49 protein-coding genes and 1 pseudogene (1 of these 50 only partly in view) are annotated in these 56360 nt (G+C 67.4%); 24 read left to right on the forward strand and 26 right to left on the reverse strand.

From position 1 onward, the window contains the following. Positions 1-103: 103 nt before the first annotated feature. Positions 104-400: an I78 family peptidase inhibitor gene (locus V3B25_RS09090; protein WP_006373100.1), complete on the reverse strand. Its 297-nt coding sequence runs from the start codon at positions 398-400 to the stop codon at positions 104-106. Between the two features lie 171 nt (positions 401-571). Here V3B25_RS09090 and V3B25_RS09095 point away from each other — a divergent pair, with 171 nt between their 5' ends. Both V3B25_RS09095 and V3B25_RS09100 read left to right on the forward strand, forming a co-directional pair. Beyond that, on the forward strand, positions 572-1228 hold the full coding sequence (locus tag V3B25_RS09095) for a decarboxylase (protein WP_201116510.1): 657 nt from the start codon (positions 572-574) through the stop codon (positions 1226-1228). 67 nt (positions 1229-1295) lie between these two features. Then, positions 1296-2072 carry a CDP-diacylglycerol diphosphatase gene (locus V3B25_RS09100; RefSeq protein ID WP_329810536.1) on the forward strand — a complete coding sequence of 259 codons (777 nt, stop codon included), beginning with the start codon at positions 1296-1298 and terminating at the stop codon, positions 2070-2072. On the opposite strand, the gene V3B25_RS09105 is transcribed toward V3B25_RS09100, so the two are convergent. Continuing rightward, a complete protein-coding gene (locus V3B25_RS09105) occupies positions 2069-2668 on the reverse strand; it encodes a GNAT family protein (RefSeq protein WP_049422806.1) in 600 nt (199 codons plus the stop codon). The two genes, V3B25_RS09100 and V3B25_RS09105, sit on opposite strands and share 4 nt — an antisense overlap. A 219-nt stretch (positions 2669-2887) precedes the next feature. Here V3B25_RS09105 and V3B25_RS09110 point away from each other — a divergent pair, with 219 nt between their 5' ends. Continuing rightward, positions 2888-5614 (forward strand): TonB-dependent receptor, encoded by a 2727-nt coding sequence (locus V3B25_RS09110; RefSeq protein WP_329810537.1) that lies wholly within the window; start codon positions 2888-2890, stop codon positions 5612-5614. Positions 5615-5718: 104 nt separating this feature from the next. Then, positions 5719-6351, forward strand: coding sequence for a hypothetical protein (locus V3B25_RS09115; RefSeq protein ID WP_239683447.1), 633 nt, complete (start codon positions 5719-5721; stop codon positions 6349-6351). A 27-nt stretch (positions 6352-6378) separates the two neighbouring features. Here V3B25_RS09115 and V3B25_RS09120 read toward each other — a convergent pair whose 3' ends face one another. Continuing rightward, positions 6379-7020: a hypothetical protein gene (locus tag V3B25_RS09120; RefSeq protein WP_329810538.1), complete on the reverse strand. Its 642-nt coding sequence runs from the start codon at positions 7018-7020 to the stop codon at positions 6379-6381. A gap of 183 nt (positions 7021-7203) precedes the next feature. Here V3B25_RS09120 and V3B25_RS09125 point away from each other — a divergent pair, with 183 nt between their 5' ends. After that, positions 7204-8364: an amidohydrolase family protein gene (locus V3B25_RS09125; RefSeq protein WP_329810539.1), complete on the forward strand. Its 1161-nt coding sequence runs from the start codon at positions 7204-7206 to the stop codon at positions 8362-8364. A gap of 115 nt (positions 8365-8479) precedes the next feature. Here the strand turns inward: V3B25_RS09125 and V3B25_RS09130 are convergent, their stop codons facing one another. Next, positions 8480-8917 (reverse strand): DUF3806 domain-containing protein, encoded by a 438-nt coding sequence (locus tag V3B25_RS09130; RefSeq protein ID WP_329810540.1) that lies wholly within the window; start codon positions 8915-8917, stop codon positions 8480-8482. A gap of 173 nt (positions 8918-9090) precedes the next feature. Further along, positions 9091-9972, reverse strand: a complete 882-nt coding sequence (locus V3B25_RS09135; RefSeq protein WP_329810541.1) for a LysR substrate-binding domain-containing protein — start codon at positions 9970-9972, stop codon at positions 9091-9093. Positions 9973-10094: 122 nt separating this feature from the next. Here V3B25_RS09135 and V3B25_RS09140 point away from each other — a divergent pair, with 122 nt between their 5' ends. From V3B25_RS09140 to V3B25_RS09160, 5 genes are all read left to right on the forward strand, one after another. After that, positions 10095-10796 (forward strand): ankyrin repeat domain-containing protein, encoded by a 702-nt coding sequence (locus V3B25_RS09140; RefSeq protein ID WP_049422800.1) that lies wholly within the window; start codon positions 10095-10097, stop codon positions 10794-10796. Positions 10797-10847: 51 nt separating this feature from the next. Continuing rightward, complete coding sequence (locus V3B25_RS09145) at positions 10848-12305, forward strand: amidohydrolase family protein (protein WP_329810542.1); 1458 nt, start codon at positions 10848-10850, stop codon at positions 12303-12305. Between the two features lie 248 nt (positions 12306-12553). Beyond that, on the forward strand, positions 12554-13537 hold the full coding sequence (locus V3B25_RS09150; protein ID WP_239669967.1) for a histidine kinase: 984 nt from the start codon (positions 12554-12556) through the stop codon (positions 13535-13537). Continuing rightward, complete coding sequence (locus tag V3B25_RS09155) at positions 13534-14256, forward strand: LytTR family DNA-binding domain-containing protein (protein WP_049422798.1); 723 nt, start codon at positions 13534-13536, stop codon at positions 14254-14256. Before V3B25_RS09150 ends, V3B25_RS09155 begins: the two co-directional genes overlap by 4 nt. A 113-nt stretch (positions 14257-14369) precedes the next feature. After that, positions 14370-15686: an acyl-CoA thioesterase/bile acid-CoA:amino acid N-acyltransferase family protein gene (locus V3B25_RS09160; protein ID WP_329810543.1), complete on the forward strand. Its 1317-nt coding sequence runs from the start codon at positions 14370-14372 to the stop codon at positions 15684-15686. A 216-nt stretch (positions 15687-15902) separates the two neighbouring features. Here V3B25_RS09160 and V3B25_RS09165 read toward each other — a convergent pair whose 3' ends face one another. Further along, a complete protein-coding gene (locus V3B25_RS09165) occupies positions 15903-16556 on the reverse strand; it encodes a response regulator transcription factor (RefSeq protein ID WP_032128093.1) in 654 nt (217 codons plus the stop codon). Next, on the reverse strand, positions 16549-19578 hold the full coding sequence (locus V3B25_RS09170; protein WP_329810544.1) for a two-component regulator propeller domain-containing protein: 3030 nt from the start codon (positions 19576-19578) through the stop codon (positions 16549-16551). The genes V3B25_RS09165 and V3B25_RS09170 overlap by 8 nt, the downstream gene beginning before the upstream one ends. A gap of 96 nt (positions 19579-19674) precedes the next feature. Here V3B25_RS09170 and V3B25_RS09175 point away from each other — a divergent pair, with 96 nt between their 5' ends. The 7 genes from V3B25_RS09175 (at position 19675) to V3B25_RS09205 (ending at position 26454) form a co-directional block, all read left to right on the forward strand. Continuing rightward, on the forward strand, positions 19675-20007 hold the full coding sequence (locus V3B25_RS09175; RefSeq protein ID WP_032128091.1) for a hypothetical protein: 333 nt from the start codon (positions 19675-19677) through the stop codon (positions 20005-20007). 50 nt (positions 20008-20057) lie between these two features. Next, the gene (locus V3B25_RS09180) at positions 20058-20501 is read left to right on the forward strand and encodes an AraC family transcriptional regulator (protein ID WP_053091059.1); all 444 of its coding nucleotides are present in this window, start codon (positions 20058-20060) and stop codon (positions 20499-20501) included. Beyond that, the gene (locus tag V3B25_RS09185; protein ID WP_049422794.1) at positions 20498-21154 is read left to right on the forward strand and encodes a hydrolase; all 657 of its coding nucleotides are present in this window, start codon (positions 20498-20500) and stop codon (positions 21152-21154) included. The genes V3B25_RS09180 and V3B25_RS09185 overlap by 4 nt, the downstream gene beginning before the upstream one ends. A gap of 2 nt (positions 21155-21156) precedes the next feature. Further along, positions 21157-21582, forward strand: coding sequence for a DoxX family protein (locus V3B25_RS09190; protein WP_049398467.1), 426 nt, complete (start codon positions 21157-21159; stop codon positions 21580-21582). A gap of 119 nt (positions 21583-21701) precedes the next feature. After that, positions 21702-23549, forward strand: a complete 1848-nt coding sequence (locus V3B25_RS09195; RefSeq protein WP_180844381.1) for an amidohydrolase — start codon at positions 21702-21704, stop codon at positions 23547-23549. Then, positions 23528-24811, forward strand: a complete 1284-nt coding sequence (locus V3B25_RS09200; RefSeq protein ID WP_329810545.1) for an alginate export family protein — start codon at positions 23528-23530, stop codon at positions 24809-24811. Before V3B25_RS09195 ends, V3B25_RS09200 begins: the two co-directional genes overlap by 22 nt. Further along, positions 24805-26454, forward strand: coding sequence for an MFS transporter (locus V3B25_RS09205; protein ID WP_293794667.1), 1650 nt, complete (start codon positions 24805-24807; stop codon positions 26452-26454). The genes V3B25_RS09200 and V3B25_RS09205 overlap by 7 nt, the downstream gene beginning before the upstream one ends. A 159-nt stretch (positions 26455-26613) precedes the next feature. Here V3B25_RS09205 and V3B25_RS09210 read toward each other — a convergent pair whose 3' ends face one another. After that, positions 26614-27438, reverse strand: coding sequence for an alpha/beta hydrolase (locus V3B25_RS09210; protein ID WP_049423090.1), 825 nt, complete (start codon positions 27436-27438; stop codon positions 26614-26616). A gap of 186 nt (positions 27439-27624) precedes the next feature. Here V3B25_RS09210 and V3B25_RS09215 point away from each other — a divergent pair, with 186 nt between their 5' ends. Beyond that, complete coding sequence (locus tag V3B25_RS09215; RefSeq protein ID WP_049423088.1) at positions 27625-28011, forward strand: hypothetical protein; 387 nt, start codon at positions 27625-27627, stop codon at positions 28009-28011. A 69-nt stretch (positions 28012-28080) separates the two neighbouring features. Here V3B25_RS09215 and V3B25_RS09220 read toward each other — a convergent pair whose 3' ends face one another. From V3B25_RS09220 to V3B25_RS09280, 13 genes and pseudogenes are all read right to left on the reverse strand, one after another. Continuing rightward, positions 28081-28794 carry a DUF2968 domain-containing protein gene (locus tag V3B25_RS09220; protein WP_043402505.1) on the reverse strand — a complete coding sequence of 238 codons (714 nt, stop codon included), beginning with the start codon at positions 28792-28794 and terminating at the stop codon, positions 28081-28083. Between the two features lie 99 nt (positions 28795-28893). Further along, positions 28894-31053 (reverse strand): TadG family pilus assembly protein, encoded by a 2160-nt coding sequence (locus V3B25_RS09225; RefSeq protein WP_121503516.1) that lies wholly within the window; start codon positions 31051-31053, stop codon positions 28894-28896. 8 nt (positions 31054-31061) lie between these two features. Then, a complete protein-coding gene (locus tag V3B25_RS09230; protein WP_032128080.1) occupies positions 31062-31520 on the reverse strand; it encodes a DUF3613 domain-containing protein in 459 nt (152 codons plus the stop codon). Then, positions 31517-32413 (reverse strand): annotated as a pseudogene (locus V3B25_RS09235) (Flp pilus assembly protein TadD). The gene V3B25_RS09230 and the pseudogene V3B25_RS09235 overlap by 4 nt, the downstream one beginning before the upstream one ends. Then, positions 32413-33348: a type II secretion system F family protein gene (locus V3B25_RS09240; protein WP_032128078.1), complete on the reverse strand. Its 936-nt coding sequence runs from the start codon at positions 33346-33348 to the stop codon at positions 32413-32415. Before V3B25_RS09240 ends, V3B25_RS09235 begins: the two are co-directional and overlap by 1 nt. A 28-nt stretch (positions 33349-33376) precedes the next feature. Continuing rightward, positions 33377-34333 carry a type II secretion system F family protein gene (locus V3B25_RS09245; protein ID WP_032128077.1) on the reverse strand — a complete coding sequence of 319 codons (957 nt, stop codon included), beginning with the start codon at positions 34331-34333 and terminating at the stop codon, positions 33377-33379. 2 nt (positions 34334-34335) lie between these two features. Beyond that, positions 34336-35685 carry a CpaF family protein gene (locus V3B25_RS09250; protein WP_049398477.1) on the reverse strand — a complete coding sequence of 450 codons (1350 nt, stop codon included), beginning with the start codon at positions 35683-35685 and terminating at the stop codon, positions 34336-34338. After that, positions 35670-36926, reverse strand: coding sequence for a fimbrial protein (locus V3B25_RS09255; protein ID WP_032128075.1), 1257 nt, complete (start codon positions 36924-36926; stop codon positions 35670-35672). The genes V3B25_RS09250 and V3B25_RS09255 overlap by 16 nt, the downstream gene beginning before the upstream one ends. 27 nt (positions 36927-36953) lie before the next feature. Further along, positions 36954-38312 (reverse strand): type II and III secretion system protein family protein, encoded by a 1359-nt coding sequence (locus V3B25_RS09260; protein ID WP_329810546.1) that lies wholly within the window; start codon positions 38310-38312, stop codon positions 36954-36956. Between the two features lie 18 nt (positions 38313-38330). Beyond that, complete coding sequence (gene cpaB / locus V3B25_RS09265; RefSeq protein WP_032128073.1) at positions 38331-39368, reverse strand: Flp pilus assembly protein CpaB; 1038 nt, start codon at positions 39366-39368, stop codon at positions 38331-38333. Between the two features lie 23 nt (positions 39369-39391). Further along, positions 39392-39868 carry a TadE/TadG family type IV pilus assembly protein gene (locus tag V3B25_RS09270; protein ID WP_049398481.1) on the reverse strand — a complete coding sequence of 159 codons (477 nt, stop codon included), beginning with the start codon at positions 39866-39868 and terminating at the stop codon, positions 39392-39394. After that, positions 39865-40410, reverse strand: a complete 546-nt coding sequence (locus V3B25_RS09275; RefSeq protein ID WP_032128071.1) for an A24 family peptidase — start codon at positions 40408-40410, stop codon at positions 39865-39867. The genes V3B25_RS09270 and V3B25_RS09275 overlap by 4 nt, the downstream gene beginning before the upstream one ends. An 88-nt stretch (positions 40411-40498) precedes the next feature. Further along, complete coding sequence (locus tag V3B25_RS09280; protein ID WP_049398483.1) at positions 40499-40708, reverse strand: Flp family type IVb pilin; 210 nt, start codon at positions 40706-40708, stop codon at positions 40499-40501. Positions 40709-41394: 686 nt separating this feature from the next. Here V3B25_RS09280 and V3B25_RS09285 point away from each other — a divergent pair. The 4 genes from V3B25_RS09285 to V3B25_RS09300 all read left to right on the forward strand — a co-directional run bounded on the left by V3B25_RS09285 (position 41395) and on the right by V3B25_RS09300 (position 48981). After that, complete coding sequence (locus tag V3B25_RS09285; RefSeq protein WP_032128070.1) at positions 41395-42375, forward strand: helix-turn-helix domain-containing protein; 981 nt, start codon at positions 41395-41397, stop codon at positions 42373-42375. Between the two features lie 235 nt (positions 42376-42610). Beyond that, positions 42611-47671: a YadA-like family protein gene (locus V3B25_RS09290; protein ID WP_329810547.1), complete on the forward strand. Its 5061-nt coding sequence runs from the start codon at positions 42611-42613 to the stop codon at positions 47669-47671. A gap of 61 nt (positions 47672-47732) precedes the next feature. Beyond that, a complete protein-coding gene (locus V3B25_RS09295) occupies positions 47733-48569 on the forward strand; it encodes an OmpA family protein (protein ID WP_012511335.1) in 837 nt (278 codons plus the stop codon). Between the two features lie 121 nt (positions 48570-48690). Beyond that, on the forward strand, positions 48691-48981 hold the full coding sequence (locus V3B25_RS09300; protein WP_019659952.1) for a hypothetical protein: 291 nt from the start codon (positions 48691-48693) through the stop codon (positions 48979-48981). Positions 48982-49066: 85 nt separating this feature from the next. On the opposite strand, the gene V3B25_RS09305 is transcribed toward V3B25_RS09300, so the two are convergent. Next, positions 49067-49894 carry a class I SAM-dependent methyltransferase gene (locus tag V3B25_RS09305; protein ID WP_049423069.1) on the reverse strand — a complete coding sequence of 276 codons (828 nt, stop codon included), beginning with the start codon at positions 49892-49894 and terminating at the stop codon, positions 49067-49069. Positions 49895-49957: 63 nt separating this feature from the next. Here V3B25_RS09305 and V3B25_RS09310 point away from each other — a divergent pair, with 63 nt between their 5' ends. Next, a complete protein-coding gene (locus tag V3B25_RS09310; protein ID WP_049423068.1) occupies positions 49958-50365 on the forward strand; it encodes a MerR family transcriptional regulator in 408 nt (135 codons plus the stop codon). Between the two features lie 15 nt (positions 50366-50380). Here V3B25_RS09310 and V3B25_RS09315 read toward each other — a convergent pair whose 3' ends face one another. The 3 genes from V3B25_RS09315 to V3B25_RS09325 form a co-directional block, all read right to left on the reverse strand. Further along, positions 50381-51097, reverse strand: coding sequence for an MgtC/SapB family protein (locus tag V3B25_RS09315; RefSeq protein WP_049423067.1), 717 nt, complete (start codon positions 51095-51097; stop codon positions 50381-50383). A gap of 100 nt (positions 51098-51197) precedes the next feature. Further along, positions 51198-52970 carry a chloride channel protein gene (locus V3B25_RS09320; protein WP_329810548.1) on the reverse strand — a complete coding sequence of 591 codons (1773 nt, stop codon included), beginning with the start codon at positions 52968-52970 and terminating at the stop codon, positions 51198-51200. A 62-nt stretch (positions 52971-53032) separates the two neighbouring features. Further along, complete coding sequence (locus V3B25_RS09325; RefSeq protein ID WP_329810549.1) at positions 53033-55114, reverse strand: TonB-dependent siderophore receptor; 2082 nt, start codon at positions 55112-55114, stop codon at positions 53033-53035. Positions 55115-55245: 131 nt separating this feature from the next. Between V3B25_RS09325 and V3B25_RS09330 the strand changes: the two genes are divergently transcribed. After that, entirely contained in the window at positions 55246-56166 is a 921-nt protein-coding gene (locus V3B25_RS09330; protein ID WP_329810550.1) for a M14 family metallocarboxypeptidase, read from the forward strand. A gap of 95 nt (positions 56167-56261) precedes the next feature. On the opposite strand, the gene V3B25_RS09335 is transcribed toward V3B25_RS09330, so the two are convergent. Next, on the reverse strand, positions 56262-56360 hold the 3' end of the coding sequence (locus V3B25_RS09335; RefSeq protein ID WP_329810551.1) for a LysR family transcriptional regulator. 753 nt of this gene lie beyond the right edge of the window; 99 of the gene's 852 nt are visible here — the last part of the coding sequence; its start codon lies off the right edge, out of view — the gene reads right to left on this strand; its stop codon occupies positions 56262-56264.

Below are 56360 nucleotides of genomic sequence, written 5' to 3' on the forward strand. Positions count from 1 at the left end.
TTTGCCTGTGCCTCGCCCGGCCCGGGGGGGGGGGGGGGGGGGCCCGCCCCCCCCCCCCCCCCGCCCCCCCCCCCCCCGACTCTACAAAAGCCTGCTGCCGCGCTTACTCGCAGCGGGTGGACGTGATGATGTTGTCCTTGTCCACGAACACGCGCAGGCGGTCCGGGCGGATGTCCTTGGTGGTGATGGTGCTGGGGCCGATCGGGTTGACCAGGCCGGCACCGCTCTCGCGGGACAGGCGACGGATGTTGGGCTCGTTGGCCGGCTGGCCGATCGCCCAGCCCAGCTGGCTGGCGTCGCAGCGGCCACTGCCTTTGACTTCCGGGCCAGGGGTGCTGACGCAGGCCGACAGCAGCAGGGCGGAGGCCGGCAGCAACAGGGACAGACGGAATGCAGACATGTGAGCGCTCCTGCGCAGGGGACGATGGCGGGAACGATAGCACCGAGCGTGCGAAAGGCGTCAGCGCCCCGGTCATTGCCGGCACAGCGTGGTCATTGCATAGTGAGAGGAATAGCTGGCAGTACGCCAGCGGGCAGGCCGGGCCTTTCCGGCGCAGGTGTTGGATACGGTATGACGGCAGGCAGTTTCCGCGGCAAGGACAAGACAATGACGGCCCTGATGTTGTCGTTGCTGGGCGTGGCGTTTGCCGCCTCCGCTGCCGATCCGGAATCCGAGCAGGTCCAATCCCCGGTATTCGGCGCCTGGCGCAACCTGCAGACCGAATCCGGCTACGCGCCGGCGCAGCGTAACCTGGCCTTCGCCATGCTGCCGCAGGCGGCCACCCGCGGCGACCGTTTCGCCATCCTCGACCGCGAGGGCAAGCGGGCGGTGTGCTGCCTGCAGGTGGCCAGCCCCTCGCTGGGCGTCGCTGCGCTGCGCGGGGAGTACCACCTGCCGCAGGCCTGGGTGACGGACCTGAGCAATGGCCGTAGCCCTGCACGACCCTATGTGCCGCACGTCTATGCGATGCAGCGGGTGGACGAGCTGGCCGACTACAGCTTCGCCGATGTACCTGGCGCCTACAGCGACCTGGGCGGTCTGCTGATTCCGGAAGGTGCCGCGCTGGAGGCCGACGGCAGTGCCGTGCGCCTGGGGGACAGCCGCTACCCGCTGCAGTTCCAGCGCCAGCCGCACGCCGATGACGATGGCGCGCTGGACCGCTACAGCCTGCAGGCCGGCGAGGGTGCCGCCCCGATCGTGGTTGAAGTGCCGTTCGGCACCTACTGATTGCAGCGTTGCACTGGCTAGAATGCAGCGCGGCGCTGTCTGCCGTGCCTGCTCCGTGAGTCGTGCCGTGTCCTTGCGTCCCTTCCTGCTGTCGTCCCTGCTGCTGTTGTCTGCCTGTGCCAGCGCGCCTCCGCCGCCGGCCCATTCCGATGCATTGTGGCGATTGATTGAACGTGACTGCCAGGGCGCCGAAGGCCCGCGTGGCGATTGCCTGCGGGTGGAGACTGCAGCAGACCGCCGCGATGTGCTGGTCAAGGACGCGCACGGCGACTACCAGTTCCTGCTGATGCCGCTGGACAAGGTCAGCGGCATCGAGAGCCGCAGCCTGTACCAGCGAGGTGCACCGAACTACTTCGCTGCAGCCTGGCAGGCGCGCAGCCACACCGAACAGGCCTTGCGGCAACCGCTGCCGCGCAACGTCGCCAGCCTGGCGTTGAACTCGCCGCACGGCCGCTCGCAGCACCAGTTGCATATTCATGTGGATTGCCTGCGTGCCGACGTGCTGCAGGCGCTGGACACGCATGCTGCCGCCCTGGGCAGCCAGTGGACACCGCTGCCGGGGCTGCTGCGCGGCCATCAGTACCAGGCACGCCTGCTGCCGGGCGCAGAACTGACCGCCAATCCGCTCACTCTGCTGGCCTACGACCTCGCAGGCGTGGACGACGTCGGCCAGTGGAGCCTGGTTGTGGCGGGCCGGGACGCCGTGCAGGGCGTCCCGGGCTTCATCCTGCTGGCCACCCGTGTGGACGCGGGCACCGGCAACGAGGCCAGCGCCGAAGAGCTGCAGGACCACGCCTGCTCGGTGCTGACCGGTGCCGGCAACGCGCTGGAGCGGGTGCGCTAGTCCAGCACCCTGTGCTTGTTCCGCCACATGGGTGCGGTCAGCGCCAGCAGCTGGCGATCCTGCCAGCCATCCAGATCCAGATGATGGTCGCGCAGCAGGCCTTCCTGCTCGAAGCCGAAGGCCCGCAGCGCGGTGGCGAACGGATCACTGCAGTCCGGTGGCAGCATCACGAACAGGCGATGCAGGCCGACATCCTCGAACAGGAACGGGCACAGTGCACGCAGCGCGGCATCGGAATGCGGGTGCCAATGCTGCAGCGACAGCAGTTCGGCGCTGCGCGCGTGTAGTGATTGCAGCCGTACGTGCAGCTGGTCCAGTACGTTGCCGTGCTCGTCATCGAACACCCCCAGCAGCAGCTGGTCGTTGTCCTGTTCCAGGCGTGAGCGATGCATGTGGGCGAGGAAGCGCGCTTCCTCATCGATGACGGACGGATCGCGGCGGCCGCGCCGGCGGCGGTCATCGAACAGGCGCCAGCGCGGCAGGTCGGCACGCTGGAAAGGGCGCAGGGTGACCGGTGCGGCCTGCAGCTGCAGCAGGTGACGGCGCAGCACCGGGCGCAATGGGGGAAGGAGGGAAGTGGGGTACGGGGTCATCATCCCCGGCACGATGGCCGTGCCTGCAGCCCTGCACCATTCAAAACATTGCAAAAGTGTGGTGGATGGCACTGCGGGTCTGATTCGGTTCAGGCATAAGGCCATCAGGCCTGGTCATTTCCGTTGAAACCCCCCATTCAGGACACTTTCGTTACGGGATCGTTATGCGCCGTACAGGCCGCTGCCCCCGTACCACCACCCGCCCAACTCCCCAGGAAGCCCATGTCCGCCTCCCACAAGGCGCTGCGCCCGCGTCCGCTGGTGCTCGCACTGTCGTCCCTGATGCTGGTCTCGCTGCCGGCCTTCGCGCAGGAAAGCGCACCCACCACATTGCAGGAAGTGAAGGTCACCGGCTCGCGCATTCCACGCGCCAGTGTCGAGGGCCCGTCGCCGGTGACGGTGATCAGCCGCGAGCAGATCGATGCGCAGGGCTACCGCAATGCCTTCGACGCACTGAGCGCGCTGACCGAGAACACCGGCAACGTACAGGGCGAGGACTTCGGCAACACCTTCACCCCGGCCGCCAACACCATCAACCTGCGCGGGCTGGGCCCGAACCGCACGCTGGTGCTGGTCAACGGCCGCCGCCAGGCCGACTACCCGCTGGCCTACGAGGGCTCGGTGAACGTGGTCAACCTGGCCAACATTCCCAGTGCGCTGATCGAGCGCATCGAGGTCCTGGCGGCAGGTGCGTCGGCGGTGTACGGCTCCGACGCCATCGCCGGCGTGGTCAACATCATCCTCAAGGACCGCTTTGAGGGTGTGGACGTGAACGTGCGGGCCGGCGGCACCCAGCAGGGCGGTGGCGACAACCAGCGCGCGCAGGTCGTCGGTGGCAGTTCCGGCGAGCGCTGGGATGCCCTGTTCGGCTTCGAGTTCGACGTGCGCAAGGCGATCCATGCGCGCCAGCGCGACTTCATGGACTCGCTGGATGATGACCCGGCCGGCAAGGCACCGCAGGCGACCGCGATCGCGTATCGCCGCAATGCCGCCACCGGCCGCAACATCGATCCGGGCGTCACTGGCTGCGACGGGGCGTCTGACATCTATGGCGGCAGCGTGTTCCGCGCCTTCAACCCTCGCCAGGGCTGGTACTGCGGTAGCAACGAGGCCGCCGCCAGCTACTGGACCGTGCAGACCCAGAAGCGCAACCTCAATGGCTATGGCCTGCTGACCTTCCACGTCAACGAGACCACTGACCTGTTTGCCGATGTCGCCGTGGGCAGCGCGCGGATCTACAACAACACGCGTGCGCCGACCTGGACCTCGGCCCGCAACTACTTCTACAACCAGACCACCGGCAACCTGGAAAGCTGGTACCGCCGCTTCGCGCCGGAGGAAATCGGCGGCCTGCCGCGCAATGCCAACCGCTTCCTGGAAAACTCGTGGTCGTTCAACGTCGGCGCACGTGGCCAGATCGGTGACAGCGGCTGGGACTATGAGGCGGTCTACAGCCGCTCGCGATACGAGAACCGTACCCGCCGCCCGGTGCTGCTGGCCGGCATCAACGAATACCTGCTCGGCCCGAAGCTGGGTGTGCGCAACGGCGTTGAGGTCTATGCGCCGGATCCGGCGCGCCTGTTCCAGCCGTTGACCCCGAACGAATACGAGGGGCTGTCCGACTACCAGGAAAGCCGTAACGCGGCATGGCTGCAGACCTTCAGCGCCAGCGTCAACGGCCGCCTGTTCGCGCTGCCTGGGGGCGATGCGGCGTTGGCAGCGGTGGTCGAGGCCGGCAGCCAGGGCTATCGCAACCGACCGGACCCGCGCCTGGGCAGCGGCGAGTTCTGGAACACCAGCGCCGGCATCGGTGCCGGTGGCGAGCGTGACCGCTACGCTGCAGGTGTGGAGCTGCAATTGCCGCTGCTGCAGTCGCTGACCACCACCCTGGCCGGTCGCTATGACCAGTACCGTGCCGGTGGCGAGCACATCGGCAAGGCCACCTGGAGTTTCGGCGTCGAGTTCCGGCCGATCGAGAGCCTGCTGATCCGTGGTACGGCGGCGACCAGCTTCCGTGCGCCGGACATGAACTACGTGTTTGCCACCGAAACCCGCGGCTACAATCCGGGCATGACCGATTACTGGCGCTGCCGCACGGCGGGCCAGTCGTACGACAACTGCGACTACAACGGCCTGTCGATTGATTACAGCAACCGCGCCAATGCGCAGCTGCAGCCGGAATCGGCCAAGTCGTATGGTTTCGGCGTGGTCTGGTCGCCGCTGTCCGGCCTGGATTTCAGCGCTGACTACTACGACATCCGCATCGACAACGAAGTGACCAGCCTCGATACCAGCCGCATCCTGCGTGATGAGGCCGATTGCCGCCTGGGCCGCACGCTGGGCGGCGAAGCGCGCGATATCGGTTCGCCGCTGTGCCAGGACGCGCTGTCGCGGGTGATCCGCAATCCGTCCAATGCCACCGTGCAGCCGGACCAGGTGACCCGCGTGCTGATCAATCCGATCAACGCGGCCTCCGAATCGGTTCGCGGTCTGGACCTGAAGGGCAACTGGCGTTTCGATGCCGGCCGCTATGGCCGCTTCACCACGCGCCTGGCCTACACCGTGGTGCTGGAGCACAAATACCGACAGTTCTCCGATGATCCGGAGCGTGACATCCGCAATTCGCTGGATGACTACCAGTGGCGCAGCAAGGCCAACGGCAGCATCACCTGGAACCAGGGTGACTGGACCACCACGCTGTACGGCAACCGCTTCGGCTCGCTGCCGAAGACCGATGGCAGTGGCCGCATCGCGCCGTACATGACGTACAACGCCAGCGTGTTCCGCCAGTTCGGCGAGAACCTGTCGGTGGGCGTAATCGTCAACAACCTGCGTGACAGCCGCCCGCCGGCGGACAAGAACGGAGGCGGCTGGCCGTTCTATCCGGTTGGCAACTACGACCCATATGGCCGCCAGTACTGGGTGCAACTGGACTACCGGTTCCGCTGATTCCGCAGGCGAACGAAAGGCCCAGCATTGCTGGGCTTTTCGTTGTGCAGTGCACCCGTGTTGCCGCTGCGCGCGTGGCATGCTGTGGCGCTACCCGGAGGAGGATGCGCATGGATGTCAGGGTGTGGAGTGTGATTGCAGTGGTGGCCATTGCAGGTTGCAGTGGCAGGCAGGCGGCCAGCGTGGAGGATGCCGCGGAGGTGGCCAATGCCGCGCCTGCGCAGTCTCACGCGCAGCCAGCGGAGCACGCTGGGCCATCGCGCGCGGCAACGGCATCGAGTGCCACGACGGCGGCAGCTGGGCTCGCGCAACCGGAGGGGCACTTCCTCGAGGGCGAGCGCATGCTGCTGAGCGAGGGTGCGGTGTCCGTGCAGAAGAGCGAGGCGCTGCTGGGTTCCGACAAGGCTTTCGCGCAGGCGATCAGCCAGTTCGAGCGCGATGCGGCCGGCCACCCGGAAGTGCAGGACCTGACCCGGCTCTACAGGACGGCCGCGACCCGGCTCATCGGCAGCGACGGCACGCTGGTGTCTTTCGCCTGTGGCTACAGCCTGTGTGTTGGCGAGATCCGAAGCCGTACCGATGAGGATTTCAGTGCCTGGTCCGAGGCGATCGGCACGGACAAGGCGGCCCCGGTCTACAGTCTGACCACGGCGCCGATGACATGGGGCAGGGACCAGCGTGGTGGGCGCTTCGTGTTCTCGGTGGATCCTGCAGCCAACGCCATCACGGGCCCGTAGCCGGCGGATGCCCGGCGCCGCGGCGCGTTACGGAAGCGTCTGCTGCAGGTACGACTCGATGACGTAGCTGAAAGGCTGCTGCTGGCGGTCGCGCAGCAGGGCACGCACTTCCAGGATCACGCCGTGATCGCCTTCGCCCCGCGGCGGCCAGAACGTCTGGTCAGCCAGGGTCTGGCGCTGGAAGCCGAGCGGGCCGACCACGCGACCGAACGGTTCATCGGTGCTGTCCAGCACCTGGTTCATGGCCGGGCTGAGGTGACCAGGCAGGTACCAGTTGTCGGCCTCGGACAGCACGCGGCTGCCGCAGACCAGCTGCACGCGGCGATAGCGCAGGTCGGTACCCGGCTTCACGCCCAGCGCCTGCAGCACGTCGGCGGGGGCAGGCTTGTCCTGGCCGTGTATGCGCACGGCGCGCACCCGCGCCTGTTCGGCCAGGCCGTGCTCTGCGCACCAGTGTTCCAGCGTGGCGGTGGCGCTCTGCCCGGACAGCACGCGCTGGTGCAGGCACTCGACCAGCGCAGCCGGGGCGATGCGCTGCTGGCCCGGCGGCGACTGCAGCGGCGCGGCGGCCGCAGCATCAGTGGCGGACAGGCTGGCGATCGGAGCGGCGGCAAGCAGGGACGCGGCCTGCCAGCGGCGGAGACGATCGTGGCGGTCGGACGGGCCCATGCGGCATCACAGCGGAAACAGGCGCCCATGTTACCCGTTCAGGGGTGTGCACGGCGTGGCTGCGACCGGTTGTCGCAGGGGGAATCATCGTTCTGGTGAATGCGTGCCATCCAGATATTTCGTTGGCCGATGGCGCTATCGAGGCGCAGGATGGCGCCAGTCTTGGCTTTCCGGGAATTCCCGATGACCCTGCAGTTCATCCACGGCGGTGTCGACCGCGACGGTGCACCGCTGCACTTCCACATCCGTGATGGCCGCATCAGCGGGCTCAACGGCCATACCGGCCCGGCTGAAGGGGCGGAAAGCGTCGATCTGCAGGGCTTTGCGGTGCTGCCGGGGTTGGTGGATGGCCACATCCACTTGGACAAGAGCTTCGTCGGCGACCGTTGGCATCCGCATCAGCCGGTGAACAGCCTGCGTGAGCGGTTGGCGGTGGAAAAGACGGCAGTGGCGGCTGCGGCGCCGATGGTCGATCGCGCCGAGGCGCTGATCCGCCAATGCAGCGGCTTCGGCACAGTGGCAATGCGCTGCCATGTCGATATCGATGGCAGCACCGGCCTGCGTCACCTGGAAGCGGTACACGAGGCCGCATTGCGCTGTGCCGACATCATGCGCATCCAGCTGGTGGCGTTCCCACAGGCCGGGGTGATGTCCTGCGCTGGTACCGCAGCGGTGCTTGAGCAGGCCCTTGCTGCGGGCGTGGAGGTGCTCGGCGGCATCGACCCGACCACGCTCGACGGTGATGCCGAAGGCCAGCTGGCGCTGCTGTTCGGCCTGGCTGAGCGCTATGGCGTGCAGCTGGACATCCATCTGCATGAGCCCGGCGAAACCGGTCTGGCGCAGCTGCTGCGCATCGCCGCGCGCACCCGGGCCGCTGGCCTGCAGGGTCGGGTGGCGGTCAGCCATGCCTATTCGCTGGGCGACGTGCCGCTGGCGCGCGCGCTGCAGGTGGGCGAGGCGCTCGCCACGGCTAGCGTAGCGATCATGAGCAACGCGCCGGGCGATCATCCGTTCCCGCCGCTGCGCGCGTTGCATGACGCTGGTGTGCGCGTGTTCGCCGGGAACGACAACATCCGCGACTGCTGGTGGCCGTATGGCAACGGCGACCTGTTGCAACGCGCGATGCTGCTGGGCTACCGCTCCGGCTTCCATACCGATGCCGACCTGATGCTGGCGCTGGACATGGTGACCACCCATGCCGCGCAGGTGATCGGGCTGCCGCAGTACGGTCTTGTGGAAGGGCATCCGGCCACATTCGTGGCGGTGCGTGCCGACCACGGCCCGGCCGCTGTGGCCGGGGTGCCGGTGGAGCGACGCGTGGTGGTTGACGGCCGTTGGCTGTAGATCCAGGCCATGCGTGGATGAATGTGGCCGCGCGGTGGTTCCATCCACGCATGGCGTGGATCTACCCACGACGCCACGCCAGTTCCGGTTGCGCCGAGCCATGCTCGGCAGCTTTTCAGGCGTAATCGTCGGCGCGGGTGGCGACAAATTCCTCAAGCCACGCCAGCAGGTGGGCGATGTCGATGATCTCGCCCTGCTCGACGCGCTTGAGCAGCAGCGTGCTGGCGCCGATCTGCAGGCTGCTGTCGGCATAGCGCAGCACCGCGTCGATACCCCAGGCATCGGTCACCTGCATCCAGGCCAGACCCGGCACGCGCTGGGCCAGGGTGTCACCGAACGCCACGCCCAGCGCTTCCCAGCCATCGCCGTCATCACGGTCGATCAGCTCCGCATCGACCATGCGCTGCAGCGTGGTGGCCGCCAGCGGCCATTGCACCGGCAGGGTGGGAAAGCCGGCGGCCACGCGCGCGGCGATCAGCGAACGCTGGTGCTGCAGATGCGTCTGCAGCGCAGCGGGCAGGGGATCGAAGCGGGTGGGGATTTCGTCGGACATGGCGAGGCGCCGTGGGGCACGGAAGCAACGGGCACTGTAGCCGGCGATGTAGTGCCCTGGTGCGGCAGGTCTGATCAGATATCGATGATCAATGCGCTAGATCCATGCCCGCGCTGGACAATGTGGCTGTCGAGGTTGCCGGCCAGCGGCCGGCACTACCTCATGTGCGGTGCTCAGTCCGGTTCGCGTTGCACCTGCCGCCACAGTTCGCTGGCCAGCGCTCGCACGGCATCATCGGCATCGGAGCGATGCAGCAGGCCGATCTCGTAGTTGTCGATCACCGGCAGCTCGCGCTCGCCATCGATGATGCGGTGCTCTCGGCTGACCGCGCGGCGTGGCAGCAGGCTGATGCCGATGCCATCGGCCACCGCGCCCTGGATGCCGCTCAGCGACGAGCTGGTGAAGGCGATGCGCCAGCGCAGGCCCAGCGCTTCCACGGCATGGATCATCTCGTCGCGGTACAGCCCGCGCGGCGGGAAGGTGACCAGCGGCAGGGGGTCCTGCAGCAGGCAGCTGCTGCGCAGGCTGTCGATCCAATGCATCGGCTCGCGTCGGCAGTGCACCGCTTGGCGGGTGTTGCGGCGTTGCTTGACCAGCACCAGGTCCAGCTCGCCGTGGTCGAAGCCGTGGGCCAGGTCGCGGCTGAGGCCGCTGCTGATCTCCAGTTTCACCTGTGGATGGCGGCGGCTGAAAGCGGCCAGCATGCGTGTGGTCTGTGCGTTGACGAAGTCCTCGGGGACACCGATGCGCACCGCGGTTTCCACGGTGGCGCCGGCCAGCGCCTGTGCCATTTCCTCGTTCAGGTCGAGCATGCGTCGCGCGTAGCCGAGCAGGGTGTGGCCGGCATCGGTGGGGTGTACGTCGCGGTGGCCGCGTTCGAGCAGGCGATGCCCGGCCAGTTCCTCCAGCCGGCGCACCTTCTGGCTGACCGTGGACTGGGTCGAATGCAGGCGCGTGGCCGCAGTGGTGAAGCTGCCGCAGTCGGCCACCATCACCAGCGCCCGCAGCAGGTCCAGTTCGAACAGGGTTCTATTCGATTTGGCACTGTCTTGCATTTGAACATTTCACTTCTGGATACCCAGGCCGACTTCTACCATGCAGGGCGGGGGCCGGCAATGCCCGGCTGTTGCTACCGTCGCACGGCGTTCCGTGGCGACGGACATGAGGAGACACTGTCATGCGCGTCCATCATTCCGCTGGCTGGCCTGCGCCGTTCACGCGCGTGCTGCTGTTGTGCCTGCTGGCCATGGTCACCCCTGCCTGCACGGCCACGTCCAGGGCCGACGCGGATGCGCGCCTGCGGGACGCCGCCAGCCGGGGCGACGCCGATGCGGTGCGGCAGGCGATCGAGGATGGCGCCACGCTGGAGGCGCGCGATGGCCAGGGCCGCACCGCGCTGCTGCTGGCCACGCACGGCAACAACGTGGATGCCGCGCGTGAGCTGATCGAGGCCGGGGCAGACGTCAACGCCAAGGACGCGTTGCAGGACAGCGCCTACCTGTACGCCGGTGCGCGCGGCCTGGACGAGATCCTGGCGATGACCCTGGCGCATGGCGCCGATCTGCGCAGCACCAACCGCTATGGCGGCACCGCGCTGATTCCGGCCGCCGAGCGCGGTCACGTCGCCACTGTGCGCACGCTGCTGCGGGCCGGTGTGGCGGTGGACCATGTCAACCGGCTGCACTGGACCGCGCTGCTGGAAGCGATCCTGCTTGGCGATGGCGGTGCGCGCCAGGTGCAGATCGTGCAGTTGCTGCTGGAGGCCGGTGCCGACCCGGAGCTTGCCGACGGCGACGGCGTGACGCCGCTGGCGCACGCGCGCCAGCGCGGCTATACCAGAATTGAGACCCTGCTGCGCCAGCACGGCGCGGTGCGTTGAATGCAAACCCCTTCCACCCGCACGCTGGGCGTGCCCATCAGGATGCTGTCCATGTTCCGTTCCCGTCCGTTGTCCCTTGCCATCCTCCTTGCGGTAGCACCGCTGTCGGCGTCTGCCGCCGAGCGCGCCGACCTGCTGATCCGCAATGCCACCGTGGTCGATGTCGAGCACGCCAGCACCCTGGCCGGGCAGAGCGTGGTGATCCGTGGCGAGGACATCGTCGCCGTCGGCCCGGACGCGCAGCTGCGCAGCCAATGGAGTGCGGCCCGCCAGATCGATGCCAAGGGCAAGTACCTGATTCCGGGCCTGTGGGACATGCACGTGCACTTCGGTGGTGGTCCGGCGCTGATCGAAGAGAACAAGGCGCTGCTGCCGCTGTACATCGCGCACGGCATCACCACGGTGCGTGACTGTTCCGGCGATCTGCCCGAGCAGGTACTGCAGTGGCGCGGCGAGATCGCCAAGGGCACGTTGTTCGGTCCGCGCCTGCTGAGTTCGGGCGCGAAGATCGAAGGCATCAAGCCGGTCTGGAAGGGCACGATCGAAGTGGGCAGCGAGGCCGACGCCGACAAGGCGATCGCCCGCCTGCAGCACGACAAGGTCGATTTCGTGAAGATCACCGACAGCACGCTGAAGCCGGACCTGTTCCTGTACTCGGCCAGCGCTGCGCGCAAGGCCGGCTTCAAGGCCTCGGGTCACATTCCGATGGCGCTGACCGTGGAGCAGGCGGTCGATGCCGGCCTGGCCTCGATCGAGCATCTGGACTACGCATTCAAGGCCGGCAGCAAGGACGAAGCGCAGATCGCCGCCGACTTCGGTGCCGGTCGCATCGACCGCGCCGAAGCCAACCGCCGCCTCGACGCCAGCTTCGATCGTGACACGGCGATGCACGCCTACCGCGATTTCGCCAAGCGCGGCGTGTTCGTGACCCCGACCCTCAACGGTGGCCGCATCCTCGATTTCCTTGACCAGGATGACCACGCCAACGATCCGTACCTGGCCTACATCGGCCCTGGCCTGCGTGCGACCTACCAGTGGCGCGTGGACCGCGCGGCGAAGGCCACGCCGGCACAGATCGAAGCGCGCCACGCGCAGTACCACCAGGTGGCCGCGGTGCTGCCGATGCTGCAGGAAGCCGGTGTGACGATCATTGCGGGCACCGATGCGGGCTTCCTCAACTCGTTCAACTTCCCGGGCATCGCCCTGCACCAGGAATTGCAGCTGTTCGTGAAGGAAGGCCTGAGCGCACCGCAAGCGTTGTCGGCCGCAACCCGTTCCGGCCCGGCCTGGTTCGGCCAGATGGACCGCTACGGTGGTGTCGCACAGGGCAAGGCCGCCGATCTGGTACTGCTGACCGCCAACCCACTGCAGGACATTGCTGCCACCGAAAAGATCGACAGCGTGATCCTGCGCGGCAACGTGTATGACCGCGCCGCGCTGGACAAGATGCTGGCCGACACCAAGGCCAGGGTCGCAGCGTGGAATGCCGAGGCGGCCAAGGCCAACTGATTGCGGGGCGGGGCAGAATCCACGCATGGCGTGGATCTACCCATAACCGTCATGGCCTCCATACCTGCGGTCAGCAGTAGATCCATGCCATACGTGGATGAGCCCCTTGCTTCCGGCACGGGAACGATCCGATGCGGGCACCTAGCATGGTGCCCGTTTCCGGTTTGAATCCCTGCATGCCTGTTTCCCCTGCCGTCTTGCTGCCTGCCGCGGAGCCACCGCTTTCGTTGCCACGCCCGTGTTGGGTGATGCTGGCCCTGTGGGGGTTGCTGATCGCCACGTCCATTCCAGCGGTACACCTCAGTCAGCAACCAGGTGGCCTGCTGCCTGCGGCGTTGTTCATCCTCGGCGCCGAGCTGCCCTGGATGCTGGCGACGCCGCTGTTGTGGGCCGCGTGCCGGCTCTGGCCACTGTCTGGACGCCGGCATCTGGCCGGATGGTTGGCGCTGTGCCTGTTGCTGACTCCGCTGCTGACGGCATTGGGATGGACCCTGGGCCACATGCTGCTGCAGCTGTGGCAGGGGCAACCCTGGCCAGCACCGCAGCAGGTGCTGCGCGCAATCGGCATCAACGCGCTGTTTGCGTTGCCGACCTTCATTGCGGTGGCGGGCGTGGGCCATGGCCTGGCCGGACTGCAGCGGTTGAGGGCGCAGTCAGAGGTGCTGCAGCAGGCTCGTGAAACAGCCCTGCGCCAGCATCTCCAGCACCACTTCCTGTTCAATGCGCTCAACGCCATCGGTGGCTTGGCGCTGCAACGTCCACGGGCAGCGGACACCGCACTGGCGCAGCTGTCCTCGCTGCTGCGCGATACCCTGCAATGCCCGTCGCAGCGCTGCTTCGCCGATGAACTGGTCGCAGCACAGGACTATGTCGCGCTGCAGTCGCTGCTGCACGATCAGGAGGTGCATCTGCATCTGCAGGCCACCGCGGCTGCATTGGCCTGTATGGTCCCCGGTCTGTTGCTGCAGCCGTTGATCGAAAACGCGGTGTTGCACAGTGGCTGGCAGCCTGGTGATGGGCCATTGCGGATCGAACTGCGCGCCGCTGTGGAAGACGGCATGCTTGATGTAGCGCTGTTCAACCCCTGCCTGCGTCCCGGCACGAACGATGGACTGGGCACTGGCCAGGCTGCACTGCAGCGGCGCCTGGCGATGATGGGAGGCCGTTTGCAGGCCGCCAGCGAGGGCGGCGGCTATCGTGCACGCGTGACCTTGCCGGAGTGCATCGCGTGACGCGTCCGCTGAGCGTGCTGCTGGTGGATGACGTGGCGCTGGCACGTGATCGCCTGCGCCAATTGCTGGCGGGCATTCCGCAGGTCAGGGTCGATGCCGAAGCCGCCACCCTCGCGCAGGCACGCGAGCAGCTTCAGGGGCGCCGTTTCGATCTGCTGCTGCTGGATCTGGTCCTGCCCGACGGTCGTGGCTGGGAGTTGCCTCAGCAGCAGCCGGCGCTGGCCGCGCACACCATCTTCGTGACCGCCCTGCCGCAGCATGCGCTGCGCGCGTTCGAACTGGGCGTCGCAGACTATCTGCTCAAGCCGGTGGCAGCGCAGCGGTTGCGTGAAGCGATCGAGCGCGTGCGCCGCCTGGCAGGCCTGACACCGCGTACGGAGGACTGTGCGCAGACCCTGGCCGTGCCTGGCAGTGGTGGTGTCCAGTATGTACCGCTGGCGGAGATCGACTACATCGACATGGCCGGTCATTACGCGTGCGTGCACGTGGGGCAGCGACTGCACCTGCTGCGTGAGCCGCTGGCGCAGCTGGCCGAACGGCTGGCGGATGGAGGACTGTTGCGCGTGCACCGCTCGGCGCTGGTCAACCCGTTGCGGGTGCGATCACTGATCGAGCGCCACAACGGCGATGCGCTGCTTGAACTGGCCGATGGCGTGCAGCTGCCGGTGAGCCGCAGCTACCGGCCGGCGCTGGAGGCGGCCTTGGCGGCACGCACCTGACACACGGCTGGTGCCTGCAGCGGCACGGTTGGTGCCATCCTCGCCGAAGTACGCAATCCAGTCGTTGCGGCCAGTGCACCCTGCGCATTTCCAGATCAGGGTGGAGCATGCGGATGCGGTGGTGCTTGGGTGTGTTGCTGGGCGTGCTGGCGCTGCCTGCGTTGGCCGATGTGCGGATCATTGTCGATGACCATCAGGGGCGCGCCGATCGTGCTCCAGCCATTACGGTCGAAGGACTGGCGGCGGCCGAAGTGGTGCAACTACGGTTGTCGATGCAGGACAGCGGGGGCCAGCGCTGGCAGTCACAGGCGGCACTGCGCGCGGACCTGCAGGGGACGGTCGACACCGCACGCAGCGGCTCGGAACAGGGCAGCTATCGAGGCGTCGATGCGAGCGCGCTGATCTGGTCGATGCAGCCGCAGGAAGGAAGGGCCAACGCACTTCCCCTGCAGTGGCAGCGCTCCGATGACGGCTTGGGATTCCAGTCGCAGGCCTTCGAACTGGAGGTGGAACTTGCAGGATCGGTGGTCGCACGGCGGGCCCTGCAGCGCCATCTGATGCTGCCGGGCGTGCAGGTGCAACGGGTCGAAATCGGTGGCCGCGAAGCACATCTGTACCTGCCATCGGGCCAGCAGGCTGATGCACGGGCGCCAGCATTGGTGACGCTGGGCGGTGCCGAAGGCGGATTCGACGGTGGTGACCTCTATGCCGCCTGGCTGGCCAGCAACGGCTATGTCGCGGTGTCGGTGGCGTGGTATCGCGGGCCGGGCGTGCCCAAGGACCTGATCGAGGTTCCGTTGGAAACCGTGCGTGACGCAGTGCACTGGCTGCAGCGCCATCCCCGGGTGGATCCACAGCGGGTAGGGCTGATGGGGGGCTCCTGGGGCGGCATCGTAACCATGGCCACGGCGGTGCATCTGCCTGAGCTCCGCGTCGCTGTGTCCTGGGTGGGCAGTCCAGCCCCGTTTCGTGGCATCGCCCGTGACGTGGTCCCGGCCGATTTCCGAGCGGTGGACCGCTCGCCGTTGAGCTGGCGGGGCGAACCCCTGCCGTGGCTGCCGTATCGCGAGGAGGTTGACTGGGGCAGGCCGGGACCGCACTGGGAACCGGCATTGCGTACCGCGATGCTGCCCATCGAGAACATTGCCGCACGCACGTTGTGGATCGGAGGTGGTGACGATCGGCTGGGTGACTCAGGCGTGATGCTGGCTGTTGCACAGCGTCGGCTTGCAGCGGCAGGGCGTGGTGACTGTGACCGTTTCCTGTACTACTCGGATGCGGGGCATCTGATCACACCGTTCCTGCAGCCAACCACCCATCGCCATGATACAGGCCCGTACATTGAAGTGGGGGGCACGGCCGAGGGTCATGCCCGCGCGGACCGAGAGGTAGGGCCAGCGGTGCTGGCGTTCCTTGCCGAGGCGCTGTAGCCGAAAGTGCTGCCCCCGGTTCTTCCTTCCAGATGTTCGATTCCGATCCGATTGAGCTTCATCCACGCATGGCCTGGATCTACCGTGTCGACCAAGGTCGACACCTACCAACACCGCCCCGCCATCCCACGGAAAGCCCGCTGTTGCTGTAGAGGTTGCCGGCCAGCGGCCGGCACTACCGCGGGTGCAGGGCTGCAAGCCCTGCCGAACAACCCCCTAATCGTGACCGCTGTCGTCCAGGCTGATGATCCCGCGCCGCAGCGCCTGGGTCACCGCATGCGTGCGATCACCCACGCCCAGCTTGTCCATCAGGCTCTTCATGTGCGCCTTCACCGTCTGCTCGGAAATCTGCATGCGCTCGCCGATGCGCTTGTTCGACAGGCCGCCGGCCACATGCCTCAGTACCTCGGTTTCGCGCGGCGACAACCGGTCTTCCACCACATGCGCAGCGATGCTGGCCGCCACCGCCGGGGGAATCGGTGCGCGGCGGCCGCCAGCGACCATGCGGATCGTATCGACCAGCTCATGGCGGAGCATGTCCTTCAGCAGATAGGCGCTGGCGCCGGCCTGCAGCGCCCTTACCGCACGTACGTCACCGCGGTAGGTGGTTAGCACGATGATGCGCGCGCGCGGGTCCATCGCGCGGATCCGCACGATGGCTTCCACACCATCCAGCCGTGGCATCTGCAGGTCCATCAGCACCACGTCGGGCTGCAGCCGCTGGTAGCAGGCGATGGCTTCCTCGCCATCGGCGGCTTCGCCGAGCAGGCGCAGATCGGGTTGTGCGCCCAGCAGCGCCGCCAGGCCGTCACGCAGCAGCGGGTGGTCGTCGACCACCAGTACGCCGATCGGGGCAGGGGACTCAGTCATGGTTTGCTTTACTCCAGGGCCAGCGCCAGCGCGATGGACTGCGGTGATACAGGCGCCGTGCCGGGACCGCCAGCGCCACTTCGGTGCCCAGGCCGGGCCGGGTCCACAGCTGCAGTTCGGCGCCAAGACGTTGTGCACGTTCACGCATGCCCTGCAGGCCCCAATGACCATGGCCGGCATTGTCGTCGGCGATGCCGACGCCATCGTCGCGCACGTGCAGCAGGAAGCACCGCGTGCCGTAGGACAGCTCCACTTCGATGGCGCTGGCGTTGGCGTGACGCAGCGCATTGCGGATGGCTTCGCGTCCGATCAGGAACACTTCTTCGGCCGCGTCGGCCTGCAGCGGTGGGGTTGCACCTTCCACGGTCAGGCGAAGTGGGTTGGTGCCATGCCCGGCGTACTCGGCATGCACATCGGCCAGTGCCGAAGCGAGGTCGCGGCCAGCGAACGGTCCCTCACGCAGGGCATTGACCCGCTCGCGGCCCTCGGCCAGGTTACGCTCTGCCAGTTGCATCGCCGATTCCAGCTGGCCGCGTACCGGCTCCGGGGTCTGCGGCGACTGGCTGATCGCGTGCAGGCGCAGGATCAGGCCCTGGCTGCCCTGCAGCAGGGTGTCGTGCAGGTCGCGTGCGATGCGTTCGCGTTCGCCATTGCGTTCCTGCAGGCGCGCGCGGAACAGCGCGGCCAGCTGCCCGCTGCGGATGCGCACCGCCATCACCAGCAGCGCGAGGATCGCGGCCGCACACAGCAGCTTGAACCACACCGTCTGCATGAAAGTGGGGGCGATGCGGAAGCTGCGACTGGCCGGTGCAGTGCTCCAGATGCCGTCTTCGTTGGCGGCTTCCACCTCGAACCGGTAATTGCCCGGGGCGAGGTTGGTGTAGTACGCCCGCGTGCTGCTGCCGGCATCCTGCCAGCCGTCGTCGACGCCGGACAGGCGATAGCGGTAGCGGTTGCGCTCCGGGCGCGCCAGCGACAGCGCCACGTAATCGATCTGCAATTGGCTGGTGCCGGCCGGAAGGCGCAGGCCATCGCGCAGTGGCTCGTGCTCACTGCCATACAGCACTTCGCCGATGCGCACGCTGGGCGCCATGGTGTTGACGTGCGAGCGGGTGGTGTCCAGCCAGGCCAGGCCCTGGTTGGTGGCCAGCCACAGCAGTCCGTCATCGGCCAGCGTGGCGGTGGCGATCGGTCCGCTCTGCAGGGCGATGCCCGGCATGCCATCCACTGCATCGAACAGGCGTGGCGTCACCGGCAGCCCGGTCCGCAGCGTCCGTCGCAGCTCATCGCTCCCCAGCCGGACCAGGCCACGGCTGCCATTGAACCAGAGGTGTCCGTTCGGATCGGCCACCATGCCGGTGATGCCTTCCAGTACACCGGCCATGTCGGTTCGCACCGGAACGAAACGACCGTTGCCAACGCGCGCAGCCAGACCGGCTTCGCCGGCGACCAGCAGCAGGTCCTGTTGATGCAGCATTGCGGTGATCGGCCCGACCGACAGGCCCTGGCTGGCATCGAAGCTCTCGATGTGGCCCGCGCTCATCCGGCGCAGGCGGCCGTCGGCATAGCCGAGCAGCAGCTGGCCATGGGCATCCAGCGCCAGCGATGAGCAGGCCTGCTCGGGCAGGCGGACCTCGCGCTGCCATTGGCCATGCAGGTAGTGCAGGACGCCGCGTTCACCCGTGCATACCCAGGCCTGCGCGTCGTCGGGGAACAGCAGGGCGTGCAGCGGTTGCCCGGTGAACGGGGCCGGCAGCGGGATCAACGAGGTGTGGCCGGCGACCGTGCGCGCAAGATTGACCCAGTCGAACTGCCAGATCGGCGTGGGTGCCTGGCGCGCGGCGGCCTGCAGCTGCGGGGCACTGCCATCCAGCAGAGTGCCCCGCAGATCGTAGGGTTTGAGGTCTTCGCCATAGCCATACACGCGGCCATCGCTGGCCCGCACCAGCGAGCGGTAGGGATCACTCGGGCCCACTGCCAGGGTGTGCACGCTGCGTGCGCGGAAGCGGTTGAGGCCGAGGTTGGTGCCGACCCAGAGATTGCCTTCGCGATCGACGATGATCGGCACCGCGGAGGTGGCGGTCAGCCCGTGCGGCGAATCGAAACGCTCCATGCGCACGGCGCGGCTGCCGTCGAAGGTGATGCGGGCGACGCCGCCGTGCGGGCTCATCGTGGCCCACAGCGCGCCATCGGCAGTGAACTGCAGGCGTGCAGCAACCAGTTCCGGAAGACGCCGCGCTTCACGTTCGCTGGCCGCCAACAGGCCCTGCGCGTTGGCCAGGGGTGAGGTGCCGCGCACCCGGTCGGCCAACCACACTTCACCCTGCGGGCTTTCGGCCAGCGTTGCCATCTGCGAGACCGCGATGCCGGTGTCCTCGAACGTGGTCTGGCCGGCCGCACGCATCCAGATCTTCAGGTCGGCCAGCACCCAGAACCTGCCCCGGCTGTCGTGCAGCACCCACTGCACACGGCGTTCGGGCAGGCCGGCTGCGGCCGGCAATGGCTGCCAGCGCTGTCCATCAAAGCGGCGCAGCCCGCCATTGATCGCCGCCCACAGCTGGCCCTGGCGATCCTGGCTGAAGCGTGGGACCACGCCGACCGGTACCCCCTGCTCGCGGCCGTAGTTGTGCAGCCTCCCCTGCGCGAACCGGCTGATGCCGGCCTGGAAGTAGCCGATCCACAGGGCACCGTCGGCGGCATGCGCCAGCGTGACCATGTTGGTGGACGGGAACTGGCTGCCGACGGGCGCTGCCTGCCGTTCGAAGCGACGGCCATCAAAGCGGTACAGGCCCGAGCCGGTGGCCAGCCACAGCAGGCCGTCGCGGTCCTGGGTGATGTCCCAGATATCGCCGGGTGCACCCTGGCCGACCCGCCACGCGGTGTGCTCGTAACCAGGCAGCCCGCCGCTCACCGGCGGGCGCTGCACGGCAAGAGCGGGCAGGGCGGTCCACAGCAGCAGGCACGTCAGCAGCGTCGGCAGGCGACGCAGGAACGGGAAGGGGCGGCCACGCATGGCGCGCATTCTGGCAGGTGCGGGGCAGTCCGGGGTGACCCGAACGGGGTAGGCGGTCGCCGCCGCGGTCGGCTATCACGCCGGCATGTCCTGTGGAGCCCGGCCATGCAGCGCCTGTTCGTGATGTTCCCCGACCGCGGGCCGGGCATCGGCCTGCTGTGGCTGCGGCTGTGCCTGTCCGCGGCACTGTGCACGCCCGGCACGCATGCGGGCGGGTGGTCGGCGCTGTGCCTGCTGGCAGTGCCGATGCTCACGCTGGGTGTGTTGACGCCACTGGCCGTGCTGATGGCGGCCGTGGGCCTGTTCGCGCAGCAGGCGCCGTGGTCACAGGTGGTGCTGCCCTTGGCGCTGTTGATGTTGGGCCCTGGCGCCTATTCACTGGATGCGCGGTTGTTCGGTCGTCGCCTGCTCGGGCGTCGGCCTCCCCCATTCGGGTAGGTGCTGGCCTCGACCGACGGGGGTAGGGCATCGTGCGGCGGCCACGCACCATGGGGCACCCCCTCGCGGCGTCCCGCATGGCCACCGTCTTTTCGCCCGATCCGCCCGCCGTGGCGCTGGCACCGCAGCAGGCCGCCGCATTGCAGCGCGCCCTGCGCTATGTCGATGAGCACCTGTCGCAGCCGCTGCGGGTGACCGAGCTGGCCGCAGCCGCCTGCGTCAGCCGCTTCCATCTGGTGCGCCTGTTCCGGACCGGTACCGGCGCCAGCCCGCTGCGCTACGTGCGCCGTCGCCGCATCGAACGTGCGCGCCAGTTGTTGCCGGTCGCGCAGCTGCCGATGTCCTGCCTGGCGCAGCAGCTGGGCTTCTTCGACCAAAGCCATTTCGTCCGCAGCTTCCGCGCCGAGACCGGCTGCAGCCCCGGCCAGTACCTGGCCGGCGATGCGGCCCTGTTGCTTCCCCCTGATCGTGTTTCCAACGGAGTCCAACCATGAGCCTTGCCACCGCCACGCCCGCCCCGGCCCTGTTGTCGCCCACCGACCATGCCCTGGTGCTGATCGACTTCCAGTCGCAGATGGCATTCGCCACCCACACCATCGATATCTCCGCGCTGCGCAACAACGTGTCGTTGATCAGCAAGGGCGCCAAGGGCTTCAACGTGCCGGTGCTGCTGACCACCGTCGCCGAAGCGTCGTTCTCCGGCCCGATGTTCCCGGAACTGCCGGAGATCTTCCCGGGCCAGACGGTGTTCGACCGCACCTCGATGAACACCTGGGAAGACCAGCCGGTGATCGACGAGATCAACCGCATCGGCAAGCGTCGCCTGGTTGTTGCCGGCCTGTGGACCAGCGTCTGCATCGTGGGACCGGCGCTGTCGGCGCTGGCACAGGGCTTCGAGGTGTATGTGATTACCGATGCCTGCGGCGATGTCAGCGAAGAAGCCCACGAGCGTGCGATCACCCGCATGGTGCAGGCCGGTGCGGTGCCGATGACCAGCGTGCAATACCTGCTGGAGCTGCAGCGTGACTGGGCGCGTGGCGAGACCTACGAGCTGACCACCGGCATCGCCCGCGACCACGCCGGTGGCTATGGCATCGGCATCCAGTACGCCAAGCGCATGTTCGGCGCGCAGGAAGGCGGGCACTGAGCATGCTGGCTGGCCATGGCCTCGACCTGGCCCTGCTGATGCTGCGCGTGGCAGCCGGGGGATTCCTGCTGCCCCACGCGCTGGGCAAGCTGTTCGGTTGGTTCGGCGGTCCTGGGCTGGCCGGCTTCGCCACCGAGTTGCGCGGCTTCGGCCTGCCAGCGGTGGCACCGCTGCCGCTGCTGCTGGCCCTGCTGCAGGTGCTGTCAGGGCTGGCCGTGCTGCTGGGCTGGCAGACCCGCGTCGCCGCGCTTGCAGCGGCGGCCTTCATCGGCTTCACCGTTCTGTTGGCCCTGCCCAAGGGCTGGTTCTGGATGCGCGGCGGCAGTGAGTACCCGTTGATGTGGACCACGGTACTGCTGGCCCTCGCGCTGACCGGGCCCGGCGCCTGGGCACTGGACGGCCAACGCCTTCCGGGAGATCTCGCATGAGTCACGATCCACTCGATCACGGCCGTCGCAACGTGGTGCTGGCCGGCAGCGCCGCGGTGGCGCTGGGCCTGGCCGGCCGTGCCGGTGCCGCACTCGATTCTACTTCCAAGGAGCGTCGCATGAGCACGCTGGTCATCCGCAATGCCCGCATCACCACCCTCGACCCGCAGCAGCCGCATGCACAGGCGCTGGCCGTGCAGGAAGGGCGCATCGTTGCCGTCGGCAGCGACGAGGAGATCATGCGTGGCTGGGGCAATGAAGCGACCCTGATCGACGCCCAAGGCCGGCGCCTGCTGCCCGGCCTCAACGACAGCCATACCCACCTGATACGTGGTGGCCTGAACTACAACCTGGAACTGCGCTGGGACGGCCTGCGTTCGCTGGGCGATGCCTTGGACATGCTGAAGGCGCAGGTCGACCGCACGCCTGCACCGCAGTGGGTGCGCGTGGTCGGTGGTTTCACCGCCACCCAGTTCAACGAGAAGCGCCTGCCCACGCTGCAGGAGCTCAACGACATCGCGCCGGACACGCCGGTGTTCCTGCTGCACCTGTACGACCGTGCGCTGCTCAACCGCGCCGCACTGCGTGCCTGTGGCTATACCAAGGACACCCCGGATCCGCCGGGCGGCCAGATCGTGCGTGATTCGCTGGGCAACCCGACCGGGCTGCTGCTGGCCAAGCCGAATGCGCTGATCCTGTACGCGACGCTGGCCAAGGGGCCGCGCCTGCCGATCGAGTACCAGGCCAATTCGACGCGTCACTTCATGCGTGAACTGAACCGGCTCGGCATCACCTCGGTGATCGACGCCGGCGGTGGTTTCCAGAACTATCCCGAGGACTACCAGGTCATCGAGCAGCTGCACCGCGATGACCAGCTGACCGTGCGCATCGCCTACAACCTGTTCACCCAGAACAAGGGCAAGGAAGTGGATGACTTCCGCGGATGGAGCGAGATGCTGCAGCCGCGGCAGGGTGATGACCTGCTGCGCCACAACGGTGCCGGCGAGATGCTGGTGTTCTCCGCGGCCGACTTCGAGTTGTTCAACGAGCCGCGCCCGGAACTGCCGCCGGAGCTGGAGCCGGAACTGCACGATGTGGTGAAGCTGCTGGTCGAGAAGCGTTGGCCGTTCCGCATCCATGCGACGTACGACGAGAGCATCACCCGCATCCTCGATGTGTACGAACAGGTCAACCGCGAGGTGCCGTTCGATGGCCTGCACTGGTTCATCGATCACGCCGAAACCATCACCCCGCGCAACATCGAGCGCATCCGTGCGCTGGGTGGCGGCATCGCCGTGCAGCATCGCATGGCCTATCAGGGCGAAGCCTTCGTCGAGCGCTACGGCGTGCAGGCCGCGCGGCATACGCCGCCGGTCAAGCGCATGCTGGCCGAAGGCGTGCCGGTCGGTGCTGGAACCGATGCCACCCGTGTGGCCAGCTACAACCCATGGGTGGCGTTGTCCTGGCTGGTGACCGGGCGCACCGTCGGCGGGCTGGCCCTGTATGGCGATGAGAACCTGCTCGAACGTGAGCAGGCACTGCGCCTGTGGACCCAGGGCAGTGCCTGGTTCTCCGGCGACGAAGCAGTGAAGGGTACGTTGAAGGTCGGCCAGTTGGCCGATTTCATCCTGCTCTCGGCCGATTTCTTCCGCGTGGATGATGCGCAGATCGCCGACATCACCAGCGTGTTGACCGTGGTCGGTGGCCGCATCGTGCATGCCGACGCCGACTATGCAGGGCTTGCGCCGCAGCTGCCGCCGGCGATGCCCAACTGGTCGCCGGTCAACCGGTTCGGCGGCTACCACGTCGGCGGTACCGCCACCGGGTTGGCCGCCGCCCATCGTCACCATCACGGCGTAGCCTGCAGCACTCACGGTGCTCATGGTCATGCGGCCCGGCACGCGGCGCCCACCGATGACCTGACCGCGTTCTGGGGCGCGATGGGATGCTCGTGCTTCGCGTTCTGAGCCTGGCATTGCTGGCCGCACCGTCGCTGGTGCAGGCCTGCGACGGCGGTCATTGCAGCGCGGCTGGGGACGGCCAGCTGCAATGGGACGCATCGCTGCGGGCGCGTGGCCTGTACTACGACCCGACCCGGTTCGGCATTGGCGGCAGCGAGGATGCCTATGGCCTGCTGCGTGCCTTGGCATCGGCCACCTATGTGGAAGATACCTGGCAGGCGAAGCTGCAGCTGGGTGTGCATGGTGAGAGTGGCAAGGCTGGCGGCCCGGGTCGCACCGACCGCAGCGCGCTGGATGTGCAGCAGGCGTACTGGCGCTGGCAGCGCGATGGCTTCCACCTGCAACTCGGCCGGCAGGAAGCCGGCTATGGCAGTTCACGGCTGCTGTCAGTGCGCGACGGGCCGAACATCCGCCTGGCGTTCGACGGTGCGCGTGTGGGTTGGAAAGGTAGATTCGGCACGCTTGATCTGATGGCGCTGCGTCCGGTGGAGAACCGACCAGGTGCCTTCGATGATCGCGGCGAACACGGCGCGCATCTCTGGGGCGCGTATGCCACGACGGCGCGCGGGCAGCGGGCGGGTCAGTGGGATCTGTATCTTCTGGACTACCGCCGTGAGGGCGCGTGCTTCGCCGCGGGTGTGGGTACCGAACGTCGGCACACTCTGGGCGCGCGCTGGTTCGGCCAGGCCGGTGCACTGGACTGGAACAGCGAGCTGGTGGCGCAGGGCGGTGAGCTTCGGACGACCGCCGGCACCCTCGATATCCGCGCCTGGACGCTGGCGACCGATACGGGGTGGCGCTGGACAAACCTGCCGCTGCAGCCGCGGTTGGGGCTGAAGGCCGACATCGCCAGTGGCGATGGCAACCTGCATGACGGCCGCCTGGGAACCTTCAACGCCTTGTTCCCGAAATCGGCCTACTTCAGCGAGGCCAGCCTGCTGGCCCCGGCCAACCTGATGGACCTCCAGCCGACCCTGACCCTGCGCCTGCACGACGCGGTGACGACGGAGCTGGGCGTACAGATGGCCTGGAAGCATCGTCGTGCCGATGCGGTCTACACCACGCCGGCACCGCTGGTGGCGTTGCCAGGCAGCGCCGGTGGCGCGCGCCGCATCGGTAATCAGTACAAATCCGAAACCCGCTGGCAGGCCAGCGAACACTGGCAATGGCAGCTGCAGCTGGCCTGGGTCGACGCCGGTCCTGCGCTGAAGCAGGCCGGAGGCCAGGACACGTTGTTCGCCTCGATCGTTGGAGCATGGCAATGGTGAACGCAACCGCGTCGCAACCCCCCGCACAGGCCGCAGGCGCCTGGTCCCCGCTGAAGATCCGGATGTTCCGCTCGATCTGGCTGGCGATCCTGGCCAGCAACATCGGCACCTGGGTCAACGATGTGGCCGCCGCCTGGGTAATGGCCGAGCGCACCGGCTCACCACTGATGGTGGCGCTGGTGCAGTCGGCCACCACGGTGCCGATCGTGCTGCTGGCGCTGGCCGCCGGCACCCTGGCCGACATCGTCGATCGCCGCAGGTACCTGCTGGCCACCCAGGGCTGGATGCTGCTGGTCGCCGCGGTGATGGCGGCACTGACCGCGATGGACATGCTGACCCCGCAGCTGCTGGTGCTGCTGACCTTCTGCATGGGCTGCGGTGCGGCGATGGCGATGCCGGCGCAGGCCGCGATCGTGTCCGAACTGGTGCCTCAGCCGATGCTGGCTTCGGCGGTGGCGCTGAACTCGATCGGCATCAACATCGCGCGCTCGATTGGCCCGGCCATCGGTGGCGTGATCGTCGCCCAGCTGGGTGCAGTCTGGGCGTTCGGCTTCAACGCCATTACCTTCGCCGCGATGCTGTTCGTGGTATGGGGCTGGAAGCGCGACCCGAAGCAGTCCAGCCTGCCGCCGGAAGGGTTCGGTGCTGGCCTGAAGGCGGGCCTGCGCTATGCCAGCCGCGCCGGGCGGTTGCAGGCGGTGTTGATCAAGTCGGTTGGCTTCTTCTTCTTTGCCGCAGCGATGAACGCGTTGCTGCCGGTGGTGGTACGCGGCCAGATGCAGGGTGGGGCGGGGCAGTACGGCATGCTGCTCGGCTGCATCGGGATCGGTGCCGTAGGTGGTGCGTTGTTGCTGCCGAAGCTGCGCGCGCAGATGGATCGCGACCTGCTGGTGCTGCTGGCCACGCTGTCGCTGGCGCTCAGCCTGGTCGGGCTGGCGCTGACCCGCAGCTGGTACGTGCTGCCCTTGGTGATGCTGATCAATGGCTTTGCCTGGATCACCGTGCTGTCGTCGCTGCAGATTGCCGCGCAGACCGCAGTGCCAGCGTGGGTACGGGCGCGTGCACTGGCGCTGTACATCATGGTGTTTTCCGCTGGCATGGCGGCTGGTGGCCTGAGCTGGGGTGCACTGGCGCAGCGCACCTCGCCGGAGCTGGCCTTGCTGGTGGCTGCCGCGGGTGCGGTGATCGGCGGATTGCTGGTGTGGCGCGTGCGCATTGCCGGTACTGAAGACCTGAACCTGCGCCCGGCGGGACACTGGCCGGCACCGGAACTGTCGGTGCCGGTATCCAACGATCGCGGCCCGGTACTGGTCACCCTGGAGTACCGCATCGACGAGGCTGACCGCGCCGCGTTCCAGGCGCAGATGCGCGCGCTGGGCACGATCCGCCGCCGCGATGGCGCCGTGGTCTGGGGCGTGGTGGAGGATGTGGCCAGCCCGGGCATCCACCTTGAGTATTTCGTGACCCCGTCTTGGCTGGAGCATCTGCGCCAGCACGAGCGCATCACCGCCGATGACAAGGCGATCCAGGAAGTGCTGCGCGGGCTGCATCGCGGTGAGCGTGCACCGGTGGTACGCCACTTCGTGGGCGGGCATGACCCGCTGCCGAAGACCGGGGTCCCGCACCACCACAGCGATATCTGACCCAAAAAGGGGACGGAGGGGATTAAGTCGTTTGTGCACAAACGACTTAATCCCCTCCGTCCCCTTTTTGCGCGATCAATCCATCCCGATCCTGCGCAGCCGGCCAGCGGCCGGCTCTACCACAGGGGCGGCGGCGCTGGGTGGCGCCGCCGCAGTCCATCACCCGCGTGCGAACGCCAGCAGGTCGGCGTTGAACCGGTCGGCGTGAGTGACGGTCAGGCCGTGCGGCGCACCGGCGTATACCTTCAACTCGGCGTCCTTGATGATCTGCGAGGACAGCTTGGCTGAGGCATCGAATGGCACGATCTGGTCGTCATCGCCATGCACCACCAGCGCTGGCACATCGATCTTCTTCAGGTCCTCGGTGTAATCCACTTCCGAGAATTCGTGCACGCAGTCGTACTGGCCCTTGACGCCACCGAGCATGCCCTGCAGCCAGAACGAATCACGCATGCCCTGGGTAACGCTGTTGCCGTCGCGGTTGGCGCCGAAGAACGGCGTGGTCAGGTCCTTGAAGAACTGCGAGCGGTCACCGCCGGTGCCCTTGCGGATGCCGTCGAAGACCTCCAGCGGGGTACCGGCCGGGTTGGCATCGGTCTTCAGCATCAGCGGCGGCACGGCGCCGACCAGCACCACCTTGGCCACGCGCTTGCTGCCGTGGCGCCCGATGTAATGGGCCACTTCGCCGCCACCGGTGGAGTGGCCGACCAGGATCGCGTCCTTCAGGTCCAGCGCCTCGAGCACGGCGGCCAGGTCGTCGGCGTAGGTGTCCATGTTGTTGCCGTCCCAGGTCTGGCTGGAGCGGCCGTGGCTGCGACGGTCGTGAGCGATCACGCGGAAGCCGTTCTGGCCCATGAACAGCATCTGCGGGTCCCAGGCATCGGACGACAGCGGCCAGCCGTGCGCGAACACGATCGGCTGGCCGGTACCCCAATCCTTGTAGAAGATGCGCGCGCCGTCGGCGACGGTGACGAAGTTGCTCATTGTGGTTTCCTTGACGGAAGGGAGGGAAGGCGCTGGCGTGGATGCCGGTGCCTTCGGCAGTACAGCGCAGCGCCAGACCGACGACTTGCACGGCTGTGCTGGATTACGCCGGATGTGACGTGTATCGCTCTGGCACGAAGCCGTGCCGGCATCGAGGATGGCGGCAGCCCTGACGAGGAGCCTGCAATGTCGAACGCGTGTTGGAGCCCGCTGTTGTACCTGCTGCTGGCCACGGGGGCGCATGCTCAGACCAACGTCTACAAATGTGTGGACGGGCCGCATCCGGTCTACCAGCAGACGCCGTGCCAGGGGCGCGCGGAATGGCGCTGGGAGGTGCCGGCGGAGCCGTCCTCAACAGGTGCGAGCGCGGCCAAGGCAGCGAGCCCAGCTTCAATGCGTCCGCGTGTGGTGCAGCAGCGGCGTGCGCGGGCTGCAGTGATACCGATCAGCGCGGATCCCGCCGCCTGTGAGCGCGCGCGGCAGCATCGTGGGAAGGTGCTGGCCAATGGCAAGCGCATGGACTTCGTGCAGCGCCGGCAACTGGACGATGCCGTGCATGAGGCGTGCCGTTGAAATGGAATGGTGCCGGAAACGACAACGGCGCCCGTAGGCGCCGTTGGACGGCACGCCAGGCGCTGGACCTCAGCGACCGTCGCTGGCGGCCGCCGGTGCCGGCGAGGGCACGCTGTCCGGCTTGGGCAGGCTCAGCTCCGGGTTGCCCTGTTCGGCCTGCAGGATCTGGATGCGGCGCTGCAGGGAATCCAGCTGGCTGTTGGTGCTCTGCACGTCGCTGCTCAGGCTGACCGCCTGCTGCTGGGCCTGCTGCAGGGCAGCGCTGACCTGGGCCGACTGTGCCTGCTGCTGTTCCATTTCCTGCTGCAGGGTGCGCAGGCGCTCCTCGTTGTAGGCCACCAGGCGCTCGGTATAGCGCTTGCCGGCTTCCAGTCGGGTGGTGTCGATGTAGACCTGGGCCAGCTGCTCTGACTGCTGCGCGAAGGTGCGGTAGACACGCTCGGCGTTGTCGACGGCATCGGTCTTGATCACCCGCCAGAAGTTCTTCTCCTGGAACAGGGCGACGTAGTAGGTCAGGGTGTTGGCATTGAACAGCAGGCTGGCGCCGTAGTTGCCGTTGTAGGTGGTGCGCAGCTCGGTCAGCTGGCGGGCATCCATCAGCTGCTTGAGCTCGTCAACGGTGTTGCGCACCACCGGTGCGGTACGTGCGGCCGGCTCTGCGGCTGCTTCGCGGTCGCCACGGGCAGCCATCGCCGCCGGTGCCACCAGCATCATGGCCACGGCCAGCAGTGCCGCGCCGCGCGCGTGCCGGGCGAAGACCGCGCCCCCTGAAGTTTCTCGCATGTCTAGACCATCCACGGATGAGTGTGGGTTGAGATGAAGGTGGTTCCCCACCGGGAGTCTAGCATGTGCGCGGGCGCCGCCAAGGGCGCCCGTCACGGGTCAGTAGACCAGCTGTGCGGGCGTGCACTGGATGGACTGGACATGCACATCCGTACGGCCCAGTTCCAGGCCCAGCACCTGCGCCAGCAGCGAGCGCAGCAGGGAGCCGACGCTGTTGAGCAGCGGCTTCAGGACGTCCAGGGCGGGCTTCAGCAGCAAGCACAGCAGGCCCGAACAACTGACCGGGCCATTGCCGGGGGCGGTGACGCCGTCGCCGGCGAACTGGTCCAGGAAGCCGGCATCGGCGGTCTGCAGGTAGGAAGTCAGGTTGTACTTCATGCAGTTGTTGTAGGTGGTGTCATCCAGCGCGCCAATCAGGCTGTTGCACTGCTTGACCAGCAGCCCACCCACAAGCGCTCCCAGTACGCCATCGAGGAGCCCCGAGCCAACCCCGGTCACTGCGTTGCGGAATCCTTGCCAGACCTTGCCGTCGACCATGCAGGTCACCAGCACACAGCTGGTAGGTACCCCCTTGGTGATGTCCCAGTTTCCAAGTGGTTTCAATCCCTGCGTGCTGTCTCCGAATTCCAGCAGCTTGATGGTTGCGTCAACATCGTATCGCTTGCGACCAACGTTGGCTGCTTTCAGGTAGCGATCGGCCAACTGCGCTGCGGTCGAGCCCTGGCTCATGCCATCGTCGCGCGGATCGAGCATGCCGGACAGTACGCGCAGCAGTTCGCTGACCAGCTCGGACACGGCGGTGCCCACCTCCAGGGAGTTGACCTGGGTTGAACCGGTCGCGCCGGCGGGGAGGGTGAGGCTTTGCGTGTCGGTCAGCGTATTGACCTTGATGCTGTCATTGATCAACGGGGCGCCGAGCAGTGTGAGCATCTGTTCCTTCTGCAGGGTGTCGCCACAGACATTCTGCTTGGAGAACCGCTCGCTGTCGGCCACCTTGCCGACGCAGGCGCGCAGCACGGAAGACTCGACCTTGATCGTCGCCGTGGGAGGCGTGCTGCCACATTGCAGGCTGGTCAGGGTCGCCATTGCATTGGTCACGTCCGCATGGACCGGCAGCTTCAGGCGGATGCCCAGCAGTGAAAGCACGCCGCCTGCAACGGGAATGTTGTTGGTGTCGATGTCGAGGAAGACACGGATCTGCGCGTTGTAAGCGCGCGAGCCAACGCCACCGATGGCGATGGAAGGCGGTTCCACCACAGCGGCTTTGGCATTGACCAGGCCCAGCAGGTTGAGTTCATCGACCGAGACCGCACGGCCGCCATTGGCGATGCTGATGCTGGTGCCGATCAGGTCCAGCACATTGACATCGGCCTGCAGCGCGCTGGAAATCGTTCCATCCGGCGCGACCACGCGTGCGAACAGGCCGCCACCGCTGTCATCGGAGCCGAGTTTCACCTCCAGCTGCTTGAGGTCGATGCCCTTCACGACCAGGGCATTTTCCAGTGCACTCAGGTCCACGTGGGCAACGCCCTGCTGGGTGAGCAGGTCAACGGTCGCCTGAAGGATCTTGCCCAGCTTGACCTTGCGGCCGGCCAGCAGATTGTTGAACTCCGCCACGCCCATGTTGACGTCGATCGGAATGCCCAGTGCCTGCAGCAGTCCATTCGGGGTGATATGCGCCTGTGCAAGGCCGTCGTAGCCGAGCAGGGTGGTCTTGTCGAGGTCGGCGCCCACCAGTTTCAGGACATTTCCCAGTGGCGTGTTGCCATTGATGCGCAGCAGTTGCGAGCCGACACTGAAAACCGCCGTGGGTTCTGCACGGCGCGCCACCGCCTGTGCGGTCACGGTCGGCAGGCTGCTGTTCTGCCCGAAGAAGGGAAGCACCGCGCGGCGGGTGATGACACGGACGGCGTTGCGTTGATTCGCTGCATCGACGACCGGGCTGAAGTGCCCTTCGGTGGCACGGGTCACGTTCCAGTTTCCGCAGCGGATTTCCAGGCTTCCTGCGAAGGTGTTCTGGGTGAGTGCGCTCTGCCGCGCAGCACTGTTGTCGCTGTTGTCCGAGGTGCACAGTTCCAGTCGCTGCGCTCCGGCCAGTGCGGCCAGATCAGCGACTTTCTGTGCATCGCGCTTGGCCCAGAACAGGTAACCGATCTCGATCAGGCCCAGCATCGCCAGCAGCGCCAGCATGACCAGCATCATGGTGATCGACATGCCGCCCCGTGGGCGGCTGAAACTGAACTGGCGTGGGCGTTTCATGGCCTACCTCAGCGTCCGGATGAGGATGATCCCTTGGACTTGGCGACATCGGCTTCAAAGAAGTCCGGGATCTCGTGTTCGAAACTCTTCATGTAGCGGGCGTAGCTCAGCGTCGCCTGGTCGCCGAGGATCGGCAGGTGCTGTCCGGCCTGTTGCCCCGATGCCTGCAGGCGGAACAGATTGCGCGTGGTATCGCCGATCTGGCTGCGGCCGGGCCGCGGGGCTGCAGTGCTGCCGTCGGTGTTGGCCACTGCTGCAGGCGCCGCCTGAGGCACCGGTGCTGGCGGGGCCGCCAGGTCCACGGTGGGCAGTGACTCGGACTGCAGCGGCTGCGAAGCCGACGCAGCCGGCGTGCTGCCGCCAAGCATCTGCCCGGTCAGCGGCTGTTGCTGCGCCTGCACGGCGGCGGCTGGCAGCAGGCAGATCAGAACGGGCAGCAGGCGTCGGGTCAGGGGCGTCGCGGTCATGGTGTGTTCCCGTTCGGGTGGTCGGAGGCGCTGAAGCGTTCCAGCATCGAGGGCGGCAGGCGCTGCGGATCGCGTTCATCGCGGCTGTCGCGGCGCGGTTCCGCCGCCAGTCGCGTGGCGCCGGGCGGGTTGCCGGCGGCATCGCTGGCGAGAGCACGGGCAGCGGCCGGCACGACTGCGGCGGCTGCCGCTGCGGCTTGGCGCTGCTGCAGGCGGGCACGGATCTGCGCCGCCTGCTGCTGGATGCTGAGCCGGGTCTCGTCGTTGAGGTTCGCTTGCTGGGCGAGGCGTTCGGCAGTGGCGGTGTCGCCCCGCAGTACCGCCCAGAGGGCGAGGTTGGCGGTGGCCTTGGCATTGCCCGGCGACAGCTCCAGCGCCTTGGCCAGGGGTTCGCGCGCGCGCTAGAACTGCCCGGCGCGCAGCCGCGCATAGCCCAGGTCGCCGAGATAACTTGTATTCAATGGCTGCAGTTCGGTCGCCCGCGCCAACGCCTGCTCACTGCCGGCGTCGTCGTCGCGGCGCGCGGCAATCAGGCCCAGGCCATGGGCGGCCGCGGCGGCCTGGGGGCCACTGGAAAGATCGCGGTACAGGGTGACCGCGGCATCGGCCTGGCCGGTCTCGCGCAGCGCGTCGGCCTGCAGCAGGCGCAACGCCGGCGGATCGCCGTAGCGCTGGCGGAAGGCGTCGACGTGGGCGAGCGAGGCATACCATGCGCCTTGCTGCTGCATGCGCTCGATCAGCTCCAGGTAGGCATTGCGGCTGTCCTGCGGTGCCGGTTCGGGCGCGGCCAGGCTGGGCGCGCGCAGGTACTTCGGCGTGGTCGATGCACAGCCGCTGGCGCCGGCAACGGCAGCCAGGGCAACAATCAGGCAGGAAGTGCGCAGGGCAGGCATCAGGGGGACCCCATCTTGGACATGGTGGTGGCCAGCGCGACCAGCGCCGGACCGGCAAGGACCAGCATCAACGCTGGCAGCAGGGTCAGCATCATCACCACGGTCATCTTCACCGAGAGCTTGCCGACCTTTTCCTTCAGCGTGTTGCGACGCTGTTCGCGCAGGCGGATGCTGAACTGCCGCAGGGGCTCCTGCACCGCGCCGCCATGGGCGTGCACCTGCAGGATCAGCTGCATCAGGCTGGTCAGGTCATCGTCGGCATAGACCTCGCTCAGCCGGCGCAGGGACTGTGCGCGCGTGCGGCCGTGGGTATAGGCGATGTTGGCCTCCTGCAGCTCGCCGCCGAGGACCGGCAATGCATCGCGCAGCTTGTCGCCGAGCGTCTGCAGGCTCTGGTCCATGCTGAAGCCCACGCCCTGCAGCAGACGCAGCAGGTCGATCAGCAGCGGCAGCTCGTTGTCGACCGCTCGTCGGCGCCGTTTCACCCAGGAGGAGAGAACGAACTTGGGCAGCAGCAGGCCGGCGGCGAGGGCGCCGATGATCACCATGATCCTGGCCAGCCCGGTGACGCTGCTGAATGTCAGCACCAGTACCAGCACCAGCACGGCCAGCAGCAGGCGCAGGCCGAGGTAGATGGCCGTACCGCGGCGGGTGTTCCACCCGGCCAGATCCAACAGCAGCCGGTCTTCATTGGCCAGCAATGCCGTTTCCAGCCGGCCGCCGCTGAGGGCACGGCCGAAGCGTTCCAGCCAGCCCAGCGAATCGTGCCGCGCAGGCTCGGTGTCACGGGACGCCTCGCGCGGCTGCAGGGCGGTCTTCAAGGTGGCCGTTGTACGTTGCTCACGATGGCTGCGTACCCAGCCGCCGATACCGAGCAGGGCGATACCGGCGGCCAGCACGAGCAGGGAGAGGGCGAACCAGGCGCTGGCGCTCATCGGTTGTCTCCGGCGGGGCGAAGGGGGTTCATAGGGACTTGGCCAGGCGATACAGCAGGAAGCCACCGACAAGTTCCATGCCCAGTGCAAGCAGCAGGATCTTGTGGCCCAGCGGATCGTGCAGCACCGGCTGGAAGAAGTCCGGGCTGGTGATCGCCATCAATACCGCGCAGGCCGGTGGCAACAGGCCCAGCACCCACGCTGACATCCGCGTCTCCGAGGTGGTCGCTGCAAGCTCCTGCTGGGCCTGTTCCAGATCGCGCATGAAATCGCCCATGCGCTGCAGGATCTGGTCGGAGCGCCCGCCGATGCGCACGCTGACACCGATCACCACCGACAACACCTTCAGCACATCCATGCGATAGGGATGCGAGGCCTGTGCGAGTGCACGGTCCAGCTCCATGCCGCTGCGTGCAAAGCGCACCGTGGTGTCCAGCAGCCCGCGCAACGGCGCGCTCGTCTGCATCGACGCAACCTGGAACGCGGCCTGCAGGCTGTTGCCCAGTGCGGTCAGCCGCACCAGGTTGTCGAGGAAGTCCGGCAGCTGATGCAGCAGTTGCGCACGCAGCTTCGTGGTCCGCCGCATCACCCACAGCCAGCAGCCAAGCAGGTACAGCAGCAGGGTCAGCGGAAACATCCATGCGGTGCCCAGCCGCAGCATCGCCACCACCGACAGTACCAGCCCCGGTACCAGCAGCATGATGGGAATTTTCCAGCCGGTCTGCAGCCCTGCGCGCTGCAGCAGGCCATCCAGCGGCAGCACGCGGCGCCCGGCGCTGGCGGGCCGCGCCGGGTCGTTGGCAGCGGTGACGGACGGCCCGGCGGGTGCTCCGCCCGTGGCGCTTCCGCGCGAAAGCTGCTGCTCGGCGTGCCGCATTGAAACCTGGCGCTGCTCACGGCTGCTGGCCGTGCCCCACAGCCAGGCTGCCAGCGCCAGCAGCACCGCGATGATGCTCAGCATGCCCAGCAGCGCGCCGGTTCCCATGCTCAGAAGTCTCCGTAGAGCGATTCGCGCAGCTGCTGGCGGAACGGCTCCAGCTTGTGCGAGTGCGGATGGAAGCCCAGCCCGACCCAGCGATCGATCTCTTTGCCGTTGCCGTCGATCTGCAGCTCGTGGCGGAACATTTCCTGGGTGGTGATCAGGTTGTCGCTGACTCCGGTGATCTCGGTGATCGAGACCAGCACGCGGCGCCCGCTGCCCAGGCGCGAGATCTGCACGATGAAGTCGATGGCACTGGCGATCTGCCGGCGCAGGCTGTCCTCGCTGCCCTGGAAGCCAGCAAAGCCGGCCAGCATCTCGATCCGGTACAGGCAGTCGCGGGGCGAATTGGCGTGGATGGTGGCCATCGAGCCGTCGTGGCCGGTGTTCATCGCCTGCAGCATTTCCAGCACCTCGGCACCGCGCACCTCGCCGACGACGATGCGGTCGGGGCGCATGCGCAGACTGTTGCGGACCAGATCGCGGATGCTGACCGCACCGTGCCCTTCGGCGCCGCCGATACGGCTTTCCAGGCGAACTACATGCGGGTGGTTGAGCGAGAGCTCGGCGGTGTCTTCGACGGTGATCACGCGCTCGTTCGCGGGGACGTAGCTGGCCAGGGCGTTCAGCAGCGAGGTCTTGCCCGAGCTGGTGCCGCCGGACACCAGGATGTTGCAGCGACCCAGTACCATCGCCTTCAGCAAGGCCTGCATCGGCGCATCGAAGGTGCCCTTGGCCAGCAGTTCATCGGGGGTGAACGGGTCCTTGCGGAACTTGCGGATGGACACCATCGGTCCATCCACCGCCAGTGGCGAGATGATCGCGTTGAGACGGCCGCCGTTGGGCAGGCGCGCATCGACCATCGGATTGGAGTCATCCAGGCGGCGCCCAAGCGGGGCGAGGATGCGGCGCAGGATGCGCAGCAGATGCGTATCGTCGGTGAAGCGCTGGGTGGCCCGCTTGAGCTGGCCGCCCTGGGACACGTGCACATCCTTGAAACCGTTGATCAGGATGTCTTCGATGGACGGGTCGTGCAGCAGGTCGTCCAGCGGGCCGAAACCGGTCAGCTCCTTGACCAGGCCGTCGGCGACCACCTGCATCTCCTCTTCGTTGATCGGGATGCGCCACTCCTGGATGAAGCCCACCGTCTGCACCTGCACCCAGCGGGCGATGGTGTCGGGGGCCCAGGAATCGATGTCGATGCGCTCGTCCTCGATGCTGTTGAGCAGGTGCTCATGCGCGGCCGACAGCACCTTCTGGTACTGCTCGGTCTGCGCGAACGGCTGATGGCCCGGCGAGCTTTCGGGCAGCACCGGCCGGGCAACGGCATGCGGGAACGGGGTTACCTTGTCTTCCATTGCGATCCACCCAGGGCAAGGGAGAGTCTTTCCCGCAGGCCCTGCGCCTGGACCGGGCAGGCAGCCGGATCCAGGCGCGAAACCAGCGGGGCGAGGGCACGCAGGTAGGGGTCGCGCGGCGCATCCTGCAGCAGCAGGTGGCCCTGGCTGGCAGCCAGGCGCACGCGCGGTCGTTCGGGAAGCGTGGCCAGCAGGGGAACCTCGAAGCGGCGCGCGATCTGCTCCGGGCTCATGCCGCTGCTGTCATCGTGGCGGTTGATCACCAGCTGCAGGCGCTTCTCGCGTTCGCGCTGGCCGGCAAGATGCTTCAGTGCCTGGTCGAGCGACACCAGTGTGGCAATGGAGGCATCGGTGACCAGCCAGATCTCGTCGGCCTGGTCCAGCAGCAGCGGCGGCAGCTGACGCAGCGGGCAGCCACCGGCATCACACAGCACGCTGGCGAACACGGTGCGCAGGCGCTGCAGCAGCGCACCCGGATCGGACGGCGGTACCGCATCGCTGCCGCTGGCGCGGTCCAGCAGCACCAGCCCGGAATCGTGACGGGCCATGGCCGTACGGGCGAGGGTGGCGTCGATGCGGCTGGCGTTGCGCAGCGCGTCTTCGTAGTGGAAGCGGCTGTCCAGGTTGAGGTACAGGGCGAGGTCGCCCGAAGGCTGGGCCAGCTCCATCAGCAGGCCATCCTGCTGCAGTGCCTCGCCCTGTGCCAGTGCACGGGTCTGCTGTGCCAGCACCGAAAGATGCGCGGCCAGCGTACTGGTGCCGACCCCGGCGCGCACGCCCAGCAGGACGATCAGACGGGCCTTGTGCGCCTGCTGCGCGGCGGCGGCCGGTCGTGGTGACAGGGCGCGACGCAGCGCGGCCTCGATGCCGACGTTGTCGCTGTCCAGGTCCAGCACATCACGCAGGCCCGCCCGCAATGCGATGACAACGCCTTCCACCTGGCCGGCACTGGTGGCACCGACCGCAACCAATGCCAGATCCGGCTCGGTCTGCTGCAGTTGCTGCGCCAGCACGCTGGAGGCGGCCGCATGTTCCGGGCGGAAGTCGAGCAGCACAAGGCTCTGCGGCCCGCGTTGCAGGTCCTGGGCGGAGGTCGGGGTGCTGCTGTCCTGCCAGTGCAGGGTGGTGGTTGGCGGCAGTTTCGCCGCCAGCCGGGGCAGCAGTTCGCGATCCATTCCGTACAGGACCAGGTTCATCGGCGGTCCTTGCGGATGCAGCGGCTGGGCAGTGGCGTAGGGCATGGGCGTGGTATCGCAGGCATCATGGAATCAGCGTGAGAAGCCGGGCACCGGGTCCTGGCTGATCGGACCCAGCAGCCAGGCGCCCCATTCGGGCATGTGCGGCTTGGCCTCGCGGTCGCCGGGCAGCGGCAGCTCGGTGTTGCGTGCCAGAGGCTTCACCAGGCGTGGCGTGACGATGATCACCAGTTCCTTGTCCTGGCGCTTGTAGTCGAAGTTGCGGAAGAACGAGCCGATGATCGGCAGGTCACCCAGCAGCGGGATCTTGCCGACGCTGGAAACCACGTTGGAACTGACCAGGCCACCGATCACGAAGCTCTCGCCATCGCCCAGTTCGACCGTGGTATCGGCGCGGCGGGTGGTGATGGAGGGAATCTGCACGCCGTTGAGCGCGATGGCGTTGCTGTAGTCCAGGTCGCTGGCTTCCGGTGCGACTTTCAGGGCGATGCGGTTCGGTGCCAGTACCGTCGGTGTCACGGTCAGGCCGATGCCGAAGGGCTTGTAGGTGATGGTGGTGGTGCCCAGCCCCTGCGGTTCCAGGATCGGCAGCTCGCCGCCGGCCAGGAAACTGGCGCTCTGCCCGGACAGCGCGACCAGTGTCGGTTCGGCCAGCACACGCGCCATGCCATTGCTCTGCAGCAGGTCGACGTCGGCATTCCACAGGCCCTTGGTCGAGCCGAACACCAGGCGGAAGGCCGAAGAAATGGGCGATTCGGCTTCGTTGCCGGAGTTGCCTTCCTTCATGCCGGGCAGGATGCCGGTGTTGCCCGGCAGCTGGCCGCCCGGGCGGGCGAAGCCGTAGGCGAAGTTGCCATTGCGGTTCTGGAAGCTGATGCCGATCTGCTTCAGTGCGGTCTTGTTGAACTCGACCACCTTGACCTCGACCTGGACCACGCCGCCGCTGCTCACCGTGGATGCGTCGGCAAGCAGGCCATCCTTGCCCAGGGCCATGGCGGCAGTCTTCTGCTCCTGCATGTGCGACAGCACGCTCTCGGTGCTTCCCTGCAGCAGGCCCTGATTGTCCTGCTGGGTGAATACCAGCCCGTTCGCGCCGGCGTCGGCCGCACCCTGCACCGCACTTTGTACCCGCACCTGCAGGCGCTGTGGTTCGGTCTGCTTGCGGTGCCAGAGCAGGAGCGTGGTGGTGCCCGGCGCCTTGCCGACCAGCAGGGCCTGGCGCTGGCCGCGCAGCATCACGATATCGGCCACGCCCGGATCGGCAATGGCGACCCGCTCCAGATCACCCGGCAGGGTCCAGGGGCGCTGCTCACGCGCCTGCAGCACCAGGTCGTCGGCGGCCACGCTTGTCGCCGGTGCCAGCAGCACCAGCAGCAGGGCCAGCCAGCGCTGGCGGGGGGAAGGGCGTGGATTGCGGCGACGTTCGGTCATGGATGCGCTCGATGCAGGTCAAAGGGAACCACGGGGGGCGGAGCTGTCACCTCGGATGATTTCGATGCCCGATGCGCGTGGGGCGCTGCGCCGTGGTGCGGGTACGCGTGCCGGGGCATCCTGGGTGCTGCGCGCGGGCGCGTTGCTGCGGCCGGCCAATGCATCGCCGTCGATGCCGGCGAAGGCGTGATTCTCTGGCCGCTGCAGCGCAAGCTGCTGTTCCGCATCCAGGCCACGCAGGGGATCAATCACCCCGCGTGCCTGCGGGAACAGCGCCAGATCGGGCTGGCCGGAATCGGCAGGGTTGCGCAGGGCGAGGAACAGCTTGCCCTGCTGTGCACCCAGCAGCAGCCGGTTGGCATCGGCCACCGGCACCGCCAGTACCGCGCTGCGTGCCGGCTGGGCGGTCCCGCTGCCCGTGCTCTGGGTGCTGCTGCTTCCGGTGATGTCGGCGGCGCGTGGATCGTTGCGGCCATCGGCCTCGTTGCTGGCAACAGCGTCATGGTTGGCCGGGGCGATGTCCTGCTGGCCATAGCTGAGCACGCGCAGGCGCGACAGCAGCAGGCGCGTCTGTGCTGCGTCGGCCGGGCCGCTGGCAGTGGATTGGGCATTGCGCAGGTTGAGGAACACGTCGACGAAATCACCGGGCAGGATGCGGTTGCCGGCCCCCACCAGCTCGTCGACCGGGACCGCCAGTGCGCGTTCCCCGGGGCGCAGCTGCAGCGAGAATCCCTGCGCGAGTGCGTTGCTGCTGATCGCCGTGCCTTCGGCGATGTCCTGCACCGGCACCTTTCCGACCACGGCGGAAATGCTGGTGGCGGCACCGGAAACCGGGGCGCTGCGCTGTGCGAGACGCAGTCCGTTGGCAGAGATCGGTTCGCCGGCCGGCAGTCGCGCCACCGCTTCCACCACGGTGATCGCCTGGGCTTCGCTCTGCGTCATCGGGGCAACCGTGGCCGGTGCGGCCGGCTTGCGCCCGATCATCAAGGCGATCACCGCCAGCAGCACGGCCAGCCCGATCAGGGCGACGGCAGCAATGCGGGTCAACTTGAGCATGGAACCGTCTCCTGTACCGAACGTCAGTTGCCGCTGCCGAGGTCGAGCTGAGCGACCGCGACGCTGCGGATGGGAGCCCGCATCACCCACTTGTAAAGCGTGGCGGTGCCGGGCAGGAAGGGATGGCTTGCGTAGTCGTAGCTGACCGTCACGGTCATGCACTGGGCGCTGGCCAGTCCGGCGCAGGGGGCCTGCGCGGAGACCAGAATGGCGTTGTTTCCGCCATTGCTGCAGTCGACCGGCTGACCCGAGAAGTTCAGCAGCCACTGCATCGAACTACGCGCCGCAACGCAGGCGGCGGTACGGCGTTCGTTGGCGCTGCCATAGCGCAGCGATGCACGTGCACCCTCGGCCGAGGCGGTTGCCAACGTCTGCTGGGCCGCCATGATCATTACGCCGGAGAACGTGAACAGCAGCAGCGGCAGCAGGCCCAGCATCAACATCAGCGCGAACTCGATGCTGGCCGCGCCACGTTGCCGGCGTCGGTTGTGGATGTTCATGCCACGCCTCCGTACGTGCTGATCAGGACCCAGGCGATGGCGGATACCGCCAGGTAGGCGGCGTAGGGAATGCCTTGGCGTCCCTGGCGGGCGCTCTGCATCCCGCGCAGCGCCGGGTGCGAATGCCATTGCGAACTTGCCCGATGCATATGGGCTTGAAGGCCGATGGGCAGTACTGGACCCAACCGTCGCGATACCAGCACCAGTGCGGCATGTGCGCCCGCTGCCAGGCTGGCCGCGATCCAGATCGGCAGTAGTGCCTGCCAGCCCAGCATCAATCCCAGTACCGAAAAGAATTTGACATCACCGGCGCCCATCCAGCGCACTGCATGGAAAGGCAGCAATGCGACCAGGCCGAGCGCCGCGCCGGCAACGTGGGAAGCCCACGGCAGGCGCGGCGCGTTGAACTGTCCGGCGATGAGCACGACAACGGTGATCGCGCATGCGGACAGCAGCCAGGCGTTGGGCACCCGACGGGCGTACAGATCGCTGATCGCGATCCGCAGGCACACACCGATGGCCAGCAATCCCAGCAGTGTCATCGCACCCTCCATTGTCCGTCAGTGGACGGTCAGCCGCCGCCTTCTGCAATGAGCCGCAAGCGCAGCCGACGGCTGCGCGCGGTCCCGGTCAGCCCCCGCCGCCGGCAGGCGGTGCTGCACTACCGGAGGCCTTGGTGGCCAATGCGGAGAGATTGGTGAACAGGGTCTCGAAGAAGGACTTGATCTGCGCATTGCCGACCGCGATCAGGATGCCGGCAATCACAGCCGCCAGCAGGCCGTACTCGAGTGCGGTAACGCCATCTTCTTCCTTCAGGAACTTGCGGATCGATGCGTTCATGACGTTTGTCTCCCTCTACCTGTCTGCTACAGGACACCTGTTGGGCGGTGGCCCGGCTCCGCCGGGATCGTCCGTGGACCTCCGCACGTCCTGGCGGAGGAGGCACGGCGGGATGGACCCGCTGTGCTCAAGCAGGGTGATCGTTTCCAGGCGGGACGCCGTACGCGCAACCGCGACCACGCGGCGCGGGGCCGGTGGTCGACGTGTCGAGCGATACGTGCATGGTCATGCTGTCCCCCTGGGTGCGGTCATTATCAAAGACCGGATCACCGTGTTATCGACTTTGCCTGAATGGCGGCCGGCTGCAACCGGAACCTATATGCAAATTCGGCAGAATCCCATTGCTCCTTAATTTTCAAGCCGGGTTCTGTGACGGAAATCCGTTCGCCCGCACAACGATTCATCGACGTGCAGATAATGTGAGGCAGGCTTCAGGTCGCATGCGAAAACTGTGCCAAACGCGACAATCTGATTTTCACCTCTGTATCCATCTTATTCAACGCGGTGCAGATGTTTACCCCGTTGAATTATCGGGCATACTCGCATTCAAGTACTCGCGTTTCTTTTGGGGTGCGCACCTTGGCGGCGCGCATCCCGGTGATGGAAGAGATTCCATGAGAGGTGCGCGCCCTGTCAGGCAGTGGGGGCCGTACCGCACGGCGGATAATCGGGGGGACGACACTGTCATGGTCGATGGTGGGGTAGGAGACAGCGACGACAGCGGCCTGCGGTCGATCGACCTGGCGACGCTGAGCGGCGTGCTTCGTGTATGTGATGTCGAACTGCTTCTGCTCGATGGCAATGGGCCGCGGGCGGCCTTCGCGTCACGCGTGCACGAGGAGGCGTTGTTCTGCAGCATCAGCTGTGGATTCCATTGCCGTGGACGTTTCATGCTGCCGCCGGACTGGGCGATGCTGGGGTATCTGCATGCGACCGATGAAACCCTGAGCTGGTGCCATGGCGTACCGCTTGCCCCTGGGATGGCGCTGACCGTGATGCCCGAGGGCATCAGCGAGTTCACCCTGAGCCCGGGCACGCACATGACCCTGATGCTGGTGCCGGTGGCACGGGTGCAACGCAAGCTGACCGAATTGAGCCTGCGCAGCACGCCGCCGGCCGGACAGGCGCTTTCACTGTTCAATCTCGCCAGCGAGGCCGCCCCGCTGGCACAGCATTACCAGCAGCTGCACCTGCAGCTGGGCCAGGGCACGGGCCTGCAGCCGGAAGAAACCGAGCGGCTGCTGCACGAACACGTGCAGGCACTGCTGGGTGCGGGTTCCGCCGAACGCCCGGGTTGCAGCCGTGCGCGGCGCACGCATTATCTGATCGCACAGCGGGCGGAAAACTTCATGCGCCTCAACCTGCGCCGCAATATCTACATGAATGAGATCTGCGACGCTGCCGGTGTCAGTGAGCGTGGGCTGCGCTACGCGTTCGAGGACCTGTTCGGTACGTCGCCCAATCGTTACCTGTCGATGCTGCGCCTGTGCGCAGCCTGCCGCAGCCTGTCGATGGCCGATTCCAGCCGCCGTTCGGTCAAGGCCATCGCCCTCAGTTGTGGCCTGTGGGACCTGTCGCGTTTCGCCGACAACTACCGCAAGGTTTTTGGTGAACTGCCGCGTGACACGCTGATGCGCGCACCCGCGCAGATCGGCCAGCCCGCCTGATCCAGGCCCCATAAGGGTTTCCCGGCGGTTCCTGCCGGAATTGCATATCCGCTTGCCGATATGGTTGCCGCTTCTGCATAACCGGCTGCCGATTCCGACCGTGGATTTGCCGGAATGCGCGATTGCCGTGCCGGAATGAAGTGCGCAGCCGCCGTTGCAAACGCTGAAATGTCAGTCACCTGCCTAACGGCAAGTCCACTGACATTCCAGTTGTTCGCCTACGGGGGAAATGCTCATGAACCGCATCTACCGGCGTGTATGGAACCGCCAGCTCAATGCTCTGGTTGTGGCCTCGGAACTGGCCACCGGCGATAGCGGCGGCAGCGCCGCCCGCGATCCGCGCAGTGTCCTGCTGATGCCGACCGCACTGGCCCTGGCCCTGCTGTGTGCGCTGGCCAGCGGGAATGCAGGAGCATCCGAATCCAATCAGTCGCTGCGTGATCTGCAGGCACTGGCCGCGAAGTACGCGCAGCCGATGCCGGTCAAGGTCGACGCAGAAGTCGCGCTGGCCGCGGCATCGCGCCAGGCGCAGAGCAGTCCGGCGATCAGCGCAGACGCGCGTGTGGGCCTGCAGCTGAGTACGACCTCGCTGCCGATCGTGCGCGACGTGCCGCCGGCTACCGTACAGGTGAAGCTGGCGGCGAACGCCGCGCCGAAGCAGGTCGCGGTTCCTGCACTGGCCGCCGATGTTCGCGCCAATGTCGGGCTGGGGCACGCAGCGTCCAATGTGGCGAAGATTGATGCCTCACTGGCGGCCAACGTTGCGCCGTCCGCGCATGCGCCGCTCGGTGTGGCTGCGGATGCGCAGGCGAAGGCCAGGGTTGGCATCGCCGGTGCCCAGGTGGCCTCGATCGATACCGGTGCCAAGGCGGCCGCCGCTGTTGCTGGCGCATCCGCTGGCTCGCTGTCCGGCCTCAAGGCGTCCGTTGACGGCAAGGTGGATTCGCAGCTGAAGCTGGCGGGCCACCAGATCGATGGCCAGGGGCAAGTCAAGGCGACGGCGGCGGTCACGTTGCCGGCAAAGGAGGAGCTGCCGGGCGAGACCCATGATCGTGCGATCACCGCAGCTTTCGATACCGGTGTTGCCGGCAAAGTGCGCGTGCAGGCGCCCGATGGCCAGGAAGTCGTGGCCGACCGCAATCTGAAGCTGGCCGGCCAAGCGACTGTGGCAGCGCAGAACAGCGCACTGGGCGTGGGTGGCCTGGTGGGCGGCGTTGTCGGCGCGGCAGGTGGCGCCGTGGGTGGCGTGCTTGATGGCACCGTAGGCAACACGGTTGGTGCGGTCGGCGGCGCCTTGCACGGCGCGGTTGGAACGGTAGGCGGCGCAGTGGGCAGCACGCTCAATGGCGCCGTTGGTACGGTTGGTGCAGTCGGCGGCACCGTCGGTGGTGCGCTCAACGGCACGGTCGGTTCGGTCGGCAGCGCCGTCGGCGGCGCACTCAGCGGTGCGGTTGGCACGGTTGGTGCAGTCGGCGGCACTGTGGGTGGTGCACTCAACGGCACGGTCGGCTCGGTCGGCAGCACCGTCGGCGGTGCACTCAACGGTGCAGTTGGCACGGTTGGTGCTGTCGGCGGAACTGTGGGCGGCACGCTCAACAATACAGTGGGTGCGGTGGGCAGCACCGTCGGCGGTGTACTCAATGGCGCTACAGGTGGCAGCACCGGCGGCCTGGGGGGCCTGCTGGGCGATACGCTCGGCAATGTCGGCGGCGCCGTCGGCAACCTGCTCAATGGCAACCTCAACGGCACCATCGGCAATCTCGGCAGTGCCGTAGGCGGCCTGGTCGGCGGCACCCTCGGCGGTCTCGGCCTGACCAAGCCCTCGGCGATCCCGCCGACCAGCCCGAAGGCGCCGGCTCCGGCCGATCCGAACGCGGGCCTGATCATCGGCACCGGCGGCCTGGTTGGCAACGTCGGGCAGCTGATTGGCCCGACCACCACCAGCCTGTTTGGCGGCAACGGCTACCTGAGCAACGGCAACCTCAAGCTCAGCAACGCCAACGTGATGCAGACCTACTCGACGGTCAATGTGCTGGGCCTGCCCGTGGTCAACCTGTCGCCGGTCGGCAGCACTCTCAACGGCCTGGGTGGCGCCGTCACCGGCGGCAGCTCGCACCTGACCCTGATCGGTGGTGTCACCTCCGACAGCTACATCTACAACATCAACAACGGCAATCCGGGCGGCCTGCTCGGGCTGCTGCTACCGAAGGATTCGCCGGCGTGGGCGGCCAAGTGCCTGGACATCGCCCTGGCCGACATCTCCTGCTGGGCAGTCAATGCGGCGCAGGACTACCAGGTGCTGATGGGTGACGGCGCCTTTGCCAACGGTTCGAAGGAAGTGGTGATTGGCGCCAATGCCCGCCACGAACTGCCGAAGGTCGATGCCAACGTGGCCTTCCCAGGTGCAGGCACCAATGACCCGAGCAACCCGACCGGCGTGCCGACCGCGGACTACGCCGCACGCATGGGCCATTCGGTGATCGTCGGCGACAGCGCGGTGGGCACGGCCAACGGGCAGACCCTGCTCGGTGCCGAGGCGACCTCTAACCAGGCCAATTCGGTTGCACTGGGCTACCGTTCGGCCGCGCTGCGCGGTGCCCAGGCCAGCTACAGCGCCTATGGGCTCACTGCGCCGCAGGTCTCGGCCGGTGAAGTGTCGGTGGGTACCGCCGGAGGCGGCGAGCGCCAGATCACCAACGTGGCCGCCGGTAGTGTCAATACCGATGCGGTCAACGTGGCCCAGCTGAAGGGTGCCATCAGCCTGATCGATGATGTGGCGGCCGCTGCGGTGACCTACGATCTGGACGGTGCCGGCAATCCGAACTATCGCCGCGTCACGCTCGGTGCGGGCACCGGCACTACCACCATCGGCAACCTGGCCGGCGGTACGGTCACCGCCGGCAGCCTGGAAGCGGTCAATGGCGGCCAGTTGGCGGCGACCAATGCGGCCATCGCCAGCTTCTTCGGCGGTCGCGCAGCCTTCGATCCGGCCAGCGGTGCCTTCACCGCACCACTGTTCGAGATCAGCACCATCTCCACCGGCGGTGCGATCGCCAAGGGTCTGTATGAGAACGCCACCGATGCCTTCGCCGCGGTCGATGGTTCGCTGGTCAATCTCAACACGCAGATCACCGACATCCGCAACGGTGGCACCAAGTATCTGCGGGTGAACTCGACCGGTACCGAGGCACTGGCCAGCGGCGCCGACTCGATCGCGGTCGGTACCAACGCCCGCGCCACCGCCGCCAACAGCATCGCGGTGGGTGCCGGCAGCCTGGCTGACCGTGCCAACAGCGTGTCCATCGGTGCCGCCGGTGCCGAGCGTCAGGTCACCAACCTGGCTGCGGGTACCGCAGCGACCGATGCGGTCAATGTCGGCCAGCTGCAGGCGTCGGAACAGGGGGCACTGCGCTATGACCTCAATGGCGACGGCAGCGTCAACTACGCCAGTGCCACGCTCGGCCAGACCGGCACGGCTACCACGCTGCGTAATCTCGGCCCGGGCCAGGTCAGTGCCACCAGCAGCGAGGCCATCAACGGCGCCCAGCTGTTTGCGGCCAACCAGGCCGTGGCCACCCACCTCGGTGGTGGCGCAGCGGTCAACGCCAGCGGCGTGCTGACCGCACCGACCTACTCGATCAACAACGTCGCCGCCAACGGCACCGTGACCAAGGGCAGCTACAACGACGTCGGTACCGCCTTCGATGCGGTCAGCAACTCGCTGGCCAACGTCGCCGACCAGACCGGCGAGATCGACAAGCTGGCCGTGAAGTACGATGTCGATGGCAGTGGCAACGTGCTCAACAGCGTGACGCTGACGGGTACCGGCACCGGCGCGGTGAAGATCACCAACGTCGCCGCCGGCAGCATTCTGGCCGGCAGCAGTGACGCCATCACCGGCGACCAGCTGTTCAGCACGAACAGCACCATCGCCAACTACTTCGGTGGCACCACCGCGTACAACGGCACCACCAACGTGTGGACCGCGCCGAAGTTCAGCATCTCCAGCATCGCCACCGACGGCACCTTTACCAGCGGCGACTACAACAATGTCACCGCCGCCTTCACTGCGGTGGACGGCTCGCTGAAGGTCCTCAACCAACGCATCACCAACAACAGCGGTGGCAGTGCCTACCTGGCAGTGAACTCGACCGCAGCGCCTGCAACGGCTGCCGGTGCGGAAGCGGTGGCGGTCGGCCCGCAGGCCAGTGCGGCCGGTGCCAACAGCGTGGCGGTCGGCAACGGCGCCAGCGCCAGTGCCGGCAACAGCGTCGCCCTGGGTGCCGGGTCGGTGGCCAGCGTCGGTGCGCAGAGCGGCTACACCGGCGCCTATGGCCAGACCGGCGCCAGCAACTCGGCCGGTGAGGTTTCGGTCGGCAGCACCGGCAGCGAGCGCAAGATCACCCATGTCGCCGACGGTTCCGATACGTACGACGCAACCAACGTCGGCCAGCTGAAGAACGGCGTGAACTACGCCATCGACGAGTCGAAGAAGTACACCGACCAGAAGATCCAGAACATCACCAACGTGGCCGGCAGCTTCCGCGCCAACAACACCAACAACCTGGCCGATCCGTCCGCCAGCGGTGCCAACTCGGCTGCCGGTGGTGCAGGCTCCACCGCCGCCGGTGCCAACTCGACCGCGCTGGGCAATGGCTCGCAGGCGCAGGCCGACAACTCGGTGGCGCTGGGTGCGGGTTCGGTGGCGAACCGGGCCAACACGGTCTCAGTGGGTGCCGCCGGTGCCGAACGCCAGGTGGTCAACGTGGCCGACGGTTCGCAGGCTACCGACGCGGTCAACGTACGCCAGCTGCAGGCCTCGCAGCAGGGCACGATCCGTTACGACACCACGGTGAACGGCGCGACCAACTACAACAGTGTCACGCTGGGCAGCACCAACAGCGGCCCGACCACGGTGCGTAACGTCGCCGCCGGCACCGCCGGTACCGACGCAGTCAACGTCGACCAGCTGAAGTCGGGCATGGCGCAGACCCTGGACTGGTCGAAGGCCTACACCGACGAGCGCATGGGTGGCTTCGAGCGCGACCTGCGCAAGACCGACAACCGCGCCTCGGCCGGTATCGCCTCGGCAATGGCCACCGCAGCACTGCCGCAGCCCAGCGAAGCGGGCCGCAGCATGGCCTCGGTCGCCGCCGGCAGCTACAACGGCGAGTCGGGCGTGGCGGTTGGTATCTCCGGTGTTTCCGAAGGAGGGCGCTGGATCTACAAGTTCAGCGGCTCCACCAACAGCCGTGGCGAGGCCGGTGTGGCCGTCGGTGCAGGCATCCAGTGGTGATCCCCGCCGCCGGGCCGCACGCGCGGCCCGGCATCGCGGAAACGTCCAAAGGGGGAATGACATGAAACAGCATCGCATCGCCCGCACCGGCCAGATGGCCGCAGTGCTGGGCCTGGTCCTGGGAATGGGCCTGCTGGCCGCCTGCCGCAGCCATGCGCCGGCCGCCGAGGGTCCTGCCGAAACCACCGCCGTGCAGTTCCCGGAGGCCTCGAAGGCCTCGTTGAAGGAAGGCATCTATCCCGACGTCGCCGACCTGCGCCGTTTCGCGCCGGGCATGAGCAAGCGCCAGCTGTACACGCTGCTGGGCACGCCGCATTTCAATGAAGGCATGTGGGGCGTGCGCGAGTGGAACTACCTGTTCAACTTCCGCACCGCACAGGGGGCCGAATACTTCACCTGCCAGTTCCAGGTCCGCTTCGACAGCAAGGGCATCGCCCAGGGCGGCTACTGGAAGCCTGAATCATGTGCGGCGGTGCTGGACCCGCCGCGGCCTCCGGCCCCGCCCGCACCGGCGCCGTTGCCGGAGCAGCCGCTGCGCCTGTCCGCCGACGCGTTGTTCGGTTTCGACAGCGCGGTGCTCAGCGCCGAGGGGCAGCAAGCAGTGCAGGGCGTGCTGGCACAGGTGCGCGAGGCCAGTCAGGTGCAGTCAATCCGGGTGACCGGGTATACCGACCGTATCGGCAGTGCCAGCTACAACCAGGCCCTGTCGCAGCGACGTGCCGAGGCCGTGCGCAGCGCGCTTGTGCAGGGCGGCGTGCCTGCAGCCAGCATCAGTGCCGAAGGACGCGGCGCGGCCGAGCCGATCGTGCAGTGCGAGCAGCGCAACCGTCGCGAGCTGATCGCCTGCCTGGCGCCGAACCGGCGCGTGCAGATCGCGGGTGTGGCGCAGCCACGCTGAGAATCCTGCGCCGGGGCGAGTCCCCGGCATCCCGAGTCCCCCCTGACCGCCGGCAGGACGTGGCCACGTCTCCCCCGTTGTCCACGCCTGCCGGCGGCTCAGGTTTTCCATGGTGCACGCGATGAACGCCCAATTCCTGCCTCTTTCCATGAAGACGGAAACCACACTGAGTGTGTACGGCCAGCTCGGCAATCATGCGGTGGTGCGCATTCCCGGGCGGCGCCTGCCGGGGTTGATCCTGCAGGCCGATACCGTGGCCGGCTTCCTGGCCCAGCTGCAGGAAGCCCAGGCCTGCCTGCGCAGTGGGCGCGCGCAGCGCACCGACGCCGAGCTGGACATGCTGATCGACGTGCTGCAGCAGTGGTATGCGCTGATTGAATCGCGCCTGGCGGACGCCGGCGAGGCGCTGTAGTAGAAAAAGGGGACGGAGGGGATTAAGTCGTTCTTGCCCCGGCTGTGCCGGAAACGACTTAATCCCCTCCGTCCCCTTTTTTGTATCAGGCGCGGGCGCGGACCAGCCAACAGGCGGCATCGACGCGCACACGGTCGCCTTCGATGAAGGGCGCGAACGCGGCCAGCGCCTTGTTTCGAAGTGCGTCGGCGCGGTCTTCGGGCAGGTTCCGCAGCGCCAAGCCCAACGGGCCCAGCTGGCCGACATAGGTCGGCAGTTCATCGCGGGCGATCGAGCAGGGCAGGTCTACCGCGACCAACTCCACATCCTTCCAGCCGGCGGCCTGCAATAGACGCTGCACGCGCTGGCCATCGGCAAAGGCAAATTGGCCGGGTGCTCCTGGTGCGCGTGGGGGTAGATCGAGTTCATCGCCAATGGCACGCTCGGCCGTCGTCATGAATGGGTTCTCCTCTGCGCTGCGCCAGGCGATGAAACGCAGGCCGGCACCCGGTCGCGCGGCGTGGTGCAGGTTGGCGAAGGCCGCGCCGGTATCCTCGAAGAACATCACACCCAGCCGCGACTGGATCCAGTCGAAGTGCGCGGAGGGCAGCGGATGCTGCTGCGCATCGGCCAGGATGAAGTCCGCGTCCAGTCCGGCCGCCTCGGCGCGCTGGCGGGCCAGTGCCAGCATCGGCGCGGAGATGTCCAGGCCGGTGCTGTGTGTCGCCGGGCGAGCGGCGGCTGATGCCAGCAGGCTCGCGCCGGTGCCACAGCCGATATCGAGCAGTTGCGTGACGGTTTGCGGAAGCTCGGCCACCAGCAGGTCGGCCATGGGCTGGAACAGGCCGTCGAGGATGGCCTGCTGGGCGACCCAGATCTGGCCGCCAGGGCCATTCCAGAGCGCATTCTGATCAACGGGGGATGTACTGGCCATGGCCTTGTCCTGCCGGGAAGTTGCCCATAGGTTGATGCTTGAAGGCGACTTGAGGTCAAGCCCATGCGTGAACTGGATATCGGCGAGGTGGTCAAGCGCAGCGGCGTGCCGGCCTCGACCCTGCGTTACTACGAGCAGCTCGGGTTGTTGCAGTCGCTGGGCCGTCGCGGCCTGCGCCGGCAGTACGACGAGCAGGTGCTGGAGCGCCTGGCGTTGATCGGCCTTGGCCAGTCGGCCGGGTTGTCGCTGCAGCAGATCGGGTTGTCGCTGCCGCCTCAGCGCGGATGCATTACGCTGGATCGCGAAGCCCTGCTGGCACAGGCCGATGTGCTGCAGCAGCAGATCACCCAGCTGCAGCGGGTGCGCCGCCATCTACAACGCGCGGCGGCCTGCCCGGAAGCGCAGGATGCGCGCCAGTGCGGTTCGTTCCGTAAGTTGCTGCGGGCCCAGCAGCGCCTGGCGGGTGGGTGAACCCGCGCAGCCCCGTCAATCGCGGGTACTGACTTCCCAGGTGGCATGCAGCACGCCCGGCACGTGCTCCATCCGCGCCAGCACCACGTCCAGCTCATCGGCACTCACGGCGGTACTGACCAGCACCGCGATCACATCAGTGGGCGCGTCGGCATGCTCGACCACCTGCACATCACCGACCGGATACTGCGCGGCCTCCAGCGCATCGACCAGGCGCTCGCGGACGCGCGGCACGGCTTCGGCATCCACACTCAGGCGCACCTCGTAGGTGGCCTCGGTGGCCGTCTCGTTGATCGGAATGCGGTTGATCGCATTCACCAGCGGCCGCAGCAGGGTGTTGCCGGCGATGATCAAGACCGTCAGCAGCACGCCTTCGGCCAGCATGTCCGCGCCGGTACAGCTGCCGACCGCCGCCGAGCACCACAGGGTGGCGGCGGTGTTGAGGCCGCGCACGTTCATGCCTTCCTTCATGATCACGCCGGCGCCGAGGAAGCCGACGCCGGAGACCACGTAGGAGATCACCCGCACCGCCTCGGCGCTGCCGGCGATGCGCATGCCCAGGTCGACGAAGGCAGCGGCGCCGACGGCGACCAGCACGTTGGTGCGCAGGCCGGCGGTGCGTTGCCGGTACTGGCGCTCGGCGCCGATCAGCGTGCCCAGCACGAAGGCGGCCAGCAGGCTGATCACGGTGTCGGCGAAGGGGCCGGGCTGGAAGGTTTCAATGAAGCGCATGGCCGGAGTCTACCCGGTCGAGGTGACAGTAGATCCACGCCATGCGTGGATTTCGAGGGGCCAGAAACGACTTAATCCCCTCCGTCCCCTTTTTGCGGGGTCAGTCGGTGTCCTCGACCCGCTCGCCCATCAGTTCTCGCTGGCGCTTGTCCAGTTCCTCGGCGTAGCGCTTGCGTACGAAGGCTTCGGAGACCACGCCCAGCACCTGGCCGTCGGCAGCGACCACGGCCAGTTCGTCGGCCTGGGTGTGGTCGAAGCGCTGCATCACGGTGACCACGTCCGCGCTCGGCAACAGTGACACGTCGCGGTTTTCCGCCAGTTCGCCGATCATGGTTTCGGGCTTCACGCCGTCGCCGTACACGCGCGGAATCTGCACGATCCCGGCGTAATGGCCTTCGCTGTCGATCAGGATCACGCGGCTGCCCGAGCCCAGCGGGAAGCGCTGGCGGAAGGCGGCGGCATCGAGGTCGGCCGGGGCGGTGGCCACGCCCTTGCGCATCAACCGGCCGGCGTTGAGGTTCTGCACCCAGCCCACGTCGCGGGCGCTCTTGATGGTCTCGCCGCGCAGGTGCATGCGCCAGGTCGAGAACGAGTAGCCGAACCACTGCCGCACGAGCGTGCTGGAGACCAGCACCGCGCTCATCACCACGCTGGTCAGCAGGAAGTCGTGGGTGCCTTCCAGCACGAGCATGGCCATGGTCATCGGTGCGCCGACCACGGCGGCGGCCAGCGCGGCCATGCCGGCCAGTGCGGCCGAAGTTGCATCAATCACCGGCACGCCGGTGGCCATCGCCAACAGGCCGGCGAACAGGGCGCCGACCAGGGTGCCCATGAACAATGAGGCGAAGAACAGGCCACCGCGGAAGCCGAAGCCCAGCGAGATGCCCGAGGCCAGGCACTTCAGGGCCAGCAGGCCGCCGATCCAGATCAGCGGCAGGTGCGTGGTCAGGTCCAGGTGCAGGGCGCCGTGGCCGGACGACAGCACCTGCGGGCTGGCCAGTGCCAGTGGAATCAGCAGCAGTCCACCCACCACCGGCCGTCCCCAGGCCGGCAGAGGGCTGCGTTTGACGGTGCCTTCAATCGAGGCGATCAGGCGCATGATGGCGATGCCGACCATCGCGCAGCAGCAGCCGAGCAGGCCGTAGATGGCGTAGTCGGCGGCTCGCACGTCGATGGTTGAGGCGGCAGGCAGCAGGTAGGCCTCGATGCCGGCTTGGTCGGCCACGAACGCGCCGGCCAACGCGGCCACCGCCACCGGCGCCAGCGCGGCCGGGGTGTAGGCGCCGATGACGATCTCGAACGCATAGAACGCACCGGCCAGCGGCGCACCGAAGGCGGCGGCAATGGCACCGGCGGCACCAGCGCCGACCAGGATGCGTACGTCGTTGCGACGCAGGCGCATCACCCGGCCCAGCTGCGAGCCGCTGCCCGCGCCCATCTGCGTATACGAAGCCTCCAGGCCGACCGAGGCGCCGCAACCATTGGACAGCAGGGTCTGGGTCAGCACGATCAGGTTGTCGCGCATTGACATGCGGCCGCCGTGCAGCGCATTGGCTTCGACCGCATCGAGCAGGGGCCGCTTGAGCCGGGTCGCGGCCAGGCTGACCAGGCCGACCAGCAGGCCACCCAGTGGCAGCACCAGCAGCGCGGTCCAGGTCAGCGAGGGCAGGGAGCTCAGGCGCATGCCGTCGTCCAGCCCGTACAGGGTGCCCTGCAGCCAGCGTGCGATGCCCGACTGCAGCAATGTCAGGTAGCCGGCGATCAGGCCGACCAGCAGGGCAAGCGCGATGAACCACAGGTCACTGCCACGCAGGCGCAGGCGCAGGCCCTGGAAGGCCAGGTGCAGGCGCGATGGCGAAACAGGCTGTGACATGGTGGCGGCATGATACGCCGCCACCGTGAGCACCGCCGTCACTGTATCGGGCGGCTATCGCCTCAGAACCGGTAGCGGCCCTGCACGTAGAAGGTGCGCGGCGCAGCCACCATGCGGCCGGCATTGCCATCGACGTTGCGGGTATACCAGCGTTTGTCGGCCAGGTTGTTCACGCCCAGCGCGATCTCGCTGTCACCCAGTCCCGGCACCTGCCAGGCCACCTGTGCATTCCACAGGCGCACGCCGGGCACGCGGCCCACGCGCGCATCGGCGGTTTCTTGCCAGGTGTTGGCGGCATCGGAGAACTGGCCGCTCTGGTGGGTGCTGGAGACATTGAAGGTCCAGCCGGCCAGCGCGTAGCGGGCGCCGACGCTGTCGGTGTCGCGCGAGTAGAACGGCACGTCCAGGCCGCGGTTGTCACCGGACTGCTGGATCGCCTTGGTCCAGGTGTAGTTGGCGTACAGCTCCAGCCCGGCCAGCGCGCTGTCCTCGGCGAAGCGGTACTCCAGCGCGCTTTCCACACCCTTGTGGTCGGTGGCGCCGATGTTCTGGAAGGTCGGCGGGGTGATGCCCGGTACCTGCAGGATCTGGTTGTCGAAGCGCATCTTGAACACGGTGACTTCCGCGCGCAGTGCACCGTCCTGCCAGCGCGCACCCAGTTCGGTGGTCCTGGCGATTTCCGGGTTCAGCGGGTTGCTGGCGCTCTGCGAATTCAGCTGGATGTTCTGCACCGGCCCGAACGAGGTGGTGTAGTTGCCGAACACGGTCAGCTGCGGGGTCAGCAGGTAGGCGATGTTGATCGAGGGCAGGGCCTTGTCGTTGCGGCTGCTGAAGGTCGCCGCGCCACCGGCCTGGCGGCGGTCCATGTCGATCCATTCCATGCGGACGCCCGGGGTGATCCGCCACTGGCCGATCGCGATGCGGTCGTCGATGTAGACCGCGTGCGCGTCGGTGGCGTTGTCGAAGCGGTTGGTGGCGCTTGCCACGCCGGTGCGGCGGGTGACGGTGTAGCTGCGGTCGTTGCCACGCTCGCGCAGGAAACGGTAGCCGGCGGTGATGTCGTGCACGCTGGCGCCCCAGTGCAGGCGCTGGGTGTAGCGCGGCTCGATGCCGAGCACACGGTAGTCGCGCGGCTGCACGGTCACCTGCGTACTGGTGGCGTTGATCAGCGAGCTGGCACGGGTGCTCTCGTTGTAATAGGCCAGCACCTCGAACTCGCTGTTGTCCGACAGCGTGTTGGTGTAGCCCAGGTCGATGCCGGTGCGGTGGCCCTTCCAGAAATCGGTGGGACGGGTGTTCTGGAACGGGTCGGCCTCGTACTGGGCACGGGTCAGGCCGCCCGGCGTCAGCGAGCGCACATCGTAGTAGGAGAGCTTGGCGCGCAGTTCCTGCTGTTCGTCGATGGCGTACGCGAACTTCAGCGCGAGGTCGTTGAAACGGTCATCGCTGCCCTGGCGCCAGCCGCGGCCATCCTGGCCGGAATACAGCAGGGCCGCGCCCAGGCCGTTGTCGCCGGTGCCGCCGAGGAAGGCGTTGTACTGGGTGCTGTCACCGCCGCCATGGTCGTAGGCGGTGTAGCGCATGCCCGCTTCGCCGTGCAGGCCGGCCCCGGTGGGAATGGCACGGGTGCTGAAGTTGATGATGCCGCCCACGTTCTGCGGGCCGTAGCGCACCGCGCCGCCGCCGCGCACCACGTCGATCGATTCGATGTTGGACAGGCTGGTCGGCGCGAACGACAGCTGCGGCTGGCCATACGGCGCCACCGCCAGCGGTACACCATCCAGCAGTACAGTCGAGCGCGGCGAGTAGCGCCCAGTCAGGCCACGCACGCCGATGTTCAGCGAGACCGAACTGCCGGCGGTGCCGGAGTTGTCGGTGACCTGCACGCCGGGGATGCGGCGCATGGCATCGCCGATGCTGGCCGCGCCACTGGCCTCGATGCGCTGGCGGTCGACCACCGTGCGTGCGCCGGCAAAGCTCTTGACGCTGTCATGCAGGCCGGTGCCCAGCCAGCTGCCGGAGACCTGGATGCTGTCCAGCGTGGTGGCGCCGTCCTGGGCGAAGGCACTGGTGGCCGGGAGCAGGCACAGGGCGAGGGCGGCAGCCAGGGGCAGGCGGGCCGGTTGCAGGGCGTGGATGGGCATTGGCGCGGGTCGTGGAAGGTGGTAAATGAGAATTATTGCTGATTCCATTCGCCATTGGAATGCGCCGCCGGTTCATGCCGATGGGCCGGTGGTAGAGTGGGCGATTGCTTCCTGACTCGCTGAGATCTGCCATGTCCCAAGCCGCTTTCTACCCCGTCGGAACCCCTGGCCAGCCGTGGGGAGCGGCGGAACGGGAGGCGTGGCGTGGCCGCCAGCAGCGCCTGCGTCGCTACGACGAGGAGGTGCTGCCGCGCATCGAGGCGTTGGCTTCGCGCTTTGACAAGGTGGCCTACGGCCAGCTCGACTACGCCGGCGAGACCTATACCCTGTTCGCCCTGCGCAGCCGCGACTGGAACCCGGCGCTGCCGGCCGCGCTGGTCACCGGTGGCGTGCATGGCTACGAGACCAGCGGCGTGATGGGCGCGCTGGAGTTCCTCGAAAAGCACGCTGCCGACTATGCCGGCAAGGCAAACCTGTTGGTGGCGCCGTGCGTGAATCCGTGGGGCTTCGAGCGCATCAACCGCTGGAACTTCGATGCGATCGACCCGAACCGCAACTTCCGGGCCGACGGCCCGGCCCGCGAATCGACCGCCGTCATCGAACTGATCACACCGATCAAGGACCAGTTCGTGCTGCACATCGACCTGCACGAAACCACGGACAGCGACGAGAGCGAGTTCCGCCCGGCGCTGGCCGCGCGTGACGGCAAGCCGTTCGAGCCGGGCCTGATTCCCGATGGGTTCTACCTGGTGGACGACAGCGAGAACCCACAACCGGCCTTCCAGCAGGCGGTCATCGCCGCGGTGGAAAAGGTCACCCACATCGCGCCGGCCGACGACAAGGGCGAGATCATCGGTTCGCCGGTGGTGGCGCATGGCGTGATCGAGTACCCGCTGGTGAAGCTGGGCCTGTGCGCCGGCATTACCGGGGCGAAGTACACCACCACCACCGAGGTCTACCCGGACAGCCCGCGTGCGACCCCGCAGCAGTGCAACGACGCGCAGGTGGCCGCAGTGTGCTCGGCGCTGGATTACGCGCTGGTGCACCCCTGATCGGTAGTGCCGGCCGCTGGCCGGCAACTGAAAAAGGGGACGGAGGGGATTAAGTCGTTTGTGGCACAAACGACTTAATCCCCTCCGTCCCCTTTTCACCCCAGCGCGTCGGCCCACCAGAGTGCGGCTGGGCCTGGCGGCGTGTCGCGGCGCCACAGCAGGTCGCTGTGGATGCGCCGCGGCCAGCCGGGCAG

Origin of the sequence: Stenotrophomonas sp. SMYL8 (assembly GCF_036320065.1) — a bacterium.
In the GTDB taxonomy this organism is placed as follows: Bacteria; Pseudomonadota; Gammaproteobacteria; order Xanthomonadales; family Xanthomonadaceae; genus Stenotrophomonas; species Stenotrophomonas maltophilia_A.

Coding starts and splice junctions, on each gene's coding strand:
- V3B25_RS09090 (WP_006373100.1), bottom strand. CDS start 400: ATGTCTGCATTCCGTCTGTCCCTGTTGCTGCCGGCCTCCGCCCTGCTG.
- V3B25_RS09095 (WP_201116510.1), top strand. CDS start 572: ATGACGGCAGGCAGTTTCCGCGGCAAGGACAAGACAATGACGGCCCTG.
- V3B25_RS09105 (WP_049422806.1), bottom strand. CDS start 2,668: ATGATGACCCCGTACCCCACTTCCCTCCTTCCCCCATTGCGCCCGGTG.
- V3B25_RS09110 (WP_329810537.1), top strand. CDS start 2,888: ATGTCCGCCTCCCACAAGGCGCTGCGCCCGCGTCCGCTGGTGCTCGCA.
- V3B25_RS09115 (WP_239683447.1), top strand. CDS start 5,719: ATGCGCATGGATGTCAGGGTGTGGAGTGTGATTGCAGTGGTGGCCATT.
- V3B25_RS09120 (WP_329810538.1), bottom strand. CDS start 7,020: ATGGGCCCGTCCGACCGCCACGATCGTCTCCGCCGCTGGCAGGCCGCG.
- V3B25_RS09125 (WP_329810539.1), top strand. CDS start 7,204: ATGACCCTGCAGTTCATCCACGGCGGTGTCGACCGCGACGGTGCACCG.
- V3B25_RS09130 (WP_329810540.1), bottom strand. CDS start 8,917: ATGTCCGACGAAATCCCCACCCGCTTCGATCCCCTGCCCGCTGCGCTG.
- V3B25_RS09135 (WP_329810541.1), bottom strand. CDS start 9,972: ATGCAAGACAGTGCCAAATCGAATAGAACCCTGTTCGAACTGGACCTG.
- V3B25_RS09140 (WP_049422800.1), top strand. CDS start 10,095: ATGCGCGTCCATCATTCCGCTGGCTGGCCTGCGCCGTTCACGCGCGTG.
- V3B25_RS09145 (WP_329810542.1), top strand. CDS start 10,848: ATGTTCCGTTCCCGTCCGTTGTCCCTTGCCATCCTCCTTGCGGTAGCA.
- V3B25_RS09150 (WP_239669967.1), top strand. CDS start 12,554: ATGCTGGCCCTGTGGGGGTTGCTGATCGCCACGTCCATTCCAGCGGTA.
- V3B25_RS09160 (WP_329810543.1), top strand. CDS start 14,370: ATGCGGTGGTGCTTGGGTGTGTTGCTGGGCGTGCTGGCGCTGCCTGCG.
- V3B25_RS09165 (WP_032128093.1), bottom strand. CDS start 16,556: ATGACTGAGTCCCCTGCCCCGATCGGCGTACTGGTGGTCGACGACCAC.
- V3B25_RS09170 (WP_329810544.1), bottom strand. CDS start 19,578: ATGCGCGCCATGCGTGGCCGCCCCTTCCCGTTCCTGCGTCGCCTGCCG.
- V3B25_RS09175 (WP_032128091.1), top strand. CDS start 19,675: ATGCAGCGCCTGTTCGTGATGTTCCCCGACCGCGGGCCGGGCATCGGC.
- V3B25_RS09180 (WP_053091059.1), top strand. CDS start 20,058: ATGGGGCACCCCCTCGCGGCGTCCCGCATGGCCACCGTCTTTTCGCCC.
- V3B25_RS09185 (WP_049422794.1), top strand. CDS start 20,498: ATGAGCCTTGCCACCGCCACGCCCGCCCCGGCCCTGTTGTCGCCCACC.
- V3B25_RS09190 (WP_049398467.1), top strand. CDS start 21,157: ATGCTGGCTGGCCATGGCCTCGACCTGGCCCTGCTGATGCTGCGCGTG.
- V3B25_RS09195 (WP_180844381.1), top strand. CDS start 21,702: ATGAGCACGCTGGTCATCCGCAATGCCCGCATCACCACCCTCGACCCG.
- V3B25_RS09200 (WP_329810545.1), top strand. CDS start 23,528: ATGCTCGTGCTTCGCGTTCTGAGCCTGGCATTGCTGGCCGCACCGTCG.
- V3B25_RS09205 (WP_293794667.1), top strand. CDS start 24,805: ATGGTGAACGCAACCGCGTCGCAACCCCCCGCACAGGCCGCAGGCGCC.
- V3B25_RS09210 (WP_049423090.1), bottom strand. CDS start 27,438: ATGAGCAACTTCGTCACCGTCGCCGACGGCGCGCGCATCTTCTACAAG.
- V3B25_RS09215 (WP_049423088.1), top strand. CDS start 27,625: ATGTCGAACGCGTGTTGGAGCCCGCTGTTGTACCTGCTGCTGGCCACG.
- V3B25_RS09220 (WP_043402505.1), bottom strand. CDS start 28,794: ATGCGAGAAACTTCAGGGGGCGCGGTCTTCGCCCGGCACGCGCGCGGC.
- V3B25_RS09225 (WP_121503516.1), bottom strand. CDS start 31,053: ATGAAACGCCCACGCCAGTTCAGTTTCAGCCGCCCACGGGGCGGCATG.
- V3B25_RS09230 (WP_032128080.1), bottom strand. CDS start 31,520: ATGACCGCGACGCCCCTGACCCGACGCCTGCTGCCCGTTCTGATCTGC.
- V3B25_RS09240 (WP_032128078.1), bottom strand. CDS start 33,348: ATGAGCGCCAGCGCCTGGTTCGCCCTCTCCCTGCTCGTGCTGGCCGCC.
- V3B25_RS09245 (WP_032128077.1), bottom strand. CDS start 34,333: ATGGGAACCGGCGCGCTGCTGGGCATGCTGAGCATCATCGCGGTGCTG.
- V3B25_RS09250 (WP_049398477.1), bottom strand. CDS start 35,685: ATGGAAGACAAGGTAACCCCGTTCCCGCATGCCGTTGCCCGGCCGGTG.
- V3B25_RS09255 (WP_032128075.1), bottom strand. CDS start 36,926: ATGCCCTACGCCACTGCCCAGCCGCTGCATCCGCAAGGACCGCCGATG.
- V3B25_RS09260 (WP_329810546.1), bottom strand. CDS start 38,312: ATGACCGAACGTCGCCGCAATCCACGCCCTTCCCCCCGCCAGCGCTGG.
- cpaB (WP_032128073.1), bottom strand. CDS start 39,368: ATGCTCAAGTTGACCCGCATTGCTGCCGTCGCCCTGATCGGGCTGGCC.
- V3B25_RS09270 (WP_049398481.1), bottom strand. CDS start 39,868: ATGAACATCCACAACCGACGCCGGCAACGTGGCGCGGCCAGCATCGAG.
- V3B25_RS09275 (WP_032128071.1), bottom strand. CDS start 40,410: ATGACACTGCTGGGATTGCTGGCCATCGGTGTGTGCCTGCGGATCGCG.
- V3B25_RS09280 (WP_049398483.1), bottom strand. CDS start 40,708: ATGAACGCATCGATCCGCAAGTTCCTGAAGGAAGAAGATGGCGTTACC.
- V3B25_RS09285 (WP_032128070.1), top strand. CDS start 41,395: ATGGTCGATGGTGGGGTAGGAGACAGCGACGACAGCGGCCTGCGGTCG.
- V3B25_RS09290 (WP_329810547.1), top strand. CDS start 42,611: ATGAACCGCATCTACCGGCGTGTATGGAACCGCCAGCTCAATGCTCTG.
- V3B25_RS09295 (WP_012511335.1), top strand. CDS start 47,733: ATGAAACAGCATCGCATCGCCCGCACCGGCCAGATGGCCGCAGTGCTG.
- V3B25_RS09300 (WP_019659952.1), top strand. CDS start 48,691: ATGAACGCCCAATTCCTGCCTCTTTCCATGAAGACGGAAACCACACTG.
- V3B25_RS09305 (WP_049423069.1), bottom strand. CDS start 49,894: ATGGCCAGTACATCCCCCGTTGATCAGAATGCGCTCTGGAATGGCCCT.
- V3B25_RS09310 (WP_049423068.1), top strand. CDS start 49,958: ATGCGTGAACTGGATATCGGCGAGGTGGTCAAGCGCAGCGGCGTGCCG.
- V3B25_RS09315 (WP_049423067.1), bottom strand. CDS start 51,097: ATGCGCTTCATTGAAACCTTCCAGCCCGGCCCCTTCGCCGACACCGTG.
- V3B25_RS09320 (WP_329810548.1), bottom strand. CDS start 52,970: ATGTCACAGCCTGTTTCGCCATCGCGCCTGCACCTGGCCTTCCAGGGC.
- V3B25_RS09325 (WP_329810549.1), bottom strand. CDS start 55,114: ATGCCCATCCACGCCCTGCAACCGGCCCGCCTGCCCCTGGCTGCCGCC.
- V3B25_RS09330 (WP_329810550.1), top strand. CDS start 55,246: ATGTCCCAAGCCGCTTTCTACCCCGTCGGAACCCCTGGCCAGCCGTGG.